General features: G+C 61.1%; 42 protein-coding genes and 1 pseudogene. 21 read left to right on the top strand and 22 right to left on the bottom strand.

Going from position 1 to position 52,420, the window contains the following annotated elements; all coding sequences use genetic code 11:
• On the bottom strand, positions 1-3,809 hold a 3,809-nt coding region (locus BKP54_RS30685; RefSeq protein WP_198956892.1), incomplete at its 3' end, for a VCBS domain-containing protein.
• A 501-nt stretch (positions 3,810-4,310) separates the two neighbouring features.
• On the opposite strand from BKP54_RS30685, the gene BKP54_RS30680 reads away from it, so the two are divergent.
• A complete protein-coding gene (locus BKP54_RS30680; protein WP_245317935.1) occupies positions 4,311-5,258 on the top strand; it encodes a transglutaminase-like cysteine peptidase in 948 nt (315 codons plus the stop codon).
• 95 nt (positions 5,259-5,353) lie between these two features.
• Here BKP54_RS30680 and BKP54_RS30675 read toward each other — a convergent pair whose 3' ends face one another.
• The 5 genes from BKP54_RS30675 to BKP54_RS30655 form a co-directional block, all read right to left on the bottom strand.
• Complete coding sequence (locus tag BKP54_RS30675; RefSeq protein WP_084815366.1) at positions 5,354-5,962, bottom strand: ribbon-helix-helix domain-containing protein; 609 nt, start codon at positions 5,960-5,962, stop codon at positions 5,354-5,356.
• A 3-nt stretch (positions 5,963-5,965) separates the two neighbouring features.
• Positions 5,966-7,246 carry an HlyD family type I secretion periplasmic adaptor subunit gene (locus tag BKP54_RS30670; protein ID WP_084815365.1) on the bottom strand — a complete coding sequence of 427 codons (1,281 nt, stop codon included), beginning with the start codon at positions 7,244-7,246 and terminating at the stop codon, positions 5,966-5,968.
• A 60-nt stretch (positions 7,247-7,306) separates the two neighbouring features.
• Positions 7,307-9,484: a type I secretion system permease/ATPase gene (locus tag BKP54_RS30665; RefSeq protein WP_057221324.1), complete on the bottom strand. Its 2,178-nt coding sequence runs from the start codon at positions 9,482-9,484 to the stop codon at positions 7,307-7,309.
• A 33-nt stretch (positions 9,485-9,517) separates the two neighbouring features.
• Positions 9,518-10,879 (bottom strand): TolC family outer membrane protein, encoded by a 1,362-nt coding sequence (locus BKP54_RS30660; RefSeq protein ID WP_225906504.1) that lies wholly within the window; start codon positions 10,877-10,879, stop codon positions 9,518-9,520.
• 441 nt (positions 10,880-11,320) lie between these two features.
• Positions 11,321-12,076, bottom strand: a complete 756-nt coding sequence (locus BKP54_RS30655) for a GGDEF domain-containing protein (RefSeq protein WP_084815364.1) — start codon at positions 12,074-12,076, stop codon at positions 11,321-11,323.
• 311 nt (positions 12,077-12,387) lie between these two features.
• Between BKP54_RS30655 and BKP54_RS30650 the strand changes: the two genes are divergently transcribed.
• A complete protein-coding gene (locus BKP54_RS30650; protein WP_128090535.1) occupies positions 12,388-12,654 on the top strand; it encodes a hypothetical protein in 267 nt (88 codons plus the stop codon).
• A gap of 195 nt (positions 12,655-12,849) precedes the next feature.
• Positions 12,850-13,311, top strand: a complete 462-nt coding sequence (locus BKP54_RS36170; RefSeq protein WP_198956891.1) for a hypothetical protein — start codon at positions 12,850-12,852, stop codon at positions 13,309-13,311.
• On the opposite strand, the gene BKP54_RS30640 is transcribed toward BKP54_RS36170, so the two are convergent.
• From BKP54_RS30640 to BKP54_RS36870, 3 genes are all read right to left on the bottom strand, one after another.
• The gene (locus BKP54_RS30640; RefSeq protein WP_084815361.1) at positions 13,301-13,957 is read right to left on the bottom strand and encodes a response regulator transcription factor; all 657 of its coding nucleotides are present in this window, start codon (positions 13,955-13,957) and stop codon (positions 13,301-13,303) included. The genes BKP54_RS36170 and BKP54_RS30640 overlap by 11 nt on opposite strands.
• A complete protein-coding gene (locus BKP54_RS30635; RefSeq protein WP_245317937.1) occupies positions 13,954-15,348 on the bottom strand; it encodes a sensor histidine kinase in 1,395 nt (464 codons plus the stop codon). The genes BKP54_RS30640 and BKP54_RS30635 overlap by 4 nt, the downstream gene beginning before the upstream one ends.
• A gap of 254 nt (positions 15,349-15,602) precedes the next feature.
• Positions 15,603-15,800, bottom strand: coding sequence for a hypothetical protein (locus BKP54_RS36870; protein ID WP_245317933.1), 198 nt, complete (start codon positions 15,798-15,800; stop codon positions 15,603-15,605).
• A gap of 105 nt (positions 15,801-15,905) precedes the next feature.
• On the opposite strand from BKP54_RS36870, the gene BKP54_RS36865 reads away from it, so the two are divergent.
• Positions 15,906-16,304 (top strand): hypothetical protein, encoded by a 399-nt coding sequence (locus BKP54_RS36865; RefSeq protein ID WP_245317931.1) that lies wholly within the window; start codon positions 15,906-15,908, stop codon positions 16,302-16,304.
• Between the two features lie 299 nt (positions 16,305-16,603).
• Here the strand turns inward: BKP54_RS36865 and BKP54_RS30625 are convergent, their stop codons facing one another.
• The 11 genes from BKP54_RS30625 to BKP54_RS30575 form a co-directional block, all read right to left on the bottom strand.
• Positions 16,604-17,491 (bottom strand): UTP--glucose-1-phosphate uridylyltransferase, encoded by an 888-nt coding sequence (locus BKP54_RS30625; RefSeq protein WP_084815360.1) that lies wholly within the window; start codon positions 17,489-17,491, stop codon positions 16,604-16,606.
• A gap of 17 nt (positions 17,492-17,508) precedes the next feature.
• Positions 17,509-18,696: a polysaccharide pyruvyl transferase family protein gene (locus BKP54_RS30620; RefSeq protein ID WP_084815359.1), complete on the bottom strand. Its 1,188-nt coding sequence runs from the start codon at positions 18,694-18,696 to the stop codon at positions 17,509-17,511.
• Positions 18,697-18,708: 12 nt separating this feature from the next.
• Positions 18,709-20,043 carry a glycosyltransferase family 4 protein gene (locus BKP54_RS30615; RefSeq protein WP_025431422.1) on the bottom strand — a complete coding sequence of 445 codons (1,335 nt, stop codon included), beginning with the start codon at positions 20,041-20,043 and terminating at the stop codon, positions 18,709-18,711.
• Positions 20,040-22,268: a hypothetical protein gene (locus tag BKP54_RS30610; RefSeq protein ID WP_128090534.1), complete on the bottom strand. Its 2,229-nt coding sequence runs from the start codon at positions 22,266-22,268 to the stop codon at positions 20,040-20,042. The genes BKP54_RS30615 and BKP54_RS30610 overlap by 4 nt, the downstream gene beginning before the upstream one ends.
• 14 nt (positions 22,269-22,282) lie before the next feature.
• Positions 22,283-23,014 (bottom strand): hypothetical protein, encoded by a 732-nt coding sequence (locus BKP54_RS30605; RefSeq protein WP_084815357.1) that lies wholly within the window; start codon positions 23,012-23,014, stop codon positions 22,283-22,285.
• Positions 23,015-23,023: 9 nt separating this feature from the next.
• A complete protein-coding gene (locus tag BKP54_RS30600; protein ID WP_084815356.1) occupies positions 23,024-24,277 on the bottom strand; it encodes a glycosyltransferase family 4 protein in 1,254 nt (417 codons plus the stop codon).
• Positions 24,274-25,113 carry a class I SAM-dependent methyltransferase gene (locus tag BKP54_RS30595; protein WP_057208421.1) on the bottom strand — a complete coding sequence of 280 codons (840 nt, stop codon included), beginning with the start codon at positions 25,111-25,113 and terminating at the stop codon, positions 24,274-24,276. The genes BKP54_RS30600 and BKP54_RS30595 overlap by 4 nt, the downstream gene beginning before the upstream one ends.
• The gene (locus tag BKP54_RS30590; RefSeq protein ID WP_234907956.1) at positions 25,110-27,293 is read right to left on the bottom strand and encodes a glycosyltransferase; all 2,184 of its coding nucleotides are present in this window, start codon (positions 27,291-27,293) and stop codon (positions 25,110-25,112) included. Before BKP54_RS30590 ends, BKP54_RS30595 begins: the two co-directional genes overlap by 4 nt.
• Before the next feature lie 133 nt (positions 27,294-27,426).
• On the bottom strand, positions 27,427-28,086 hold the full coding sequence (locus BKP54_RS30585; protein WP_057217270.1) for a calcium-binding protein: 660 nt from the start codon (positions 28,084-28,086) through the stop codon (positions 27,427-27,429).
• A gap of 265 nt (positions 28,087-28,351) precedes the next feature.
• Entirely contained in the window at positions 28,352-29,752 is a 1,401-nt protein-coding gene (locus BKP54_RS30580; protein ID WP_025431415.1) for an HlyD family type I secretion periplasmic adaptor subunit, read from the bottom strand.
• Complete coding sequence (locus BKP54_RS30575) at positions 29,749-31,530, bottom strand: type I secretion system permease/ATPase (RefSeq protein WP_084815355.1); 1,782 nt, start codon at positions 31,528-31,530, stop codon at positions 29,749-29,751. Before BKP54_RS30575 ends, BKP54_RS30580 begins: the two co-directional genes overlap by 4 nt.
• A gap of 192 nt (positions 31,531-31,722) precedes the next feature.
• Here BKP54_RS30575 and BKP54_RS30570 point away from each other — a divergent pair, with 192 nt between their 5' ends.
• The 7 genes from BKP54_RS30570 (at position 31,723) to BKP54_RS30540 (ending at position 41,458) form a co-directional block, all read left to right on the top strand.
• On the top strand, positions 31,723-32,295 hold the full coding sequence (locus BKP54_RS30570) for a MarR family transcriptional regulator (protein ID WP_025431413.1): 573 nt from the start codon (positions 31,723-31,725) through the stop codon (positions 32,293-32,295).
• A gap of 48 nt (positions 32,296-32,343) precedes the next feature.
• A complete protein-coding gene (locus BKP54_RS30565; RefSeq protein ID WP_084815354.1) occupies positions 32,344-33,573 on the top strand; it encodes a glycosyltransferase family 4 protein in 1,230 nt (409 codons plus the stop codon).
• 218 nt (positions 33,574-33,791) lie between these two features.
• Positions 33,792-35,249, top strand: coding sequence for a DUF6212 domain-containing protein (locus BKP54_RS30560; protein WP_128090533.1), 1,458 nt, complete (start codon positions 33,792-33,794; stop codon positions 35,247-35,249).
• Entirely contained in the window at positions 35,239-37,914 is a 2,676-nt protein-coding gene (locus BKP54_RS30555; protein WP_084815353.1) for a glycosyltransferase, read from the top strand. The genes BKP54_RS30560 and BKP54_RS30555 overlap by 11 nt, the downstream gene beginning before the upstream one ends.
• Before the next feature lie 36 nt (positions 37,915-37,950).
• On the top strand, positions 37,951-39,129 hold the full coding sequence (locus tag BKP54_RS30550; protein WP_057217255.1) for a polysaccharide pyruvyl transferase family protein: 1,179 nt from the start codon (positions 37,951-37,953) through the stop codon (positions 39,127-39,129).
• Positions 39,130-39,171: 42 nt separating this feature from the next.
• Positions 39,172-40,344, top strand: a complete 1,173-nt coding sequence (locus tag BKP54_RS30545; RefSeq protein ID WP_025431408.1) for a polysaccharide pyruvyl transferase family protein — start codon at positions 39,172-39,174, stop codon at positions 40,342-40,344.
• A 4-nt stretch (positions 40,345-40,348) separates the two neighbouring features.
• Positions 40,349-41,458 carry a glycoside hydrolase gene (locus BKP54_RS30540; protein WP_041692985.1) on the top strand — a complete coding sequence of 370 codons (1,110 nt, stop codon included), beginning with the start codon at positions 40,349-40,351 and terminating at the stop codon, positions 41,456-41,458.
• Positions 41,459-41,671: 213 nt separating this feature from the next.
• On the opposite strand, the gene BKP54_RS30535 is transcribed toward BKP54_RS30540, so the two are convergent.
• Together BKP54_RS30535 and yghU are read right to left on the bottom strand one after the other, a co-directional pair.
• Entirely contained in the window at positions 41,672-42,049 is a 378-nt protein-coding gene (locus BKP54_RS30535; protein WP_025431406.1) for a hypothetical protein, read from the bottom strand.
• A gap of 10 nt (positions 42,050-42,059) precedes the next feature.
• Positions 42,060-42,974 (bottom strand): glutathione-dependent disulfide-bond oxidoreductase, encoded by a 915-nt coding sequence (yghU, locus tag BKP54_RS30530; protein ID WP_025431405.1) that lies wholly within the window; start codon positions 42,972-42,974, stop codon positions 42,060-42,062.
• A gap of 410 nt (positions 42,975-43,384) precedes the next feature.
• Between yghU and BKP54_RS30525 the strand changes: the two genes are divergently transcribed.
• From BKP54_RS30525 to BKP54_RS30480, 10 genes and pseudogenes are all read left to right on the top strand, one after another.
• Positions 43,385-44,494: an extracellular solute-binding protein gene (locus BKP54_RS30525; RefSeq protein ID WP_057208311.1), complete on the top strand. Its 1,110-nt coding sequence runs from the start codon at positions 43,385-43,387 to the stop codon at positions 44,492-44,494.
• A gap of 160 nt (positions 44,495-44,654) precedes the next feature.
• Positions 44,655-45,641 carry an ABC transporter permease gene (locus tag BKP54_RS30520; RefSeq protein WP_025431403.1) on the top strand — a complete coding sequence of 329 codons (987 nt, stop codon included), beginning with the start codon at positions 44,655-44,657 and terminating at the stop codon, positions 45,639-45,641.
• Positions 45,641-46,435 carry an ABC transporter permease gene (locus BKP54_RS30515; RefSeq protein ID WP_025431402.1) on the top strand — a complete coding sequence of 265 codons (795 nt, stop codon included), beginning with the start codon at positions 45,641-45,643 and terminating at the stop codon, positions 46,433-46,435. Before BKP54_RS30520 ends, BKP54_RS30515 begins: the two co-directional genes overlap by 1 nt.
• The gene (locus tag BKP54_RS30510) at positions 46,435-47,520 is read left to right on the top strand and encodes an ABC transporter ATP-binding protein (protein ID WP_084815352.1); all 1,086 of its coding nucleotides are present in this window, start codon (positions 46,435-46,437) and stop codon (positions 47,518-47,520) included. The genes BKP54_RS30515 and BKP54_RS30510 overlap by 1 nt, the downstream gene beginning before the upstream one ends.
• Before the next feature lie 93 nt (positions 47,521-47,613).
• Positions 47,614-49,107, top strand: coding sequence for an NAD(P)/FAD-dependent oxidoreductase (locus BKP54_RS30505; RefSeq protein ID WP_084815351.1), 1,494 nt, complete (start codon positions 47,614-47,616; stop codon positions 49,105-49,107).
• 9 nt (positions 49,108-49,116) lie between these two features.
• The gene (locus BKP54_RS30500) at positions 49,117-49,617 is read left to right on the top strand and encodes a hypothetical protein (protein ID WP_084815350.1); all 501 of its coding nucleotides are present in this window, start codon (positions 49,117-49,119) and stop codon (positions 49,615-49,617) included.
• Entirely contained in the window at positions 49,614-50,189 is a 576-nt protein-coding gene (locus BKP54_RS30495; RefSeq protein WP_084815349.1) for a peroxidase-related enzyme, read from the top strand. The genes BKP54_RS30500 and BKP54_RS30495 overlap by 4 nt, the downstream gene beginning before the upstream one ends.
• A 41-nt stretch (positions 50,190-50,230) precedes the next feature.
• The gene (locus tag BKP54_RS30490) at positions 50,231-50,842 is read left to right on the top strand and encodes an XRE family transcriptional regulator (protein WP_063997110.1); all 612 of its coding nucleotides are present in this window, start codon (positions 50,231-50,233) and stop codon (positions 50,840-50,842) included.
• A 45-nt stretch (positions 50,843-50,887) separates the two neighbouring features.
• Positions 50,888-51,970 carry an NAD/NADP-dependent octopine/nopaline dehydrogenase family protein gene (locus BKP54_RS30485; RefSeq protein ID WP_198956890.1) on the top strand — a complete coding sequence of 361 codons (1,083 nt, stop codon included), beginning with the start codon at positions 50,888-50,890 and terminating at the stop codon, positions 51,968-51,970.
• 179 nt (positions 51,971-52,149) lie between these two features.
• Positions 52,150-52,420 (top strand): annotated as a pseudogene (locus BKP54_RS30480) (glycine C-acetyltransferase); the annotation flags it as partial.

Here is a 52,420-nt window from a genome sequence, read left to right as displayed (position 1 = left end):
CCACCCTGCGCCGCGAAGCTGGCGTTGTGTGTGTCGAGCGTATCCACATCGGCAAAAGTGACCGCGCCGCCCTGCACATGCACAACCGCATTCTCACCGGCCGCGTTATCAGCTCGTTCCGTCACCGCACCGCTCTGCACCGCAGAGGTGATCACCGGAACGTCGTTCGTGCCGGTGATCACAATCGTCACCGTCTGCACTGCCGTGCCGCCATGGCCGTCATCGACGGTCACGTCGTACTTCTGCGTCAGCGTCTGGCCGGCCTGCAGGCTGTCGAGCACGCCGTCGGCGACCTCGAAGCTCCAGCCGACCGAGTCACCCGCCTGGTTCACCGCCGCCAGCGCGAAGGTGCCGAGGTAGCTGGGGCCCTGGGCCGTGAAGCCGGCACTGTGGGTGTCGAGCGTATCGACGTCGGCAAAGGTTACCGCACCATTCTGTGCATGCGTTGTCGCATTCTCGCCCGCAACACCGTCGGCGATCTCCGTCACGGAGCCACTCTGCGTGCCCGAGGTGATCACCGGAACGTCGTTCGTGCCGGTGATCACAATCGTCACCGTCTGCACTGCCGTGCCACCATGGCCGTCATCGACCGTCACGTCATACTTCTGCGTCAGCGTCTGGCCGGCCTGCAGCGAGTCGAGCACGCCGTCGGCGACCTGGAAGTTCCAGCCGACCGAGTCACCCGCCTGGTTCAGCGCGCCGAGCGAGAAGGTACCCAGATAGCCGCCGCCCTGTGCGGTGAAAGTTGCGCTGTGCGTGTCGAGCGTGTCGACGTCGGCAAAGGTTACCGCACCATTCTGCGCATGCGTCGTCGCATTCTCGCCCGCAACACCGTCGGCGATCTCCGTCACCGAGCCACTCTGCGTGCCCGAGGTGATCAGTGGAACGTCGTTCGTGCCGGTGATCACAATCGTCACCGTCTGCACTGCCGTGCCACCATGGCCGTCATCGACGGTCACGTCGTACTTCTGCGTCAGCGTCTGACCGGCCTGCAGGCTGTCGAGCACGCCGTCGGCGACCTCGAAGCTCCAGCCGACCGAGTCACCCGCCTGGTTCACCGCCGCCAGCGCGAAGGTGCCGAGGTAGCTGGGGCCCTGGGCGGCGAAGGAAGCGCTGTGCGTGTCGAGCGTATCGACGTCGGCAAAGGTCACCGCACCATTCTGTGCATGCGTCGTGGCATTCTCGCCCGCAACACCGTCGGCGATCTCCGTCACCGAACCGCTCTGCACCGCAGAGGTGATCACTGGAACGTCGTTCGTGCCGGTGATGGTGATCGTCACCGTCTGCACTGCCGTGCCGCCATGGCCGTCATCGACGGTCACGTCGTACTTCTGCGTCAGCGTCTGACCGGCCTGCAGGCTGTCGAGCACGCCGTCGGCGACCTCGAAGCTCCAGCCGACCGAGTCACCCGCCTGGTTCAGCGCGCCGAGCGCGAAGGTGCCGAGGTAGCTGGCGCCCTGTGCGGTGAAAGTTGCGCTGTGCGTGTCGAGCGTATCGACATCGGCAAAGGTTACCGCACCATTCTGCGCATGCGTTGTCGCATTCTCGCCCGCAGCACCGTCGGCGATCTCCGTCACCGAACCGCTCTGCACCGCAGAGGTGATCACTGGAACGTCGTTCGTGCCGGTGATGGTGACCGTCACCGTCGTCGACGATTTGTCGCCATCGCCATCAGTGATCTCGTAACTGAACGTATCCGTCACTGTCTGGCCCGCAGCAAGACCTTGGACGGCGCCATGCGCGTTGTTCAGTGTATAGGTGTAGCTGCCGTCAGCGCCCAAAACCAGCGTACCGAACTGGCCGACCGTTGCGCCACCAACTACGCCCGCCGCGTCGCCAGACGATACGGCCGTGACCGACGCCCCGTCTGCCCCCCGCACGTCCTTGACACCGTCCGTACCATTGGCATCCGTGCCACCCGAGCCGGTCAGTACATTGCCATCCGCAACGAGCACATCATCTTCGGTCGCGCTATCCGTGTCCGCTGCAGCCGTCGCAACGTCGTCGGAGACCGAGACGGAGACGGTGCCTTCGGTCTGGTCGCCGTCCGTGTCGGAAGCGATGACCTTGACCGAGCCGAGTGCGGCGAGATCGTCGGCATTGACGCCGGGATGGCTGGCATAGTTGTCGGTAAGCGTCGCCGTCACGGTCGCGCTGTCGCCGCTGCGCACCAGGTCGAGGGTGACGATGGTCACGCCGCCGGCCTTGCCGACGATCTGGGTGTCGGAGACCCGATCCCAGGTCAGCGCACCGGTGAGGGTGCTGGTGTCGCCGAAGACGATGGTGGCGATCGCATCCGAACCGGCCACGAAGCCGATCGTGCCGCTGCTGGTGTCGGCGCCCGGCGTGCTGCCGTCGGCCAGGTTCTGGTCGTCGAGTGCAAGCGATGCGGAAGCCGCAAGCGGATCGACTGCCGGGCCGGCGCCGTCCGTCACGGTGATCGTCTGGCTGTCGCTCGTCGTGTCGTTGTCGGCATCCTTGGCCGACAGCGTGAAGCTGACATTGACGCCGCCCGCATTGTTGAGGTTGCTGGCCGCTGCAAACGACCAGGTCTTGTCGGCATTGACCGTCAGCGTACCCTCGGCAAGCGCAAACGCCACCGACTGGCCCGCCGTCAGGGTCAGCGTCTGCGTCGTGTTGCCGACCGTCACGTCGACTGTGCCGACGCCATCGGCACCTGCCGAAAGCGTCCAGCTGCCGGCAAGCGTCTGGCCTTCCACCACGCTCGGCGCGGCCGGTTCGGTGATCCCGATCACCGGAACGTCGTCGATGATATCGATCTGGAGGGTGGCCGAACCGCCGGCACCATCGTGATCGGTGACCGTGAGGTCGAAGATGTCCCGGTCCTGCTCGATATTCGTACCGGGATTGACCCCGGAACTCGTGACTGCGCTCGTCAGCTCGTAGGTGTACTCCGCCACACCGGTAAGCGGGTTGTAGCCGGTGATGGTCAATGTACCGAATTGACCCACAACCGTTTGCCCGACGAGACCGCCGATGGCGAACGTCTGACCGTTGATGGTCAGGCCAGCGATGTCGTCAAGCCCGTCCGGATCGGTGAGGGCAAACACACCGCTGACCGACGCACTGCCATCGCCCGCACGCGATCCGACTGCGAGGCCGGCTTCGTCGACTTGCCTGTCGCTCACCGCGATGCCGCCTGGATTATCTTTGGAGTCGGGGATGATCGACGGGTCATCGTTGGGGTCAAGCGCGAAGGGCAGACGCTCGGTCGCTTCAAGCGCAGGAAACTCCAGGGCGGTCGGGGCGAGCAAGTCGATGACCGGCCCGGCCTGGCCGATGTCGCCGGTCGCATCGGAGAGATCCCCGCCGCTGCTTTGGTTCGACACGACGCTGATGGTGCCATCCGGGCCCGCGGCGACGTTGATACCGTTTTCTCCAAGCACCGCCACGAGGGTTTCGCGCGGAATTTCGGCGTCACCGATGACAAAGGTCGGAACTTTCAATGCGGCGTTCTGGATCGTGATCGTAGAGCCATCAGGCTGTTCCAAAACGATATCAGTGCCGACCACCTGGATCTTTTCGATCGATGCGCCTGCAGGCAGGTGCACAACATTTGAAGCATCGGCGCTGACCGTTGCCGGCATCGGCGGCGTTTGGGGCGCGTTCTCAGCGCCCTTCACTGGAGCGCCGGTTGCCTGGTCCAGGAGCTGCGGCTCTCCCGCCGCGCCAGCACCGGTCTGTGCTATCAACCGGCCGGCTTTGCCATCCGGTGCATCGCGGTACTCGATTGCCTCTGCCGGGTTTGCGGCGGCTTCGTTGGAATTTGTGGTGCCTGCGGTTGCCATAGAAAATACCCCTCGACCTTTGCGGGCAAGAGAACATCAACTTTGTGCGGCCGCAATCGGCATCGAAGGGATTAGAGAAGAACAGCATACTATGATATGCTAATACCCAAAATTGGTTAGATTGACGCAATTTTAATAGTTCTGGTCATGGATTCGAAACGAGTGCCCCAAGCGGGCCGCCGGAGCCATAAAAAGCAGCCCTGTTTTACAGAGAACGGTGACAAAATGCGCCCGTCAATCGCAACGGGCCGCGTTGCAAGGCGTTCCTTTGAACGCATCCTCATGAAACAACCGACACAAGAGCCAAACGGCCTGCTCCAGGCCGTCGCACATCTCATGACGACGAATTGGTGACTTCTATACGTGAATCGTCACTGGCCCAAAAGAATACAGTAGTATAAAATTTGAATAGAATTTTAAATAAAACGTATTGTTGCGGCACATACTAAATAATACATACGGCTTTACCTGCATTTTTCTTTTCGTTCGTAGAGTGTCTCCATGCAACCGAGAGACACGGCGATGAACAAGAAGAGCTGGAAGCACTGCGGAAAATACCTGATGACTTCGGTGTTTGCGATCGGCCTGGCATCGCTTTCAGCGATATCCTCTGTGCAGGCCGGACAGCCCGGCATGCTCCAGCCCGGCCTCTTCCAGCAGATGATGAGCCTCGCAAGTCCGCTGGCGGCCGTCGCCACTGAGACGATCGGTACCTGGTCGAAGCAAGCTTCCGAAGGGCTCAAGCGTCAGCAGGTGCAGAAAGTGGCGGTGACGGCACGCACCAACCTCGGCGGCCAAACACCGGCGCAGTCGACGCCCTCCGCCGTTTTTCATTCCGTCGCCTTCCGCGTCTCTTCGATCCCCGTGGCCCGCAAATGGAAAACTGTCTTTCCGGCGGTCGCTGCAGCCGATTTCGACCACTGCGCCAACGAGAGTGGTTGTGCCGCTCGCGGCATCCTCGGCAAGGCGATCGAAAACGCCAACGGCCTCGCCTTCCGGCAGAAGATCAGCGGCATCAACCGGACGGTGAACCGGCTTGTCCGCTACCAGCCGGACGCTGAGAACTACGGCTCCAAGGATTATTGGGCAACGCCGGACGAAATTCTCGCCCGCGGCAAGGGCGACTGCGAAGACTATGCCATCCTGAAGATGGCCGCTCTCAAGGCGGCCGGCCTGCCGCCGGAAGCCATGTCGGTCGTCGTTCTGCGCGATGTCCGACGCAACCTCTATCACGCGGTGCTCGCGATCACGACGAGCCAGGGCCACTTCATTCTCGACAATCTGAGCGACGAGGTGAAGCCCGACCGTGCCCTGCCCAACTACCAGCCGCTCTTCTCGGTCAGCGCCGACCGCTCCTGGATCCACGGCGTCAAGTCGACCGGCGACAAGGTCGCTTCGGCCGCACCTCTGTCCGATGTCATGCCCGGAGAGGGCGTCGCGCTTCGCTAAACCTCATCTCCAAACGCAATGCCTTTCGTCGAATGGGTGACCGCTCGAAAGGGTCGCCATTGTAACTACGCTGTCGCAGCGGCGGTCGCATTGGATCAGGCCAGAATAAAGCCGATGATGACGTCCTGGTCGGAGAGCGGTGCGAGGGCGGCGGTGAGTTTGCCCCGCGTGTTCTGCCCCTGCGCTCCTATGGTGAAGCCTGCCGATTGCGGTTCGCCGGGGGTCTCCTTGAGGCGGCGCACGAGATCGACAAACTGAACGTCGAAAGAGAGCTTCAAGCCTCGTGCCGGTTGGGGCAGGTGCGACCGCAGGACACGTGATTGGACGAAGGAGAGGAAGGCGGGGTTATAGGCAATGATATGCTTATTCCCCGTGAGCGCAAAGGCCGGCGACGGGCTTGCTCGGACCTGGGCTGCAACCACAGCCAAGTTGCTGCGCTCATTGGCCGACGAAAGTTCGTTGCGCAGGTAGCGGGTGGCGATAAAACGCAGCCGCGCCGTCAGATTGCCTTCGCCCTCGAGTTCTGTTTCGCAGGCGGCAACGATATCCGCGAGCTTATGGCCTTGCCGCGCGGCAAGCTCGCCAAGGCTCTGCCAATAGATCTCCTCAAGCTTGATCCCGCGGCGCTGACCGCCGACGGTGACGACACGGAACCGCAGAGCGCTCAGGTCCGCGTCGGACGGGGGAGGCGGTGTCTCGTTCATCGGTCAGCGCTCCCGCAGAGCTTCCTCGCGCGCCTTGTTGATCGGCTTCATCAGATAGGCAAGGATCGTTTTCTTGCCGGTCATGATATCCACAGACGCAATCATGCCGGGCATGATCGCATATTCGCGCCCATCCTTCACCAGCGCGGCTGTGTCGGTCTTGACGCGCACGAGATAGTAGGTCTCGCCATTGTTCTGATCGACCAGGCTGTCGGCACTGATGGTCTCAACAACACCGCCGAGGCCACCGTAAATCGAGAAATCATAAGCCGATACCTTGATCAGCGCCGGCTGGCCGGCGCGCACGAACGCAACGTCCCTTGGAGATAGCCGCGCCTCAACGAGCAGTACTTCCGATGTCGGTACGACGCCGGCGATCACCCCACCGGGCGTCACATAGGCGCCGACCGTGTTGACATCGAGCGTATTGATGATGCCGTCGACTGGTGAGCGAATGTCGGTGTTGGCGACCCGGCTGCTGGCGCCGCGGATGGTTTCCTCGATTACGGAAAGTTGCGAAAGCGCCTCGGTCTTCTCCGCCAGGGCCTCCTGCTTCAGTTGCAGCGACAATTCGGTCACCTGGAGGGTTGCCTCCCTGAGTGCCGCCTCCAGCTTTCCGACCGACTCCTTCCAGAGGGCGAGCTGACCCCGGGTATCGGTAAGCTCCTTCTCGACCCTGAGCACCTCGGTTTGCGCGACGAGCTTGCGCTTGACCATCGGCGCGAGCATTTCCTGTTCTTGCTCGGTCAACTGCAGGCTCTCTGTCAGGCGGGTGATATTGGCCTCCGCCTCAGCAAGCTCCTTCTGCCGCTGGCCTTCACGCGCTTGCATGACCGACAGCTTGTTGTTGAAATTGCCGGCCTTGGCTTGAAGCAGTTGTTCCTCGTTGGCGCATATGGCCGGCGCGACCTTAGTGATGTCCTCAGGACATTGGTATTTTGCGTCGTAGGCCCCGGTCTCCTCGAGTTTGAGCCGCGCGACTTGCGCGCGCAGCGATCGCCCCTTGGCCTCGAGTTCGCCAAGGGAGGAGCCGCTCGCGGTATCGTCGAGCCGGAGGATCAGATCGCCGCGGCGAACGACCTGTCCGGGCTGTACCGCGATCTCGCGCACGATGCCGGGTTCACTCGACTGGATAATCTGCGTCTTCGAGACGGGGATGACCTTGCCTTCACCGCGGGCGATCTCATCAACCTCGGCGATCGCCGCCCAGGCGACGAAAGAGCTGATCAGCAAGCCGATGACAAGCAACCCGGCGCGCGCGGCAAGCGGCGGTTTCTCAGTCATGCTGACCCCTCCCGCCACGTGCAAACCGACGTCTTTTCGTCATCTTTGTGAAGGCGTGCATCATAGGCCGGCTCCGGCCACTGGGCCAGCAGGACCGGGCCGCCTTTGCAACTGCTCAATGACCTCGGCCTTCGGGCCATCGGCAACGACGCGCCCGCGGTCAAGAACCAGCAGCCGATCGACGAGGCTCAGCATGCTATGGCGATGCGTCGATATCAAAAGGGTGACATCGCTGCTGAAGACGGTGGAGAGCTTGTTGATCAGCTCACGTTCGCTTGCAAGGTCCATTGCCCCGGAGGGCTCATCAAGGAAGACGACCTTCGGCTTGCGCAACAGCAACCGTGCGATGGCAACCGCCTGGCGTTGCCCGCCGGAAAGCTGAGAACCGCGTTCACCTACGGGCATGTCATAGCCGCGCGGATGGTGGGAGACGAATTCGTCCACACCGGCAAGCCTCGCTGCCGCCACCACTTCTTCATCGCTGGCGGTCGGATTTGCCATCAGGAGGTTTTCCTTGATCGTGCCCGAGAACAGATCAGAATTCTGCGACACGAACGAGACCGCCGAGCGAACGACAGAGGGGTGCAGTTGGCGAATGTCGACGCCGTCGAGCAGGATTCGCCCCGCGCTTGGTGGGTAGAGGCCGGCAAGCAGCCGGCCGATCGTCGTCTTGCCGGAACCGATGCGGCCGATGATGCCCACCCGCTCTCCCGCTTTGATCGCCACGTTCATGCCGCTGACCACTTTGTGGTCGGTCCCCGGGTAGGCGAAGTCGAGATTGGCGAAGGTAATGCTGCCGTTGCGGATCTCGCGATTGACGAAACCGATCGTATCGGGCCGATCCTCCGGCTGCTCCATCACCGCATTCAGGATCCGCAGCGATAGAAGCGCCTGGCGCAGTCGCGCCAGCGTCATCGCAATCTGGCCGAGCGGTGCGACGGCGCGGCCGGCCAGCATGCTGGCGGCGATGATCGCGCCCGAGGAGATGTTTCCTTCGGTGAATTCATAGGCGCCGGCCACGACGATGCAGACCGTCACCAACTGCTGCACGAACTGCGTCGCGTGCGACGCCCAGGAGGAAATCTCCTTGATTTTCTCGGCCGTGTTCGAGGAATGCTTGGCCAATTCGTTCCAGCGGCGAAGCAGCTGTTTTTCCGAATGCAGCGTTTTCACCGTCTCGATCGCGCTGATCGTTTCGACCAGGAGTGCCTGGCGCTGGGCGGACTCGTTGGATGCCGCGGCGACGCGATTGCCGATCTTGTACTGCGCAACGTAGCCGATCACGAGGCTCAAGATAAAAGCAATCGCTGGAATGAGCGCGATCCAACCTGCCACCGCATAGATGGCGGCGATGAAGACGAAGACGAAAAGACTGTCGATGATCATGCTGAGCGTATTCGACGTGAAAAACTCCCGCACGAATTCGTACTGCATCGCCCGGTTCGCATACTCGCCGGTGGACGGCGGCCGCGACGCCATGGTTGCATGCAGAATCTTCTCGAACAGCATGTAGGAGAGTTTCAGATCGGCCTTGCGGCCGGCGTAGTCGATCAGCGCCGCGCGTACCGTCTTCAATAGGAAATCGAAGAGGATGGCGGTGCTGATGCCCAGCGCCAGGACCCAGAGCGTCGCGATCGCCTTGTTCGGCAGGATGCGATCGTACACGTTCATCGTGAACAGCGGCGCGGCGAGCGCCAGGACGTTGATGAAGAATGTCGCGATCGCCACCTGGACATAGGCTTGCCAGAAGGGCTTGATCGTCGAAGTCAGCCAGTGTCGGCGGTCAATGTTGCGCGCCTCGCCAACACCCCGGCCGGCAGCCGCGTTCAAATAGGTCGCCGAGAACGACGCGGCATAGGCGAGCCCGCCGAGTTGCAGATCAGACAGCTTCACCGCCGTCTCGTCGGGCCTTGCCAATTTGTTCGAAAGACTGAGAGTCCCGTCCGGCGCCTCCTCCAACAACGCCGTGGCGCTGCCATCGCGAAAGACGAGCAGCAGCGGGAACACGAAATCGCGATTGGCAAGGGCCCGCGTGGAAACAAGCTCCGTCTCCAGGCCAACGCGCTCAGCTATGCGGGAAACGTCTTCGGCGCTCGGCGACCGGGCGTCGAAGGGCACGTCGGAATAGAGCACACTGTCTGACGAGGGGCGGTTCAAGAAGATGCAAATCTCCTTGAACGCCTCGGAAAAGCCAGTCAAGGACGGGCCAATCTGCGCATGCCTGTCAATAGCTTGCATCACCACCGGTTGTGTCCGCCCTCACGAGGACTATCATTTCTGCCGGATCGGCGCCAACAAGTCGAGCGGCAAATCGTTCGTCTGGCGCGACGGAACACGGCGATAGGTTTCCGTAGCAGGCGTGTCCGGAACATTGAACTCGGTGCGCGCATAGGCTTCGGATTGAGCCGGTGCCTTGATCTGCATCGTCGCCAGGAGCTGGCCAGTTGCGGCAAGCAGGCGATATTCGGCAAACAAGGCTGCATATTGCGATGTTTTCGCCAGGACGCTGACATTGAAACGTGCGTTCTGCGCGCCCAGCACGTCGAGCAGCGAGCGCTGGCCGACCTTGAGCTGCTCGCGATAGGACTCGACGATCTGCACGTTCATCTGGGCTTGTGCATTCAGCGTGCGCGAAATGTCATACTGGCTCGTGCGGCGTTCCCAGGAAATGCGAACGGCCTCCTCGACCTCGCGATGCGCCTGGTGGAAGACCAGCCGCTGCTCGCTCGCCCGGCGCATCTGTTCCTGCTCGTTGGCGATGTCTATGCCGCCACGATAGAGATTCCATTTTGCGACGATCCGCGCTTGCGCGTCCCAGGAATTGCCGGTCGCGCCGTCGATATCGTTTCCGGAGCGCACGCTTCCTTCGGCAAAGACCTCCGGAAACATGCTCGAGCGCGCAGCCTTTACCTGCGAGTCCGCGACACTGATGTCGGAATCGGCAGCCTTGATGCGCGGGTTGTTGCCGCGGGCGATGCCGATCGCCGTCTCCAGCGTTTTCGGCAAGACGTTCGCAACCGACTTCGGCATCGACGGCTTGGTAAGCGGCTGGCCCACCAGGCGATTGAAGCTGATCTTGACGGTATCGAGCGCTTCCTCCGCTTCCAATAGGCGGGCCTTTGCGGAAAGCAGGCGTTCACTGGCCTGTTGGCGATCCGCATCAGTCAACGTTCCACCTGAAATCAGCGAGCTGATATCCGATAGGATCGACTGATGAACGCCGACGTTCTTGCGGGCCTCCGCCACGATCTGCTGCTGAAGAATATACTCGAAGTACTCGCGGACGATCTGCAACCCAATGGTTTCGGAACGTTCCAGCACACGGAAGGAGGCGCTGTCGACGCGTGCTGCCTGCCGCTCCAGTTCGGCACGACGACCACCGCCGTCAAAGAGCTTCTGAGTGACTGTCAGACCGACATCGGAAGGATAGAGCGGGTCGTTTTCGATGGAGCCGAGCCGTCGTGCTTCGTCCTCGAGGTGTTGCACGCCCGTGGAAGCTTCCACATCGAGGCTCGGCAGGTAGAGACCGCGGGCCTGCCGCAGTTCGAACTCGATCGCCTCGCGGTTCTCCATCGACTGCCCGATCTCCGGGTTCGATTCCATCGCGATTTGAAGCGCTTCCCTGAGCGTCATCGCATCGGCCGCACCGCCCGCAAACACGGTTGACGCGAGCAGAATAGAAAACAACCCGCCCTTAAAGGTTTTCCCCACGTTCAATACTATCCCCCTCGCAATCAGTACGTCACGCTTGCAAATCCAAGCGCACATTACAACTGCAGAAATTTATCGCTAAATAATACAGCTGTAATAAAAGGCGGCCACCACTTTTGGGGTGGTGCAAGAGTATCCCAGCCTTTCGCACGGCCATGTTGCATAAATGGAACAATCGCGCCCTCTAAGCCGGGATCCGTTAAGCTATTGAAATAGAACCGATCGCGCATCGCGTCTTCAGGATTTGAGCGACTAAGTTGCCGTCCACAACTCAATGCAGGCGCGAATTCAGCCGCTGGATCTCAGTCGACGCGCGCAAAGGTTGTATCTTCACCTAACGTGAGCGCCAGCGCCCACATTGATTCAAGCCGAGGGCAGGCGGACAAAACCGACGCTCTGAGTCGCCGCAACAGCAACGGCCTCGGAAGCGGCGGCGCGGCGCAGCTGCTCCAGGTCAACGCTGCCGTCGAACAACGCACCGCCAACGCTGAAGGCAAGATCGACCTTGCTGCCGTCGGCTGCGAAATGCGACGAGGTCAGCGCTTTCGTCAAGCGTGTGCAAACGTGCTCTGCATCGGCTTCGGTCGCACCCACCAACAGGACGTCGAAGCTCGCTGGACCGGTTCGCGCGACGACATCGTCGCGCCGCACCGAGGTGCTGATGGTGGAGGCGACGAATTGGAGCAGTTCATCACTCCATTCCGGGCCGAAAGCGGCGCCGACATCGTCGAGGTTGTTGATCCGCAGATGGATGAGAGCCCCGTGAAGCTCCTCGGCACCGCGCTGACGGCGGCGCTCGAGACCATTGACATGCTGGACGAGCCCGCGGCCGGTAACGCAGCCGGTCGTGGCGTCATGGGCAACGACGTGGTTGATCTGGTTGCGGAGGCGCTGGGCGCGGCGAAACTGCATGGCCGCGACGACGATCAGCGGCACACCCATCAGCAGGGAAATCAAGGCCGCGCCGACCACCGCGGCCGCATAGGGCCGATCGACGAGAGCGACCAGGCTGAGATAGACCAGAACCTGGGCGAGTACGGCGAAACCAACGATGCCAGCGAGGACATAGCGCACGATCCGCCAATCCCTCTGCCCGTTGAATGGTAACTCTCTCTGCATGCATCCAGCTCCCGATTCACTGACGATAATCGGTCTAGTGCAGTTTTATGCATATTCCCTTTCCTAGGTATCTACAACTTTATGCACCGCATAGAATGTACCAGGGAATGCACCAAAACGGCATAACTGCTGCCTGAATATTCGCGCGCGGCGTGCAAATTCAAGATGGCCGCGGGGAAAATCCCGTTCTTCCGCTGTCGGGAAAGCGCGTCCGGCGGACTTTGGTCCTACTCCTGATCCGACTTCAGTCCGCTTTGACACAGGCCCGCTTGTTCCGCACGCTGACAGCATGTTGGGCTGGTGTCACGAAAATGAGGATCAAGAACTCTCTGAACCGACTTCTTTCGCCGGCGCTCGGGCAAGAACTGGCGCCCAGGACACATGTTCTGGAGTCTCTTCTTGACCTTTGCCAAGCCTACAACCTGGCGGTCACGGAGCTGCACAGGTTGCAGCTAGAAACGCATCCGCGGCAGGATGCGATCCGGGAGTTTGAAGTTCTGTGTCGCGATATTGAAATGCGGCTCATGTCCTGTATTGAGAAGGTGAACTGTGCCGGCAAAGCCGAAGGTCCGCACTGAAAGCCTGCCACGGGTCGTTCGCGGCGCCCTGGCCCAACGCGTTTCAGCGATCAGGGCTTTCATTTACAGGGGTTTGTCGAGGCGGTTGTCTCGGTTGAACTCATGCTATTGGCCGCCGGTTTGCGGTCTGGCAGAGCATGCCCAATCTCGACAACCTGTCGAAGCCCGGGCAAAGTTCTGTTCTGAGGAGATGTCATGCCTACGCGTCGGAAGTTTCTTACCGCAGTCAGCTCGGGAGCCGTTTGTCTGTTCGCCACAGCCCTTCCATATACCCTCGGCCCTGCCGGCTCGTTACTGGAACTTGTTCCCCAGGCCGCTTTTGCCAAGAGCGGCGAGAATAACGGCAATGGTGGCGGCGGCGGCGGTGGTAACGGTGGAGGCAATGGCGGAGGAAATGGCGGTGGTAACGGTGGAGGAAACGGTGGAGGAAACGGAGGGGGCAGGTCTGGAAAAGACAACTCGAGCAGCGGCAATGCCCGTGGCAATTCGAAGGGTGCCGGCGGCGGTGCTTCCAGGGTCGGCGTGCGCCATGCCGATGGCATGAGCGAGGAGATCAATAACGGCCGCTACATCATGAAGGATGCGCGGGGGCGCACGATCATCAACCGAAAGGCGACCCTGGCGGACTTGAAACGAATTCAGTCCCTCATTCAGTGAGGGGACGCCAATCGGCCGCGTCGCGCAGCACCATGGCAGCCTCGGTTCGGTTGGTGACGCTGAGCTTGGCCATGATCTGCGTCATATGGTGCTTTACTGTCTTTTCCTGAAGTTCGAGTTTCCGGGCGACGTGCTTGTTGCTCATGCCTGCGGCCACCAACTGCAGCACTTCATGTTCACGCGCGGTCAGGCTGGCGACCAGGGCCGACAGGTTTGATGGACCGCGCGTCCGATTGGAGAGAAGTTTGGCCGAGAGCGCCGGAGTGACATAGCTCTCGCCCGTGGCGACGTTGCGTATGATTTCCGCCAGGGCTCGGCCACCTACACCCTTCAGCACATATCCCAGCGCCCCTCGTTCGAGGGCTGCAGTAACATCGTCGCTCGTTTCGGAGACGGTCAGCATGATGATTTTTTGCGACGGCGATAACTCGAGGATAGGTAGGATTGCGTTCAAGCCGCCCCCCGGCATGGATATGTCCAGCAGCATGACATCGGGACGCAGATTCTCGGCAATAAGCAGGGCATCATCCCTGGAACTCCCCTCGGCAACGATTTCGAAGCCGCCGATCTCCAGCAGGCTTCTTGTTACGCCCTCTCGAAACAAGGGATGGTCATCTACCACGGCTATGCGTATCGCTGTCTTCATACCGCTTTTGTCTCCTCGGTGCTGATTGTCATACGAACAACGGTGCCAGTTGTTGAGACTTTAATCTCGAAGGCTCCACCCAAGCTTTCGATGCGTTCTCTTAATCCCTCAAGGCCAAGGCCCGTTGGCTCGACGCGATCCGGGTCGAAGCCAGGCCCATTGTCCCCGACCTCGACCGTCACCTGCTCACCCACCGTCGATTGCGAGACACGCTGGCCGACGCCGCCGCCGTGGCGGTACGCGTTGTTGAGCGCTTCCTGCACGAAACGGTAGATGCAGATTTTGGCGGACAGAGCGAGGTGATCAGGCGGGTCGAAAACCGACAGTTCCACGGTCGTTTCCGTTCGTTGCTGATGGGCGTGAACGACCCGCTTCAAGATCTCGGGTAGGGTCGCCGTTTCGATCTGCGGTAGAACAAGACCGCTGCAGATCGTCCGGATCTCCTGCATTGCTTCATCGAGGCTTTCCTTGATTTCGGCGATGCTGCGCTCGCGCGTCGCTCCGGGTGTTTTCGGGTTCGTGAAAGCATCGCTGTCGAGCCGCAGGGAGGCGAAGGCCAGCAGTTGCGCGGGCCCGTCGTGCAGATCAGCGCCGATGCGGCGCAGATGACTTTCGTTGAGCGCCGCCGTACGCTGTGAGGCCCGCTGGAGCCGCCCCCGTAGAGCTTCGTTCTGGGCGAGCAGTGCTGAAAGCTGGGCGATCCGGTCCTTGAGCGCATGGCGCTGCGTTTCAATGGTCCGGCTGCCGCGCAGCACGATCGCAGAGAGAACCACGAAAAATGCAAGCGTAAAGGCCGCGACCGCTAACCAGGTATAGAATCGCGCTTGGTTCAAGCCAGTTTGGAAATCATAGGAGACCTCATGAAATTCAGAAACTGCGACGACCTCTCCCGACCACGGTTGCAGCACCGGATTGTAGATCTCAAGGACCGGCGTGTCGGCAGGGCGTTTGTCCGACTGCTCCCCTGATTGATCGAAGAGCGCCACCATCCTGCCGGAGAATGCGGTTCGCAGCTCGTCGCTGAGCTCGAGCCGTTTTCCAATCTGGGCTTCGTCGCTTGAATACAGAACCGTGCCGTCTGCCCGCCAGAGGCGGAAGGACAAGAGACGGTCTCCCAGGGCGCCCTGACCAAGAGTTTCGTCGAGCGCGCGCGCGACAGCGCCGTCGAGTATCTGGGTCGTCTGCATATCGGGCAACAACGGTGCGATCACACTGTCCACATAGAGAGCCGTGGTTGCGGCGGAGTTGCGAGTGACTGCCTCCTCGATAAGGCGTGAAACAAACGCCCCAACCAGCACCATCGCAGCCGCTGCAACAAGGCCGCCGATCAGCAGGAACTGCGATGCCAGTGAGCGGGCGTTCCAATTTTTGATGAGTTGGGTGGCGCGCACGAAATTTCCCGGGATCGACTGCTGGTCGCCAGCGTCGCTGTGGTACAACAAACCCGCGTTAACCTAAACGCTTGGGCAGGCTGGTCAATGCCGTGGCACGGTTCTCAATCCTTATCGGACCTTAGGCTGTCTGCCCGACAGGACCAAGGTCCTATAGGCCGCCGCAATGGTCCGGGGGGCATAGTAGCTCCCTTTTGCCCAAGATAAGTTACGCTTCTCTACAAACGCGGCCTTCATCGAAGTCGGTGCCGAGGCTATTCGAAGAGGAGTTTCTTATGGTTTTCGCGAAAGCAATCGCTCGTGGCGCCTTGGCGCTGAGTCTGGTCGTAGCCCCCGCGGTAGGCGGGATGGTCGGTGCGGCGGGCACAGCCCTGGCCAAGGAAGGCCATGGCAATTCCGGTGGCGGCGGCGGCGGTGGTAATGGAAATGGAAATGGAAATGGCGGCAACCATGGCGGGGGCTCAGGTTCCAGCCATGGAAAATCGGGAACCGCGCGTGCAAGCAAGGACACCCGGTCGAGCAAGGCCAGCGCTAGCGACACGCCGACGTGGAAATCATTGTTCACACGTGGCAAAAAAGGCCCGGACACGGCGAAAAAAGCTGCGAAGGCCGACAAGCTGACCAAGGTGGAGCCAATTGAAGCTGGCGTCGGCACGCCGGGACTGCGCTCGCTGAACCGCAACTATCACGCTTATCTCAACTCGAACGATCCCCGAATGGCCGCGGTTTCTGCCTACGCCATCGCCTATGCCGAGTTCGAAGCTGAGAACGGCGTAGACGCCATCCCAAGCGATCCGGCCCTCAGCGACGAGGCCCTGCGCGACGCGCTTGCCGGCTTCTCGAAGGACGGAGTCGTAACCGACGACATGCTTGACGAAGCCAAGGATATCCTTGGCGTCGGGCCGACGTCGGCAAGATCGATCAGATCCGCGACACGCTTCCTCCGGCACCCGTGAATTGACGGTTGTGGACCGCCATTCGGCGGGACCAGACAGTTGATCGCGGGCGGCTAACGGGGCGCCAATGATTCTCCGGTCTCGTGATCGGTGAAAATCCGGAAGAGATTGACAGCCAAATCAAACAAGGCCCGCAAACAGGAATGTCTGCGGGCCTTTTGATGTTCTACAGCGCCGCGCGTCATATTAGACGCGCAAACAAAGCTAAAAACCAAGCTTCGAACCGTAACGCCGCGCCACGAACACAGATTGCGCAACCTGGCGGCATGGCCGTTCCTCGCGGCGCAGCCTACGCGCCATCAGGCGATTGCGCGCACGGGCGTCATGAGTGCATGCATCTCGCCGGAGATCCCTGCTGCAATGTCGGCGCGCGCCATTGCCATGTGCAGGTTGGCCGCGACGAAGCCGGTCGGATTTCCGCAGTCGAACGTGCGGCCGCCGAATTCGAAAGCGCGAATTTCCTGGTCTTTCATCAGGGTAATCATCGCGTCGGTCAACTGGATCTCGCCGCCTGCACCCGGCTCCTGGTTTTCGAGGATGTTGAAGATCTCCGGCTGGAGAATGTAGCGCCCGGAGATAAACAGGTTGCTCGGCGCCATGCCCGGGGCCGGTTTTTCCACGAGGCCATCGACCAGTGCGCCCCCAATGGTCTGCTTCAGGGAAACGATGCCGAATTTGTGAGCCTCTTCCGGCAAGCATCGTTCGACCGCCACGACATTGCCGCCATGTCGCTGGTGAAGGGTCGTCATCGATTGGAGGCAGGGTTCGTGATCGACCATCAGCATATCCGGCAGCAGCACGGCGAAAGGTTCGTCGCCGACGATGTGGCGCGCCGTCCAGACGGCGTGGCCAAGGCCACGGGCCTGCTGCTGGCGCACGAATGAGATGCTGCCGACATCAGGCGTTGCCGTCGCCAGCCGATCGGCAAGCGGGTTCTTGCCGGCTCGCCGCAGCGTTGCGTCGACCTCGAATGCGTGATCGAAATAATCCTCGATCGCACCCTTCATGCGGCCGGTGACGATGATGACGTGTTCGATGCCTGCGGCAAACGCCTCGCTGACGATGTAGTCGAGGATCGGCCGATCAACGATCGGCAGCAGTTCCTTGGGAACGCTTTTTGTCGCCGGCAGCATTCGCGTACCGAATCCGGCGGCCGGGATGATCGCCTTGCGCACTTTGTTCTGCATGTCAGCACCTTTTCGCTTCAAGCAACTCGGGAGATTTTTGCGGGTGGGGATTTGAGGATGTCGTGCATCTTGTGCTCGACACCATTTTCAGTGAGGAAACGGTACATTTCGCCGTAGGTGTGGAACCAGGCACGGTTGTACCTGTCGAAGAGGGCCTGGTCCCAATAGTCCTCGAGGCAGAACGCCTGCTGCCCGAAGATGTCGAAACTGGGGATCTTGAATGTGTCGCAGAACTCGGCCGTTCGGCTGTCATAGGTGCAGTAGATCGACGGAACCCCATTCGCCAGCGCCATGAGATTGCCGTGCAGGCGGTAGCCGAGCACCAGGTCCTGGGCGCGGATCAGCCGTTCGTAATCGGCAACCACATCAGAATAGAACAGCCTTTGCTCGTAGAGGCGCAGCATCGCCTCATCGAGATACCAGGACGATGTCCAATGGTCGGCCTTGAGCGCGGCGAGTGCTTCTTCGCGCTGGACCTCGTCTCCCAGGACAAGCTTCTTTTCCTCGACCTCGCCCTGCGTCAACAGCACGGTCTCGAAGCGCCCAGCCATGGTTTTCACCAGTTCGCGGTGGAAGCCGAGATAGCGTTCGATATCCTTGGCATAGGCATTGGAGACTTCTCGCCTGACGGTGACCCCGACCTTGCGGACCTGTTCGAGCGGCGGCAGCGTGATGCGCAATTCCGGATCGTTCAGGCGGAAGGCGGTCGGGCATCCGATGATCCGGACGTTGCGGATGCCGAGATCCCACAGAACCTCGGCCGAATAGGCACCCCGCACACCGATTGATGTCGTCGATTCGGACATCAAGCGCAGGACGGCACGCGTATCGTCGGAGAGCCTGATTTTTCCATCCACCGGAGCCTGTGCACCGATGCCAAAGCCGATCACTGGCAGGCCGAGCGCCTTCAGGACCGTTGCCGCCGCCTCCCAGTTCATGGCGTCGTGAATGTAATTTGATCCGCGCAGGAACACGTAATCGTATTCCTCCCGAAGCCGGGCGATGTCGCGTGGCCTGAATTCCGATATTTCGAGCACACCGAGTTCTTCGAACCGCAGCAGTTTCAGCGACGAGTCGAAGACGAAGGCATCGCCCATATTGTGGTAGTGGTTGATGTGAGACTGGATGTCTTGATGTTGATACCAGCGAACGCTGTCATGTGCGTAGACTTCGCCGGCGGGGATCATGACCAATATGCGTGCCAAAAGCTTAATCCGTCATTGGAACTGTGACGAGACGCGCATCTCGACGCGATGTTCGCGTTGCGCGGCACCGTCTTTTTCGCGCAGCAGGCTGCGATAGACGCCGAGGTGTTCCCGTGCGCAATCCTTGGAGCTGAAGGGACCGCGCATGCTGCTGCGCAAGCGGTCCCAGACCGTGTCGTCGTTCAGGACCTCGACGATCCGATCCGCAAGGTGCTGGCCGTTGCCGGCGCGAAAATGCAGGCCATCGGCGCCATCGCGAACTTTCTCGGCCATGCCGCCAATGTCGGAGCAGATGATCGGCCGGCGGTGCAGCAGCGCTTCCTGGATGACGACGGGTGAGTTTTCCCACCAGATCGATGGGAAGATCACCCAATCGACGGAGCGCATGAGCTTCGGCAGATCGGCATTCTGATAGCTGCCGTAGAAGCGGACCCGACGACCGGCTCGCTCGATCAGCTTCTTCATCCGCGCCTGAAATTCGACCGGCTGGCGTTCGAGATTGGCGCCAAAGATCATCAGGTAGGCGTCATCACCCCAGATCTCATCCGGTACGCGGCCGATGGCATCGATCAGCACGTCGACGCCCTTGAACGGCGTCATCTGGCCGAAGAAGGCGAAGCGGTTGCGACGCGCGTCGCTTCGCGCAAGTTCGCGCGCGGGTGTCGCTTCCTCGCCCATGATCCCGTTTTCGATGACGTGAATGCGTTGGCGATCTATGCCCCACTCCGCATAGCGCTTGGCGAGAAAGGCGCTTGGCGCAACGAACGCGTCGACCATATCGAGGAGCATGGTCCGCACGAGCGCTTCACGCCGGAGGAACCTTGACGCCGGAATATCCGGAAAACAGCTGTTGCAGGCGGTCGGCGAAGCCTGCTCGCAAAGCTGGCCGGTCGGCCGTTTCACCATCTGCCCGTGGTTGTGGCAGATCGGCACGAATTCGTGGAGCGTGAGAAGGATTGCCGCGTCTGGCAGTGCGGAGCGCACCGCATAGAGCGCCTCGAGACCGAACCCCAGAACGTGATGGAAATGAATGACATCCGGTTTCACGTCGCGCACGAAGCGCAGGAGATCGCGCTCGATCGACTCGACGTCCTCATTCGCCAGGTGAAAATGATCATAGGCATCGGTGTGGAACAACACCTCTTCCTGCGGCAGGCGCGCACTCATCAGCGCCGATGAGGCGTGTCGTTGCAGCGGCGGGGAGGCGGCCGCCAAGTACACGGATTCGACACCTTCCATCGCGTTCAGGCCGCGGTGCAGGTTGTGCGAGGCAATCTCCGCCCCGCCCAGCGAAAAGGAGGGGTGCGCATGCGAGATCACCAGGACGCGAAGCTTTTGTTCCCTCATGCGGAAATCCTGTCAAACGATCTTTGGCTCTGGTGAGCGCTTCGCCACCGCGACTTGAGTATTTCCGCATCGATGCGTTCGGCGAGAGCTGCAAGCTTGCCGTTTTGCTCTCCCGACATCGGCTCGTCGCAGCCGAGCAATTGGATCGACGGCAGCAAATAGGCAGCGGTGCCTGCCCGGTTGATCCGCAGGCCGATTTCGCAGGCCTTCTGTTTTGAGCCGAGATAGACGCCGCAATCGCGCATCGCGTCGTTCAGGACCGCACGCGGCATGATGCAGCATTCGAGCGACGCCACGTCGACCCGTGTCAATTGCAGTGCCGCAATCGCCATCAGCGGATAACCGGCATAGCGATCGAGCAGCAGTTGATCGCCGTCCTCGGAGAGCCAGCTTCCTGCCCATTTCACCGAGTGATCGTCATAGGCAAGCATCGGCGAAATCACGCTTCCGACGTGGGCCTCTCCGACTGCCGTCAGTGCGTCGTACCAGCCTTTGCCGGTAGGGACGAGTGAGCCCGCCATGGTTACGATCGCGTCGCATGAAACCACCTCCGCCCCGACCGACAGCAGATCGAAGCGATCCTGTGCCGCGGCCGCGCAGACCAGGCGAACCGAGAGACCATAAAACCGTGCCAGTTGCCTAAGACGGACGAGATCCCTCTGGAAGGCGGGCTTGCTGACAACGATCACGAGCGGAGCGCAGCGCGTCTGCGGGTCGAGCGCAAACAATGCGAGGAGCGGGCCGACTTCCGGCATTCCGACGGTGGAGCCGACGATGATGGGAACGCCGGCATTTTCGTCGAACACCCCGACGTCGATGATCGTTTCCATGCGCGGCGCGGCGCAGGCGGCCTTGGAGAGAAGCGGAACGATCTGGTGATCGACGATCGCCGGCAGCGCCCAGTTGGCGGCATCGAACAAAGACAATTGCTGGATTGCGGCCCGTCGCGCCGGCATCCGCTTGGGTGTCAATGGCAGAAACGCGCGCCGACCTTCTCTCAAGGTCAGTTCGAGATAGGGTGTAGCGTCGAGATTGCCGCCAGGCAGTCTCGCATGGGCGACAAATCCGTGGGCCTGATCGTCGCTGTCGAGCGATGCCCGGAATGCGGGTTGATCGGCGAAGCTCTGCGAAACGTCGAGCCGATCGAGGCGCGTCCAGATGTCGTCGAGCCTGGCCTCTGCGCCCGGCCGCCGCAGTTTGACGGAGGAAACATGGTGCTCCGGGTCGAGCAGCCAGCCCGAAATCAGCATGTCGCCTTCATCGGTTTCGAACACCCGGTCAACGTCCAGGCGAACCGGGTATGGAAGGCTCGAAATCGTGTCCTTTCCGGTGAAGCCGTTTGCGGCCGAACGCAGGCGCAGCATGGCCTCTGGCGTTGCCCGGGCTTCGAGCAGCACGGACCGGATGTGGTCCGGAGTGTCCAGGGCCGCGCTGATCTGCACGCGCGAATGCGCCGGTGTCAGGTGCCAGCCTCCGCCGGCATTGTAGACGATGCCTTTGAGCGCGTCGGCGCGCACCCTCCCGCCCGTTTCCAGAACGGCGATGAAGCCCAGCTCGCCCTCCGGTATATCCGGCCGGGCAAAACTGGCGACGAAACAATCGGCGACGGTCGTCGCGCCGGCTAGAAGATAGGCCTGGCAACGGCCGGGAACGAACGCGCGGCTCCAGCCCATGATGACGATGACGCCGTCATGGGTCTCTCCGACCAGTTCGATGAAGCCGTCGGACGGCTGCAGTGCCTTCATCAACGTAAGTCCGGCGAAAACCCTGTTGCGGTTGCCCGGTTGCGCCATGAGCTGATCGGCGAGGCGACTGACGACGACGGCCGTTTCTCCTGCTGCGGTCTGCGCAATAAGGGTTGCCGCGTCTTCGATCGAAATCGGTCTGGGGGCAACGATGAAGCGCTCGCTGATGCGCCCATCGTCAACGTCGATCAGCGAGATGGGCACATCGGGCTTCGGTTGCGTCAGGAGCGCCGCAAAACCGTGCGTCGCCGACGGCGACGATGCAGTCAAGGGCCAGCTTGCAACGGAAGCGCCGTCTCGCGCGGGCTTGGCGCCATCGGCTCTGACGGAAACAGCGTGGCCCCTGGCCCGTCCGCTGCCAAGGACGAGCATGGTTTCCGGATCGATCCGAGCGGAAACAGCCCGACCCTTGCCGAAGCGCAAGGGCGCCCCCGCGGCGCGGGTGCCGTTGGTGCCAGCGGGCCTTTCATCGTTCGCCATCGCCTGCCGCATCATCATCTTGCCAGCAATGCCAGCAGCGCTCCGGCTGCAAATCCCATGAGGACGAAGAGAAGCAACACGAGCGGCCTGGTCTCGCCGCCCGCCCGCTTTTGAAGTGTGGAGAGTGTCTTCTCCATGCCCGCCACGACGCCATCCATTCGCAGCAGATGCACGTCCAGATCGTCGAGCCGTCGGCTCATCTCGGCACGAAGGCCGTCGATGCCGGCGCTCGGGTCTTGCGCTCCGTCGGTCTCCGCCGCATCTGCACCGATATGAGGTACGCGCTGCAGCGAACGTTGGGAAATCTGCAACTGACGCTGCGCAGCCATCAGCACGTCCAGTTTGTCGAGCACCCTGGTCAATGGTGCTGCGATCAGCGCTTCGGCTGCCTGTTCGTCTGGTTGCGGCACGCGCAGGGGCTGCCCCGCTCCGTCTCCCGTAAACGCCATGACGACGAGATCGCGGCTGCGCTTCTGCACCGCCTCAGGCAGGGCGATTTCGAATGCGTGCTGGCCGTCACCGATCCCGTTTCGCTTGAGGTCCGGGCGATTGCGGTCGGCGATCGCTTCGGCGACCGGTGCGCCATCGAGGAGGACGCGCACTTTGAGCCGTTGGCCGGGGGCGGCGGGATCGTGCGCCCAGCCGAACAGGCGTCCCCCATCGATGGCATCGACGCGACCGTTGATGGGTTTGGCGCCTTCATTCTCGGGCGGCGGCGTGTCGAGTTTTTCTGCGACTTGGGCCATGGGTCCTCTTTATGCGGCCTGAACCTGCTGGAGATGGAAAAGAGCAAGGTAACGACCGGCTGTGGTGTCGATGTCATCAGGGCGAACGGCTCGGCCGGAAAGCTGTCGCAGAAGCGTCGGCTTTTCGATGACCTGCCGCATGGCGGCTGCGAGCTGGCGTGGATCGTCGGGTGCCACGGTCAGGCCATTGACGCCGTTCCTGACCAGTTCGGCCATTCCGCCGATATTGCTGGCGATCACCGGGCGTCCCTGCGCCTGCGCCTCCTGGATCACCAGCGGCGCATTTTCCCACCAGATGGAGGGGACAACGGTGCAGTCGACGCCGCCGATGAGGGCTGCCACATCTTCTCGCCGATAGGGGCCGCGCCGCTGGACGAAGGGTGCGGTTTCGGAAAACAGGCGGTCGATGTCGGCGACAAATTCCTGGGTCTGAAACGGTGCGCCGCCATGGACGCGCAGCTCGAAGTCGACGCCATCGGCGATCAGTTGGCGCGCCGCCTCCAGTAGCACCTTGATACCTTTCCAAGGGTTCAGGTTGCCGAAATAGCCGAAGACGGGGCGGCCGCTCTTAGGTTTGTCCTTGCCGGCCTCAAACGCCTGGGGCGGTAGGCCGTTGGCAATGACGGAGATGCGGTCTTCGGCAATTCCCCAGTCGACATAGCGTCGTTTCAGGAACTCGCTCGGCGCGGCGAAGCAATCAACCGTGCTCAGAAGCGCCTTGAGATGTTGTTCCCTGAGCGCGAAGCGGTCGGGCTTGATGTCCTTGAAGCAGGCGTGACAACGGTCCGGGCTTGAACCATGGCAGAGCTCCCGCTTGTCGGTGCGCACCATCAGGCCGTCATGATGGCAGATCGGGTAGTAATCATGCAGGGTCATGACGATCTTGCACGCCGGCAGCGTTCTGCGCACGATATGTGGAAACTCGGCGCCCATCAGCAGAATATGGTGGAGATGCACCACATCGGGCCGGAATTCGCGCAGCAGTTCCACCAGATCCGGCACGAAACCGTAAAGGTCGATCTGGCTCATGAAAAAGCGATCGAAATGCCCCGCCCAAAGCAGGATTTCGTCGCCTGTCGGCCCTATGGCCTGGAAACTCGTGCCCGGTCTGGCCTCGCGATGGACCTGGTTGACCGCGCCCAGGAACAGGGCCTCGTGTCCTGCGCGCTGGTAGGCGCGGAAGAGATCGTGCGCAAAGACTTCCGTGCCGCCGGGATGAAGGGCCGGATGATTGTGCGCCACCACGAGAATGCGCTTGCTCATGGGCGGCTCCGGTGACGCTCACCCACGAGCACATCCTGATAGTGTGTGCCGCCCGGTTCGCGCCAATGGCCAAAGGACTTGAGCGCGAGCGAGAGACCGGTGCGATTGAACGCGCCGTCGAGAAAACCATCGTCGAAGCCGACGGCGGCCAACGGCGGCTGACCCGGTACGAACCAGCAGGGCCCCTGGCCGGCGCGCTCGAAGGCAAGGCGCGGATCGCGCCGCCCCGTGGCATTTCGCCTGGCGATCTCGTCGACGATGAAGGCGGTCATGAACAGACGGCCGCCATGTGCCAGGACCCGGACGATCTCCGCCAGATAGGCCATGACCTCGTCGGCCGGCAGGTGCGTGACGACCGACGTCATGATGATGAAATCGAACTGCGCGTCTGCAAATGGCAGTTTCAGTTCGCGGCCCTTGATCGTCCCCGTCGGGTTGTAGAGATCATGGGCGATGTCGAGGCGTTGGAAGGTGAAGTTCGGATAGGTCGGCGTCACCGTCGACCGGCACCAGCGGATGCCGCCCTCCACGGGATCGAGGCCATCATAACGGCCTCGGTCGCCATCGAGATATTGGGTGAGCGGCACGGCCATGCGACCGATGCCGCAGCCGATATCGAGGACACGATGATTGGCCCGCAAGCCGCCCATGCGGATGAAATGTCCGAGAAACTCCGCGCCGATCGCACGGAAATCACCGTCGCCGACAAAAATGCTGTTCGCGTCCGGCTGCGGAAGGAACCGGTTGCGCGACACGCTGTCGGTCAGCCAGCGAAGATGTGCGTCGTCCAGTGGCGGTGGTGCACCGATTTCATCGCGGGGCAGGGCATCGATCATGCATTCGTCCATTCAATTGCGTGGTCATCGGGAGACGCGGTCTTGAGGCTGCTCGGCGATCGATAGTCGCGCGCCATCAGCGCGGCGATGTCATCGTCCCAGCGCTGTGTGTGGAGCCAGGAGTTGTATTGGCTGGCGACCCCGCGCATGTAGTCCTGGCTGCGCCGGATCGACTGGCGCTCGAAGTGATACAGGCAGGCCGACGGCTCATAGCCGATCTCGAAGCCGGCCCGGCGGATCTTCAGGCAAAGGTCGCTGTCTTCATAATCACCGATGATATAGTCCTCGGTGAAGCCGCCGACGCTCTCGTAGAGATCCCTCGTGGTGACGAGGCAGGCGCCCGTGACACCGGGAACCGTTCGCGCCTGCTGCGCCGGCATGTAGTCGCTGGGCATGCCCTTGTAGAAGTGGTGGTTCAGCCAGATCCCACGCTGGTCGCGGCCGAAATAGAGGCCTGCGTGCTGCAGCGATTTGTCTTCGAAGATCAGCCTGGGGCCGACCGCGCCGTACGCCCCGCTCATGATCGGATCTATCAGTGTCTGCACCCAGCCGGGTTCGCAGGGCACGACATCGGAATTGAGCATGACCAGAACGGAGCCCCGCGCCATACGCGCGCCGGTATTGCACGCCCGCGCGTAGCCGCCGTTCCGGTTCATGACCACCAGCCGCATGGGCAAACCGTGCAACAGGTGCAGCCCGCCGAGCAGATGCTCGGTCTCGTCCTGAATTTCCGGGGAATCCAGAACGAAGACCAGTTCCGCGTTTTCCATGAGCCAGGGGTCCGTCGCCATGCCCGACAACTGGAAGCGGAGAAAATCGAGAACCTTGTAGAGCGGGATGACGATGGAAACGAGCGGTGCATGCTGCGGCAGGCCGTAGTCTCTCGTCCGCTTGACCTCGACCGTCTTGCCCAGGCGTTGCTCCACTTCTCTAAGCGCCGGCGCAAGTATCGTGCGGAATGCATCGTCGATGGCATGTTGCGGCGGCACCGCGCGCAGGATCTGGTTTCGCTGCAGCACGGGTTCGAAGGGTTGCGGCGGCGGGATGAGGGATTTCACGGCCCCGGAGGCAAGCCGCATCTGAAAACGCGGCTGAAGCAGTGGGCCGAGCGGTTGATCAAGGGGTATCCGGGCAACGAAGCCGGTCACGTCCGTCTTCGATTTGTCGGCCTGTGTCTGCGCCCATCCGGGGAATTCGTAGATATTGCCGTCCAGCGGCACCGCTTTGCCATCCGCCTGCAAATAGTCGATGCCGGCGAGCATGGATGACGGATCATGATACCATCCGCCGACCAGCAGGCTGTCGGAAAGGGCGAGCGCCAGGTCGACCTGTCCGGATGGCTGCTGTGCCGCTCTCGGAACGTGACGTTCTTTCAAGGGCGCCCGGACCTGCAGGTCGATTGCGGTCGCCGGTCCACCGTTCGGCCAGGCGGCGAGATGCTGAACGAGCAATTCGCGCAGTTCGAGCGCGTCGCGATTGTCTGCCCACCAGCGCGTAAGGCTTGGACATTGCGCTTCGCGCTCGGAAAGCTGTCTTATGGCGATGCCGTTCTTGCTGAGCAGCACAATCTGAAAGGGTGGGCTGAGGCTTGGCATCTCGGCAATGAAGTGGCAGGCCTGCCAGCCTGCCCGTGTGCCGCGACGGATGATCGCCTTCGGCCTTAATTGGCTGACGCTTGCCGCGCCCACGACATAGATCCCGAGCTTGTCGTCGAACTCCGGATTGATGGTCGTTTCGATCAAGAACCGTCCGCGGCCCAGCTCGCAGGTGATGCGCGCCGGTCGAGGCGTTGGCGCCAATGCGTTGAGGGCGTCTTCGACGATAAGTGAGAAATATGGGTCGCTAGCGACCTTGAATGCGCTTCGCCACGTCGTCAGCAGGACGTTGAGAAATCTGATACGCGCTTCCGGCGCGAGTTCCAGGAACAGCTGCTCCATGTCGAGGGGAGGCAGACCGCTTGCCGGTTCGATGTTGATCGGCACTACGCTGTCGCTGCCTTCGACGGCAATGACGGCTGACATCGGCGCTCTCGCTGTCCGCATCGCCCACAGCGTTCGCTGATGTCCGTCAACGAGCGAAAGAGTTACGCTCACGAGCGGAACCGGCGGCTTTGACATCGTCAGCACCGGCCGCGTCGGAATTGGCAGCCCCGGCGGCAGGTCCCAGATGAGAACAGCCAAGTCCGATCCTAAACGAAATGCCTTTGCGTCCCGATGATCGGTATTCGGCTGCTTGATATCGCTGAACGGCAAATTCAATCCCTCTTGGAGTGCGCGCCCTGCGGGAGGAATGCAGGGCACGCCTAGTCCACGCTTAGTGAACCGTGAAATAGTTCTCGGGATTTGCGTGAATGTCGTCGACGTCGACGTTGACCAGGGTCAGTGAATCGCCGTGGCCGAGGTCGATGATGACATTGCCGCCGACCTGGGTGACCCGCGAAGCGAGGTCGTCAGGCGAGGTGATATCGAGACCATTGATGCCCTTCGAGATCTGCAGCAGATCTTCGCCGGGCGTGAAGTCGAGGATGACGTCGTTGCCGCCGCCGCCGTCGAATACGAAGACGTCACTGCCGGCACCGCCAACCAGGAGGTCGTCGCCAGCGCCGCCGTCGATGACGTCATTGCCGCCACCGCCGAAGAGCATGTCGCTGCCTTTGCCGCCGGACAGGAAGTCGTTACCCTGACCGCCGAGCAAAATGTCGCTGCCATTGCCGCCGGAAAGGAGATCATCACCCCATCCACCGGTCAGCGTATCGTTGCCGTTCTCGCCATAGAGAACGTCGTCGCCTTCGCCGCCAAACAGCGTATCGTTGCCGTTGCCGCCGAAAAGCTGGTCGTCACCTTCGTCACCGAAAATGATGTCATGTCCGTTGCCGCCGCTCACGAAATCATCACCCGCTCGAGCATGGATGAAATCGTTGAAGCGAGAGCCGAACAGCGCGTCGTCGTATGCGCCGCCTTCTAGTGTGGCCATCTGCCTCTCCTCTTGGTGGATAAATCGCACGTCCACCGACCAGGTCGATGTTGATGCGCCGGGAGTGTGCATCGGCCTCGAATATATTTCAACATCGATTCCAGATTAAATCATAAAATCTTCGCGACATTATTGCCAATTTTCGTGGGAAATCAATACAGAAATTAAACTATACATAGTTTTCCGCGATTCATTGGGTAGTTTAGTAGCAAACTAGTTCAAGATTTGTAGTAATTTACTGCGTATCCCGCCTGTCGGCGCTGAATCAATCTTCCCTGAAAGCGCGATTGAAGCTCTCTGTCAGCGGAGACACCAGGTAGTCGATGGCGCGGCGTGCCTTGTGCACGATCAGCACCTCGGCAGGCGCCCCCGGATACAGGCGAACATCGGGATCGGCAGCAAGAGACGCCGCATCGATCTTGGCGCGAGCGGTGAAATAGGAGGCACCCGACTTCTCATCGACCGTCTGGTCCGCTGCAATGTAGGTCACCGCGCCATTGAAGGGCATGCGCGAGCGCTGATTGTAGGCGGTCAGACGGATCTGCGTCGGAGAGCCCACCGATATGCTGTCGATGTCACGAGGGTTGACGCGCATCTCGACGACCAACGGCTCGTCTTCGGGTACGATTTCCATCAGGGGCTGGCCGGGCGTGACAGCACTTCCGGGGGTACGCAGCCAGATGTTGCTGACCACGCCTGCCTGCGGCGAGCGGATTTCCATGCGCCGCAAGACATCCTTTGCCGCAACGATCTGTTCTTCGACATCCGTCAGGTCGATGCGCGCCGTGGTGATCTCACCCGCGATGGTCGATTGAAACTCGCTTTCGATGCCGATCAGCGCGAGTTGGGCGCCAGCCCTTGCCTTTTCTGCCTGCGCCTTATCGCCGGCCAGTTCGCCGCGCGCTCTGGCGAGCTCACTCAGGCGCGTATCGACCTCTATGAGCTTCGCGCGCTGCACGAAGCCCTTCTCGACCAGCGTGGCGATTGCGGTGCGCTGTTCGGTGATGAGGGCGATCTGCCGGTCGGTCGCTTCAAGCTGGATGAGCAGCGATTTTGTCTGTTCGCCATATTCCTCGATCGTTTTCGTCTGAACATCGACGCGCCCGGCCTTGGCCTCGTGTCGCTTGTCGAAGAAGACATTCTCCGCCTTGATCGCTTCGTCGACGGCGATCTCGCCGGCTTCGCCGAAATTTTTCGGGAAGGCGATTGCGGCGGCGCCGTCCTGTTCCGCCTTGAGCCTGGCGAGCCTGGCAATGAGGCCGATGCGACGGCTGGTGAGGGCATTCAAGTTGGAGCGTGCCCGCGTGTCTTCCAAGAGGATGAGCGGCTGACCCACGGCCACCTGTTCGCCCTCCTGAACCAGAAGGCGCCCCATGACGCCTCCTTCGAAATGGCTGATCGTCTTGCGCTTGGAGTCGACGATCACGCTGCCGTTGGCAACGGTCGCGCTGCTGAGTTCCGTCGACACCGCCCATGTGAAGAAGCCGCCGAAGGATACGATGATGGTCGCAAGCCCCGCGACCATCAGGCGGCGAAGCGCGCGTTCGGAATGCGCGTCATCGATATCGGCCAGGGTCGGTGCCGCCTGAGGGGCGATTTTTGCCAGCGGTCTGACAACGGGCTCTGAAGGCTGCGGACGAAGCGGAAGCATGTGTTTGTCGGTCATGCGGAAGCAACCTCGCGCCGAGTTTCGCCGGGCCCAGGCACGGTCGTCAGGATATCCGTTCGCGGCCCAAACTGGCTGATACGACCATTTTCGAGGACAAGAAGCTTGTCGGCGACCTGCATGATCGATGGCCGGTGGGCGATCATGATGACGATGGCACCCTGGTCGCGCATGCGCTGGATCGCACGCACCAAAGCGCGCTCGCCAAGCGAATCGAGGTTGGCATTGGGTTCATCGAGAACGACTAGGCGCGGGCGATTGTAGAGGCAGCGCGCCAGCGCGATGCGCTGCCTTTGTCCACCGGAAAGCGTCAGGTGGCCATCGCCGACGGGCGTGTCATAGCCGAGCGGCAGGCGGCCGATCATCTCGTGCACTTCTGCAAGCCGCGCGGCCTCTATGACCTTGTAGGGGTCCCCATCTTCCATTCTGGCGATGTTTTCCCGGATCGTGCCCTCCAGCAGCGATACCGATTGCGGGAGGTATCCGACCGATTCCCCGAAGGACCCGCGCTCCCAAAGGTAAGTATTGTGGCCATCGAGAAAGACCCCACCCGAGGTCGGCTTCAAGATGCCGACCAGCAGCCGGGCCAGCGTCGATTTTCCGGCGGCCGACGGACCGACCACGCCCAGCACTTCGCCGGGGGAAAGCGAGAAGGAAATGCCCTTGATGATCGGAACCTCGACGCCGGGGACGGCGTAAACGAGTTTATCCACAATCATGTCGCCCACGTCGCCGACCGAATGGGGCGTTGGTGTCGTCTGGCGGATTGCCAGATCTTCGCCGATCGCCGCCTCGAGGCGGCGCCAGCCGGCAATGGCAAGCACCCATTGGCGCCAGTTTTCAATGATCGTGTCGAAGGGGATGAGCAGACGGCCGACAAGGATGCTCGAAGCCATCATCGGGCCGGGGGTGATGGCCTGGTCGAGAACCAGCAGGGCGCCGGCGGCGAGCGTGATCACCTGGATCGAATAGCGCAGGCTGCGCGTCAGCGACGCCATCGCCCTGCTCCTGGTTCCTCCGGCCTCAAGAGCGCCCAAAGCGTGGATTTGCAGGCCGCGCCAGCGCTTTGCGAGCGCCGGCAACATACCCATCGCCTCGATCGCCTCGGCGTGCCTAAGGGAGCCGGCGATCTTTGAGACCGCTTCGACATTCGCCTGGTTGGCCTCCTTGGTGAGCTGGCGCGTCATCAAATCGTTGACCAGTCCGCAGCACACGAGCAACGCCACGGACACGACGCCGATCAGGCCGAAAAGCGGATGCAGCAGGAACAGCGCCCCTAGAAAGATCGGGGACCAGGCGGCGTCGAGCGGTGCGACCACCGCCGATGAAGTGAGGAAGCTGCGAAGTTCCGACAGGTCGCGGAGGGATTGGGCGGCGCGAGTAAGCCCCTGGTTCACCGATGCCTGCACCGCCGATGCCAGAACCGGAGCATTCAGTCTTCGCACGATGGCGCTGCCCATCGCCTGGAAAGCTAGGGCTCGGATAAGATCTAGGACCCCATAGACGACCAATGCGCTGATCGCGAGCAGCGTCAGCATGGTAAGCGTATCAAAGCTCTGGCTGTTGAGAACCCTGTCATGAATCTGCAGCATGAACAGCGGTATCGTGAGCTGAAGCAGGCTTATGCAGACACTGAGCAATGCGGCGTAAAGTGATACGGAAAGAAACACACGCTTGGCTTGCAATATTAGCAATCTTGGATTGATAATCTCATCCTGGCGCAGAACCCCTAAAATTTGAGCGTTGCTTATCGTCTCGTTCCGAACAGTATCACGCATGGGCGGTAGCCTGAGGTTGACGTTAAAGCCATCCGTGGAGGACGTCTGGCTTTAAAATAGGGTGAAGCGTAGTATTGCTTCGCTATGTGTGGCACAAAAGTAAGAGGTAATGCAAGTTCAAGGTAGAGGGGAGGGGTTGTTGTAGTCTGATTTACTTCAAGATTTGAAGTAAATTGCGAAATGGAGAGTTGGATGAATGAAAGAGTACTCTATCCGTCCACGGGGATCAAAGATGTGTCGTTGCTCCAGCAGGAGGACCAGACGTCGAAGGCGGTAGGAGCCCACGATCAGGCAGAAGCCGCGAACGATTGCCGACAGCTGACCTATTTCGAGCTTGCGCGCCTGATGGAGAGGGTGAGCAGGCGGTTTTCCGGTTTGGTGCGCGCCGAGCTGACCAAGCTGCGTGTCGACGACATCGGTCCGGCTCAGGCCATGGTCTTGCTGGCAATCGGAGATGCCGAGCTTTCGGTGGCCGAGCTGCTCGATCGCGGGCACTATGTCGGCTCGAACGTGTCGTACTATCTGAAGCAACTGGCAGATGGCGACTACATCGATCGGGTTGCCTCTCAGCGCGACAAGCGTTCGGCGCGCATCAAGCTGACGGAAAAGGGCCGGCTGCTGAGGGCGAACTTGCGCGACGCGGCGATGGCCTACGAGCGGGCGCTCAATCGCGGCCATCAGGATCGCCAGAACCTGGAGACCGCCTTTCAGACCCTGCATCAACTCGAACTCGTCTGGGGCAGCGCGTCACGTTACGACATGTGACCGGGCGGAACCCAATGTGGACGTCATTCAGGTAGCGGATTAGATAGCATGCATGTGGCATTTGTTCATCGGCGCGGCTTCGGCCAGTTCGCCGCGTTGGCGGCTGACCTGGTGCGGTCGGGCAACAGCGTCAGCCTGATCACCGAAACCGTGGATCAGAAGATTCCGTCCGTGCGCGTCATTCGGCACCGGGCCGAGCCCGGGCCGCGCATGTCCGCGGCCATCGCTCGGCACATGGCGGTGCCGGATCACCATGCCCGGATCGGACATCGCGTTGCCGAAACGCTCGATGCGATGACGCGACAGGACATGACGCCGGACATCGTCGTCGGCCACATCGGCTGGGGTAGCATGATGTTCGTCAAGGATGCCCTTCCTCGGGTTCCGGCCCTTGGCTACTGCGAGTTTTTCTATCGGTCGCAGGGGGCCGATATCGGCTTTGCGCCCGACGATCAACCTGACCTCGAAGAGCGCAAGAGATTGCGACTGCGCAACGTCGCGCAATTGCTGTCACTGGAAGCCATGGATGGCGGCATCAGCCCCACCGAATGGCAAAAGAGCCTTTATCCCGCCGATACGCGCGAGCGCATTGCCGTTTGCCACGAAGGTATCGATACCGCGCTGTTCCGCCCCAACGCTTCGGCGTCGGTGCGGCTTCCGGACGGTCGCGTGCTGAAGGCCAATGATCCGCCGGTGGTCACCTTTGTCGCCCGCGATCTTGAGCCCTATCGTGGTTTTCCCCAGGCACTGCAAGCCGCCGCCCAAGTCGTGAAGAAGCGTCCTGACACGGTTTTCGTCTTCGTTGGAGGTGACGGAACCAGCTACGGGCCGCCGCCTCCTGGTGGTGGTTCGTGGAAATCGCACCTGCTCGCCTCGCTCGAGGTGCCGCCTGACAACATCATCTTTCCAGGCGTTGTCCCGCACCACATCCTTCGCCAGCTTTTTCAGGTCTCCGCTGCGCATGTCTACATGACCTATCCGTTCGTGCTTTCCTGGTCCGTGCTCGAGGCCATGGCATGCGGCGCCTTGGTTATCGGATCCGACACGCCTCCGGTTCGCGAAGTCATTCGCTCGGGTCACAACGGTATCCTTGTGCCGTTCTTCGACGCCGACGCGCTCAGTGAAGCAATCCTCGGCGCCGTCAGCAATCCGCAGGCGTCCGTTGGCATGCGGGCGGCAGCGCGAAGGACTGTCGAGCGGCGCTTCCGGCTCGAGGATTGCCTGCTGCGCCAGCGAGACCTTATGACAACGATGACGGGGCGTCCGGCAGCAATGTGACAATAACATTTCAGAATACTTCAAATATTGAAGTATTTGTTATGTTTATTGTTGGACGCTCTATGTATTTTGCCGTTGTGCACTGCGAAATTCACTGCTACGTAATCAGCGTGATGAATGGCGATCGACAGTATAGCTGTCGTCGGTTCAGAAACTCCATCGATATGCGTTATCGTTTCTTCTGAGGGCGTTACGTGCAAGAAGTAAGACACTCCGCCATGGGGCCTCGGCTCGGTTTGAAAAAGCTGCTTCTGGCATCGGATCGCGATCGGGCGATCTTGCAGGGCAGCAATGTTGCCCATCTGGTGGACTATGTGGAAGCCGACGGTGGTTCCTTCGACACGTTGAAGGATACGTTTCCGATCGCCGCGGTCGCCTTTTCCGACAAGGGAGAGGTGGACCTGAAGAAGGGGCTGGCGCGACTGTCTGCCTTGCGAACGCTGCCGGAGCTGGCGGTCTTGCGTCTTGACCCGGCCAATGTGGCGGAGAGCTCGGCGCTCCTGCGTGCGCTTGCCGAAGACGGCGTAGGTCGGCTCGCCCGATATTCGGCTTCGATCACGTCGGAACTCGCCATGCTGAGGCGTGAGCGCGAAGAGCTGTTCGAAAACTATCGCCTTCTGGAAGACGCCTTCCATGCGCGAAACTGGGAGCCGGTCGCCGAAGTCTTTGGCCATGATCCCTTTGCCGATCCGAAGGACGAGGGTGTAGGGCAGCTGTTGAGCAGCGCGTTCATCGAGCAGCTCCTGCCCGTCTCGAGCCTCGGGGTCGCCGGCTTCGCGCTACATCTGCACTCATTGCCGAAGGGCAGTGGAGAGCTGATCGTCACTTTGAACTACCTGGAAAGTGGCGAAGGCGTGGCGGAATGGAATGTTCCCTATGTCGGCCTGGTTTCCGGCTGGAACTTCTTTTCTCTGCCGCGTGCCTGCGGCGGCGCGGCAAGAACCCTTCGCCTGCGCGTATCTGCAAGCGGCTCCGACGCGCTTGGCCTTTCGCTCGGGCACCACATCGCCAGCGAGCGCTACTCGGCGCGATCGGAACACCCGCATCCTGACCTCGACCTGCGCCCGCTCGCGTTCCGGGTGTTTACGGGGCTGCCCGGGGTCAAGCCCGCCAGCACCGCGAACATGATCGCTCCCACCAGTTTGCTGGAAGGACAATTCACCGTCGACTACAGGCTGGGGATCGAAAAGCTCAGCCAGATCACCGACGTTTCGGTGACCCAGATCGTCCCGGATTTCCAGACGATCCGGTTCCTCGAACACGAACATGCGATCGTCTGCCACCCCCTGCCGACCGGTATCTCAGCTGGGGCGATCAACCGCGCCATCGAGCCTGGCACCGTCTCGTTGTCGGCAAGCGCCATTATCGATCATCCCAAGGGCGCGCCGGCAGCCGTCAGTTTTCTCTTGAGCCCCGCCAGTTCGAACGCGCGCGCGGAAGTCGCCGAGCTCGCACGCAAGGGTTCGGTGAAACCTTCGACCCTGTTCAGCGGCTGGCGCGAGGTCGGTGCCCAGCAATCCATCAGCATCAGCATGCAGATGGACGAGGCGATCCGCGTGCCAATGGATCTGATCATCCTCAGCCGGGCCGTGGATGAGACCGTCGATTTTTGCTGGCTCAAGTTGTCGAGCTTCCGACTGGTAAAGCAGTCGACGGAGGCCCTGAATGCCAGGTAATCCGGAGGCCGATCTCATCGCCATCGCGATGCCGCTTTACGGTCATGCGGCGCTTGTCCTGGAAGCCATCGAATCCGCTCTTGCGTCCGATCTGAACACATCCAGGCTCGCGATCGTGGTTTCGGTCGATGGCGACCCGTGCCACGAAACGTTCGACCAGCTGTTGCTCTATGCTGCGGTCCATCCGTTCATTCACGTGATATTCGGCCGCAACGCGGGGCCGGGTGGTGCCCGCAACCGCGCCATCGACTTCATTCTCGAGCATCTGCCCGAGGCGCGGGCGGTGTATTTCCTCGATGCCGACAATCGTGTTCTGCCTCGCACCATCGAGACCCTCTATGAAAAGCTCGGCAGCAGTGCTTGTGGCTGGGTCTATACCAACATCGATACGTTCTCCGTGTCCTGGCGCGCGCATTACGGCAATCAGTATTCGCGGCTGGCGCATTGCATCACGGACAACATTTGCGACACGGGATCGCTGATTTCCATCGACGTTTTCCGCGCCGGCGTGCGCTTCAGCGACGACCGGCAGAACGGATTTGAGGACTGGGAATTCTGGTTGTCCTGCATCGAGAATGGCTTCGTCGGGGTGCCATGCCACGACACGGTCTTTGAGTATCGGTTGCGCGCCGAAAGCCGTTTCAAGGAAGCCAACCGGGAGCGCGCTACTTCGGTCAGTTACCTCAGAAAACGCCACAAGGCTCTGTATCGCCGCCCGATGCTCGTCGATTTCGAGCATGAGGAAGCGCCGCGCTATCTCTTCGCCCGAACCGAAAATGCGGCGATCTCGCTGTTTACCGATCCGACCAACGCACCAACCGTGCTTCGGCTGGACGACATCATCCCGGCGTTCTGGGCAAATGTCGGCGAACCCGACAATGCACACTTCCCGCCCTTTCTCGTGGCGGGCAGTGGTTCGGCTTTCGATCTCTTATTGCGCTCGCGCATGCTTCCAAACATTCTCGCCCACCTGGAGCGGTTGAGCGAAAATACCAACGCGTTGTTCGTTCAACTTGCAAATGACGGCGTGAAGCGTGGGATCGAGGCGGTTGCACTACCGGCAGGTTCGCAGAATGTCGGCCCGGCTGACCTTGTTTTCCTTCCGACGCCGCTGGTCAGAGACGTGATCCAGAACAACGCGCTGGAGTGGTTCGCATCGATCGGCAACCAGCAGGTCTGGCCGACGGTGACGCTGCTGAAAGTTCGCTTTCCCTTCCCCAAGAGCCTGTCGCGCCGTTCGCTGATCACGCCGCAGCAGATGATGATCAATTGCATCAATGCCATTGCTTCGAGCCCCTTGCGCCATACGGCGGGCAAACGGTGGACATGGCGGCCTTCGCGGCTGGTGCCCTATGGCGAGCTATACAAGGAGCTGCGAAGGGAAGTCGGCGGTTCGCCGGTCCTGCCGCTCGGGCACAGCTCCGGCAAGCGCACTGCGGCTCTGCTGGTGCCGAACGCCTCTTTCGGTGGAGCCGAAAAGGTCATTTATGCTGTCGCGCGCGAGCTGAAGCGAACCGGTTTCGAAACACATCTGTTCGTGCTCGGCAGCGCCAAGATGGATGTCATCGACGAATTCGATGCGAGCTTTGATCACATTCACTTCTGGGATGCCGGCGTTCCTGCATGGGGCGGGTCGGGCTCATTCCTCGGACAGGATTTTATCGCCGACGAGCATGGAGTCGATTGGCAGGCGTTGAAGGGCCAGCTGTCTGGTTTCGATCTGGTGATCAACAACCATGTCATGGCTGTCCATCCCCTCATCGCCCGGCTGCGTTCCGAGGGAACGCGCACGGCATGCTATCTTCACGTCGTCGACAACACCGCGTTCAAGCGCCCGGCGGGCCAGCCTTTTGCCGCGATCGCTCACGAACATTGCTACGACGCGTTCCTGACCTGCTCCGAGCAGTTGAAGACCTACCTGCACAGTTTCGGCGTGCCCCACGCAAAGGTCTTTGCCGTCTCCAACAGCGCGGGCTTTACGGTGCCACCGAAAGTCCAGGCAGACGTGATCGCCGCCCGACGGCAGCCGCGCGACGATGCGCGCTTGCACGTGCTCTACATGGGGCGGCTTGATCGGCAGAAGGGGATCGACAGGCTGGCAGCGACGCTGTCCGAGCTTCGAGCGAGGAATGTTCCATTCGAGGCGCGTGCCGTCGGCGGCGAGATTCTTGCCGACTCGAGCGTCTCATGGACTGAACGATTGAAGGATCTCTCCGTCGACGTCCGTCCACCGGCCTTCGCCAGCAAAGAACTCATCAAGGCACTGTCCTGGGCGGATGTGCTCGTCATGCCGTCCCGTTGGGAAGGCGCGCCGCTTGCCATCGCCGAGGCGCAGCAGCTCGGATGCGTTCCGATTGCCACGGCGGTTGGAGCCGTCGACGAACTCATCATCGACGGTGAGGACGGTGTGCTGATCCATGCGGCGGCCGATCCCGAAGTCGTCAGGTCGATGGCACAGGCCATCGAGGCGGTTGCCCGCAACCCAGACCAACTTGCTCCGCTGATCGAAGGCTGCATCAAGACTGCATCCCGTCGTTCGTGGACATCCTCGTTTTCGCAGTTTCTCGCGTGGTGCGACACCTGGGTCGATAACTCGTCCCAGTCAAGAACGGCCGTCTTTCCAGCGGATCCAGCGGTAGACGCCGGCATCCGGGCGGCCAGTTGAGCCCACGCCGGTTTTTCAAGCAGAAAGGTCGATTGCATGCCTGCAAGGATTCTTGTGACCGGTATTCCCGGTCACTACACCCGCCTCGTCAATGGCGCCCACGGTTTGTCCGTCTCCTATGCGGAGCGTCAAAAACAGCCGGAGACGAAAGAGGAGTTTCTGCAGGAGTTGCGCAATATCAGCAACACCGGCAACTATCTCATCGGCGAAGGTGCCCTGCGCGCGCTTTCCCCCCACGCCAAGCACGTGCCGTTCTGGCATCTCTATAATTGCGCGAAGAATGGCGTCGGCCTCGACGAATTCAACTCGAACTTCGACATCTGCGTCTTCACCTGCGCCAATCTGCTGCGCAAGGGGCTTTCAGCCGACGCGGAAGCCGATGTGCTCGAGCAGCTCAAGATGCCGATCGTCATGCTCGGCATCGGTCAGCAGAACCGCAAGGACCTGGAGAACAATCTGCCAGAGGGCACGAAACGGCTGCTGGCCATTCTCAAGGAGCGTGAGCACTTCTTCCTGACGCGCGGCTTCGAGACGGAAGGTTTCCTGAAAGATCAAGGCTTTAACTTCGTGCGGCCGACCGGTTGCCCGTCCGTCTATTTCATGCCCGACAACATGCGGAAATCGCTCAGAAAGCTGCCTGAGGTCGATGTCGGCAAGGCGCGCACCATTTTCTCCGGTTACCTTGGCGGCAATCAGGATACGGTCCTGGATGCCAAGGCTCTGCCTGGCGGCGACAGCGTCCCGCAATACGTGGTCCAGGACGAGTTTCTCCACTTCGACATGAGCGTCGAGCCCAATGGGGAGGGGCGCGTCTACGACACGGCGTCGGGCACCATGGTGGGCAACCTCGCCTATCCCGGCGCCGACAGGCTCGGCAAACCATTCCAGGTGCGCACCTTCTTCGACACCAACCAGTGGCGAGCCTGGGCTTCGTCGATGGACTTCAATCTGGGTCGCCGTTTCCACGGCTCGATCATTGCCATGCAGGCGGCCGTACCGAGCCTGATGGTCGCGGTGGACGACCGCATGCGCGAAATGCTCGGCTACACCGGATTGCCTGCAGTCGACATCAACGAGATCGACAGCGCCGAGAACCGCAGCGAATTCGTCGCCGACCATCTGGGGAAGCTCAATGCTTCGGAGCTCGTCGACAGATATTCCGATCGCGAGCGCACATTCCGTTCGACTTTGCGGGAAATCGGCATCGGTCACTAGCAGAACTCGGCATCCTACCAAGCGCTCGTTCAAAGGACAGTTATGCGTATCTTACTTACAGGGATCCCCTCGTATCTGCAGCGCACGATCGGCTCAGTTGCCGGCATGACGGTGCACCATCGCCCCTATTTCGACGAGGTGACGGCGAAGAAGGACTTCCTCTCCCAGGTCAGGCGAATCGCCAATACCGGCAATTATCTGATCGGCGAGGGTGCTGCACAAAGCCTGCGGGGGCACGATGTCACCTATGTGCCCTTCTGGCACCTGGTCAACAATCGCACCTCGGACGATCTCTACGAGCAGGCCAACCGCGAATTCGATATCTGTGTCTTCGCTTCCGCCAACCTGTTGCGGCCCGGATATTCCGCCGATCTCGAAGCCGAGGTTTTCGCCAAGCTGAAGATGCCCGTGGTGGTGATGGGCATCGGCATCCAGCGCAAGGAAGGTCTCAAGGAGTTGCTGCCGGCAGGCACGCTCAAGTTCCTGGACGTGCTCAGGAACAGGGAAAGCTTCTTCCTGACACGCGGCTATTTTACCGCGGAGTTCCTGAGAGAGCAGGGGATGAAATTCGTCAAGCCGACGGGCTGCCCCTCGCTCTATTTCGCGCCGAACGAAATGGTCCGGTCGCTGACGGCACTCGCCAATCCGGCCTTGGCGGATGCGCAGAAGATCGCCTTCGGTGGTTACCTCGGCAGCGTCGCCGACACGATCGTCGACGCGCACGCACTGCTGGGGCCGAAGTCCGTTGCCAGCTATGTGGTCCAGGACGAGGTCATCGCCTACAATCTCGATCTGCCGGGTGAGGATACGACCCCGGTTTACGATCGCGCCAGTGGACGTATTACCGGGGCGACGCAGTACAAGCACAAGGAGAAGTGGCAGCGCGAACACGAGCTGATCACCTTCTTCGACACCAACCAATGGCGAGGCTGGACGACGACCAGAGACATGTGTTTCGGCCGTCGATTCCATGGCTGCATCATCGGCATGCAGGCCGGCGTTCCGGCGCTGATGATCGCGGTGGACGACCGCATGCGCGAAATGCTCGAGTTCATCGGCTTCCCCTATATCGAGGCGGCAACCTGGAATCGCGAGGCCGACAAGCGGACCTATCTTTCGAACTTCCTTTCCAAGATCGACGCAGAGGCGGCCGTCGACCGTTATCGGGCCTGTGAGACCAACTTCAGAAATGTGCTCGGCCAGATTGGGATCTGAGCGCGTGGCATGGAAGGTTGCAGCGCGCAAAGTCCTTCTTTGCGCGCTGATTTCGCTTCTTGTCTTCGAGCCCAGATCGGCGATCGCACAGGATCAAAACCCGGCGGCGATCGTCGGGATCAATAGGGTCAATCTCGCTTGGCAGACACCCGACGAGCAGAGAAAAATCCTTGGTGACATCGCCGCGAGCGGCGCAACCCACGTGCGGCTATCCCTGTCGGCCCCGGTAGACAAGAGCATCGACGCGGTCGAGATCGCTCATGGCCTCGGCTTGGAGATCCTGCTGGAGATTCAGCTCGCGAATCCCGACTACTACGCGGATGAGGTTCGTGCTCGAACCGGCTTCGGTCGTATCTGGGACATTCGCCGCCTCTCCGACCTCGATCCGGCGAAGTACCGCGAAAGCCTCAAGGCGGCATTGCGCAGATTGGACGATGCAGGCGTTACGCTGATGGCCGTCGAGCCCGGTAACGAGATCAATTACAGCGCCTACAATGGCGATCTCGTCGTTTATCGAAAACCCGGTGCCGTCACACCGCGCCGTGTCTCCGACATCCGCAACAGGCAGGCCTTCGAGCGAGGACTGGCAACCTATGTGGAGGTTGCCAGGATTACCCGGCAGGAGCTGAAGGCGACGATCCATAGCCGCGACGCGGTGGTCGTTTCTGCCGGCTTGTCCGACATGAGCGCCGGGGAGGCGGATCATAGGGGCATGGAGCGCCTGGACCCGGAAGAAGTGATCACCCTTCTTAAATTGCGTGGGCTCGATGAGTATGTCGACGCCTATGGCATTCACGTCTATCCGGGACGTAAGGCAGGGCCGAAGCTTGCCGGCTATATCCGCGAACTCCTTCGTTTCTGCGGGGCAGGGGACACAGGCAAGCCCTGCTGGATCACCGAATGGGGCGTGGCGAACTCCGCCCGTTCCTGCCCGCTCGACGACCAGAAGCGCACCGGGGCGGTGGCGGCGATACGATCAGTTTTTAGCGACCTCATGTCGTCAGGGCGATTGGAAGCCGCTTTCTATTATGACTGGGATACCAACGCCGGCTACGGTGTCTGGCGATGCGGCCAGCTCAGTTCTGCCGGTATCAAGGCAATCGCTCCGAACTAGCTGACGGCCCTCAATCGGGGCAGCTTGCGCGTGGGGGCGAGGATGGCCCGCATTTTGCAGCAGTTCCAGCGCCCTTCAGGCGTCGTGTCGAGGCATTATCGCCTCCAGGTTCGGAGAGTTTGCATCCGCCCTACGTTTGGCTCAGGTCGCCGTTGATCCCCGTATCTGCTGGTGCGGGCCGCTAACAGGCGCACTGGTCGCGGCCCGTTACCTTCATACCTCGAAGACGTCCTCGAACGATTCCGGGAAGCTCTGGCGAGCGACCTTTTCGTTGATGACGAGCAAGGCTTCATAGGACACCGGGTCGAAGTCCTTGTCCACAGCCAAGACCTCGCGGCCGAACAGGAGGTTCAGCCGGGCGGCGTCAAGATTGCCACGTTCGAACGGTTCCGCGCCGAAATGATGCCAAAGGGCGTGGAGGAAGGCCGCGTCGATGCGGTGCGCTCCCGAGCCCGGCCGCGCATGGCGGGGCAACGCCTTGATCGGCGTTGCCCCCTTTGGATTGGCGCGACGGATCACGAACTGGATGCCTGTACCCGGCATGGCGTAGGGAAATCCCCGGTGTTTCGTCATATCAGGCAGCTTGGCCATTCCACTCTCCTTACGCGGTCTCTTTCTGGGCGATCTTATCCTGCGTCTTCGTGTCGAAGTCGGAGGCATCGTGGCGTTCGTGCAATTGTTCCGACGGATCACCGCTCAGGCGGTTGACCATGCGGCCGCGCTTGACTGCCGGACGCGCCGCGATTTCGGCCGTCCAGCGCTGGACGTGCTTGTAGCTCCCTACATCGAGAAAGGTGCCGGCGTCACCATAGGTCTGGTGGAGGGCCAGGCCGCCATACCAGGGCCAGATGGCCATGTCGGCGATAGTGTATTCGGACCCGGCCATGAACCGATTGCCTTCGAGATGGCGGTCGAGCACGTCGAGCTGACGCTTCACTTCCATGGCGTAGCGGTCGATGGCGTATTTGATGTGCATCGGCGCATAGGCATAGAAATGGCCGAAGCCGCCCCCGAGAAAGGGCGCGGAGCCCATCTGCCAGAACAGCCAGTTGAACGTTTCCGTGCGGGCGCGAAGCTCGGTTGGCAGGAAGGCGCCAAACTTTTCGGCGAGATAGAGCAGGATGGAAGCAGATTCGAAAACGCGAACCGGCGCCCCGCCACCCTTCGGCGCGTGGTCCATCATCGCCGGGATCTTGGAATTCGGATTGGCTTCGACGAAGCCGGAACCGAACTGGTCGCCATCGCCGATGCGGATTGGCCAGGCGTCGTATTCCGCGCCTGAATGGCCGGCAGCCAGAAGCTCTTCCAGCATGATCGTGACCTTAACGCCATTGGGTGTGGCGAGCGAATAGAGCTGCAGCGGATGCTTGCCGACGGGCAACGCCTTGTCATGGGTCGGGCCGGCAATCGGGCGGTTGATGCTGGCAAACGCGCCGCCATTGCCCGCTTCCCAGGTCCAGACCTTAGGAAGTGCATAGCCGGCGGGGAAATTATCGGCGGGGGATTTCTCGGTCATGAAAATTCAACCTTGTCTTCTCGGAAACACGTCACTCTGCCGGGTTTGGCATCTCTCGATATAGGAAAGCAATCACTGTTAATCACGACTTTGAGCGACGAAACCAGAGAGACCGTGCTGGGCGGTTTCCGTCAACCGGACCTGTGCGTTTTTTCTCGGGTTCGATTCCACCCCATCATGGTCGATGATCCCAGTAATTTTCCTGCAAAGCTCGCTTGACATTCGTCCATTATACAGGTCAATTCCTGTTTAGCGGATATAAAGTTCGGTATACCGGACGAAGGCGGGGAGGCCTTTTCTACAGATCGCGCAGCGACACCATGTTGCCGGCGGACGAATGCGCCCAGTTGGTGCGTGAACATTCCAGAATACCTGCTCTCACAAGTCAAAACTAAAAAAGGGGGACTTAAATGAGTGAAATTGTATCCATCAATCGTAGAACTGCGCTGAAACTGCTTGGTGCGGGAGGGGCTGTTCTTGCGGCGCCTTACATTATTCGTCCGCGCCCGGCCTGGGCCGACAATGGTGTCCTCAACATCACCACCTATGACAAGTTCCTGCCGCAGGAATTCATCGACAAGTTCCAGAAGGACACCGGTATCGAGGTTCGCATCCGTCTGACCGACGACCAGGGCAAACAGTACAACCTGCTTACCGCCGAGGGTGCTAATCCGTCGACCGATATCGTCACCGTTGCCGGCCACCGCTATTCGCAGTTCATCAGCTCAAAGCTGCTGCAGCCGCTCGACACCGGCAAGATTGCCAACTGGAAGAACCTCAATCCCGCCTATCAGGACGCGCCCTGGGCGCGTGTCGACGGCAATCTGTGGGGTCTGCCAATCCTGGCCGGCTACGAGGGTCTCGCCCGCAACGTCGACTATGTGAAGGAGGCGCCGAGCTGGGAGATCATGTTCGATCCGCAGTTCAAGGGCCAAACCTCCTACATCGTCAGCGATTTCATGACCATCGTCATGCAATATCTCGGTCATGACGGCGACTTCGTCAGCTATGCCGGTAAAGCGGACGTCGCCCAGAAGGCGACCAACGAGGCGCGCGACTTCCTGATCAAGAACAAGGACATGGTTCGCAAGTACTATGATGCCGGGTCTGAAGTGCAGCAGATGTTCATCAACGAGGACATCTATCTGGCCCATTCGTGGTCTGGCCCGGCCGCCAAACTGATCATCGACGGTCATCCGATCCAGCTGTCAGTGCCGAAGGAAGGCACGTTCGGCTTCTGCTACACACTCAATGTCGTCAACAACGCGCCGAACGCAGAGAACGCGTACAAGCTGCTCGACGCCATCCTGGCGAGCCCGGAAGTCGGCGCTGCAATGACCCGCCAGTCGGGCTACAGCTCGACCATGAACGGCGTCGGTGATCTGCTCAACGAGCGCGAAAAGCTCGCCTCGACGCTTCCGCAGGAAGAAGTCGAGCGCATCATCTTCTTCTCGTCGGTCAACCGCGACATGAAGAACGAAATGATCGACCGTGCGACCACCGAGGTCAAGGCGGCCTGATCAGGCGACGCTTCGCATAGCTTGCACCTGTCCCGGGGCGCTTCGGCGATCTCCGGGCCGGTGGCCGGCCTGCTGGCCCCTTCCAGCCAACAACGCGCAATGACTGACCGCCGGCGACGCCGCGCGGCACTGGTCGGGCTGCGCCAACTGAGATCGTCTAATGGTGACTAGCAACACGACAGCCGGATACGGCACGGTGCGCGATGCGGCCGTGCCGAGATATTCCACCGGCATAGCCAAGGTGGTCAACTCCTCGCTTTACCGGAAAACGCTGGGGGCGGCGGTGGAATCGCGGATCGGTCGCATCATCCTTCTGGCCGGTGTGCCGATGATCTGGCTGATCATGCTGCATGTCGGGCCGATCTATCAGATGCTGAAGATCAGCCTCCTGTCCCATTACCCGGTTCAGCCGGGCGTGGAGTCGCGCTTCACCCTCGACAACTATGCGATCTTCTTCCGGGAAGCGATCTATTTCACGCCGCTGATCAAGAGCTTCATCTTTGCCACCGTCGCGACCGCCGCGACCCTGGTCGTTGTCTATCCGGTTGCCTACTACGTCGCCAAGGTGGTCAGGCCGGAGGGCCGCTCCAAGGCGCTGCTGTTGTTGCTCGTGCCGTTCTGGGCGGGCGAACTGATCCGGACGTTTTCGGTGATCATGCTGCTTGCCAACCGCGGCGCCGTCAACGTTCTGCTGCGCGAGATCGGCCTGATCGACCGGCCGATCCCGATGCTTTATACGTCGTTCTCGCTGGGCTTCGGCCTTGTCTACCTGATCTGCCTCTACATGCTGCTGCCGCTTTATTCGGCGATCGAAAAGATCCCGTCGCCGTTGCTGGATGCGGCTGCCGATCTCGGCGCCGGGCCGTTCACGCGCTTCCGCCGGATCATCCTGCCGCTGTCGCGCGATGGCATCGTATCGGGCTGCTGCCTGGTCTTCCTGACATGTATCGGCGTCTTTGCCACCCCCATGCTGCTCGGCGGCCCCAACACCGTGCTGTTTCCCGAAACGATCAGCGGTTTCTTCCATGGTGCCAGCGACAAGTGGCCGGTCGGCGCCGCCTTCGCCCTGATCATGCTGGTGACCGCACTTGTCGCCGCCGCCATCTTCATGCGGCTGGTCGGTGGGCGTAAAAGGAGAGCAATCTAATGCGCAATCTGTTTTCCGATGCCCCGCGCGCATCACTGACCGCGTTCTATTGGGCCTTCATCCTCTATCTGCTTCTGCCGCTCACGCTGATGATGGCCATGAGCTTCAAGGGCGCCAATTTCGTCGCCTTCCCGATCGGGGAGTGGACGTTTGACTGGTACGTCAAGGTGATGCAGGACAAGCAGTTCCTGGAAGCCTGCCTCTATTCCATCATGATCGCAGGAGCGACGACGCTTGCGGCGACAATCCTCGGTGTCTGGATCGCCATGCTGATCGTTGCCGAGGGCGTCCGCGGCCAGGTCATCATCTTCGCGCTCGCCTGTCTGCCGGCGGTCGTCCCGGGCATGATCTCGGCGATCTCACTGCGCATCTTCATCTCGACCATCGACATGCCGACGGGTACGGCGGCCGTCATCCTCGGCCACACCGTGCACGCCGTGCCCTTCGTCGTCGTTATGGCGCTCACCCGCCTGCGCTCGATGCCCGGCAACCTCGTCGATGCGGCACGCGATCTCGGTGCCGACAGCGTCGTTGCCTTCTTCCGCGTGACGCTGCCCTATCTCGGACCGGCGCTGCTCGGTGGCATGATCTTCTGTGTGCTTCTGTCGATCGACGATTTTGTCCGCACCTTCTTCCTTGGCGGCTATCGCCCGACCCTGCCCATGCTGATCTTCGCCAAGGTGCAGGGCGGCATGTCTCCTGAAATCAACGCAATGGCGACGCTTGTCCTCGTGGTTACGGCCGCGGTCGGACTGTACGCCGAACATCTCACCCGCCGCGCGAGGACCCGCTGATGGAACCCGTCGTCCAATTCGACAATGTCAACAAGAGCTACGGCAAGCACGTCGCCGTCGACAACCTGAACCTGAGCATCGAGGCTGGCAAGTTCGTCACCTTGCTCGGACCTTCCGGTTGCGGAAAGTCGACGTCGCTTCGCATGCTTGGCGGTTTCGAAACGCCGACATCCGGCCGCATCCTGCTGAGCGGCAAGGACGTCACCAAGGTTCCGCCCAACAAGCGCAACGTCAACATCGTGTTCCAGGACTATGCGCTATTTCCGCATATGACTGTTGCCAAGAACATTGCCTTCGGCCTCGAGCTGAAGGGCCTCGACAACCAGGCGATTCATCGCCGGGTATCGGAACTCCTGGAACTGGTCCAGCTCCAGGACTATGCCAATCGCCTGCCGGCGGAGCTGTCCGGCGGTCAGCGCCAGCGCGTCGCGCTCATGCGCGCCCTTGCGCCGGATCCGGACGTGCTGCTGCTCGATGAGCCGCTTTCCGCACTCGACGCCAAGTTGCGTCAGCAGATGCAGATCGAGCTCAAGGCCATCCAGGAAAAGACCGGCAAGACCTTCATGTTCGTCACCCACGATCAGGAAGAAGCGTTGACCATGTCCGACACGATCGTGGTCATGAACAAGGGCCGGATCGAGCAGATGGGCGATCCCTACACGCTGTACGGCCGCCCCGGCTCGGTCTTCGTCGCCAACTTCATCGGCGAGACCAACCTGTTGCGCAGTACCGTTGTCGGAACCGAAGGCGATGTCGCGGCTCTCAGCTGGAACGGCATCACCATCACGGCAAACCAGGGCGGGCTTTCGCCGAAGGTCGGCGAGCATCTCTACGTGGTCCTGCGCCCGGAGGCGATCCATTGTTCGGCGAGCGAGCCGACGGGCGGAAATCGTATCAAGGGCAAGATTCGCCAACGGGTGTTCAAGGGCAATCACACCTCGCTGATGGTCGATGTCGGCGCGGGCACCTTGCTCAACACCCTTGTGCATCCAAGCGATGTCGCGCAACTTAACGGCGAGGACATCTGGGTCGGTTGGAAGCCCGAGACGGCGACGGTCATTCCCGACCGGCACGCTCACAACTAATCAACCAACGGCGCGCATCGCATTGGTGCGGGTCCTAAGCAGGCAAGGCGGCCAATGCGAACCCCAAGTTCCATCGGCCGACGGAGGTGAACCATGGCTTATAACGTAGAGACACCGATCCCATCGGCGGCGACGAGCCTGCTGGAGCTGGAACAGCGTGTCCGCGACGATCTTGCCTGCCTGTGCTATCCGCCGGCAAACTGGGTTGTGCCCACCGCCTCTGATGAACAGGTCCATGACGTCGTCGTCATCGGTGGCGGCATGTGCGGCCTGGTCGCCAGTTTCGCTCTGATCGGCGCCGGCATTCAGAATATCCGCATCTTCGATCGCAGCGAAGAGGGCCTCGAAGGGCCATGGCTGACCTATGCGCGCATGGAGACTCTGCGTTCGCCCAAGCAACTGACCGGCCCGGCCTATGGCATGGCCTCGCTCACCTTCCGCGCCTGGCACGTTGCCCAGTTCGGCAATGACGCATGGGCCAAGCTCGACAAGATCCCCCGCCCGATGTGGATGGAGTATCTGCGCTGGTACCGCAAGGTGCTCGATCTGCCGGTCGAAAACGGCGTCGAGGTCAAGGCGATCCAGCCCGAGGGCGCTTTCATGCGGTTGACGATAACAGGCAAGGGCGCGCGGGAAACGTCGGTGCTTACCCGGAAGGTGGTGATGGCAACCGGCCGCGACGGCATGGGGCATCCCAGCATTCCCGACTTCGTGGGCGATCTGCCGGAGAAATACTGGGCGCATTCCTCCCACGAGATCGACTTTGCTGCCCTCAGCGGCAAGCGGGTCGTGGTTGTCGGGGTCGGCGCATCGGCGGTCGACAACGCCGCCGAGGCGCTGGAAGCGGGGGCTGCCGAAGTCCGCCATCTCATCCGACGCAAGGAAATGCCCTGCATCAACAAACTGATGGGTATCGGCTCGTTCGGCTTCACCGCTGCGTTCCCGCAGCTGGGTGACGCCAGGCGGTGGCAGATCATGAACTACTCGCTGCGCACCCAGACGCCGGCGCCGCGTGGGTCGACGATGCGCGTCAGCCGCCATCCCAACGCCTATTTCCATTTTGACGCCGCCGTCGAAAGTGTCGAACTCGACGGCGACGAAATCGTCATCGAGACGTCGCAAGGCAAGTCGGTCCGCGCGGATTTCCTTATCCTCGGCACCGGCTTTGGGGTCGATCCGCTGGCGCGCAAGGAACTCGACGGCTACGCCGACAAGATCCTTTTGTGGCAGGACCGATTCACGCCGCATGAGAGCGAGGAGAATGACCAACTCGGCCGGTTCCCCTATCTCGCCGACGATTTCAGTTTCCTCGAGCGCGAACCAGGCCAGGCGCCGTGGCTTGCCAACATCCACAGCTTCAACTCGGGCGCTGCCGCCAGCCTCGGCAAGGTGAGTGGCGACATTCCGGGCATCAGCGAAGGCGCGTCGTGGCTGGTGCGGGAGATCGCCGCCAAGCTCTACTCAGAGAATTTCGACCAATATTGGCAGCGTTTGCTTGACTACGACACGCCCGAATTGCGCGGCGACGAATGGACGGCATCGCCCTTGCCGGACAGCGTAGCGGTCAACGATCGCAAGCAGGCATAGGAGGATCACATGGCTGAAAACGAGGACGTGATTGCCGCGATCGTCGGCATCGAGCCCGGCAGCGCGATGGCCGGCGTGATATCGGCGCGCGCGGACATCATGGCGCTGACCCAGAAGACACATGACAGTGCGCTGACGCCGGAAAATCCCGGTGGCCTGTCGCATGCAGAGCGCGCAGCACTTGCCTGGCGCATTGCAAAGATCAATGACCATAAAGCTTTCGAGGATCATTTCGAGGCTTTGCTGGAAAAAGCCGGTGCGCCCGACGCCGCTGCCCGGATGGCCGATATCTGGTTCGATGGTGGCAGCGATATCCGTGCCAAGGCGCTGATCCGCCACGTCGACCTGGTGGCGCATGCGCCGAAGCAGGCAACCCGCCACGACATCGAATTGTTGCAGGAAGCGGGTCTTGCCGATGACGACATCGTGCGGCTTTCAGAACTCGTCGCCTTCGTCAGCTACCAGATCAGGGTTGCCGTCGGCCTGGAGTTGATGAGGGGGCTGGCATGAGCGAGATCGTGCACGACTTGACCACCGATATCCCGGTCTGGAGGCCTTATGTGACCCCGCTCAGGCTGGCGGACGCGAGCGCCGAGCAGCTCGAAGCGCTCAAGGTCACGCCATCCAACACCAAGGTCTCAGACTATGTGCTGGTGCTGGCGCATGATGTCGAAACGCTGACGCACAGAAGCCCGCTCTTCAACGGTGTCATGTATAATAGTGGCGGCCTGTCACGCGCCGAGCGCGAGATCGGCGCCGTCGGTGCTTCCATCGTCAACCGTTGCGTCTACTGTGCGGCCGTTCATGCCAGTCGCTACAACCAGTTGACCAAAAGCACCGATGTGATTGCGTCCATTTTTGCCGATGGCGTCGATGCCGAGATCGAGCCGCGGTTGAAGGCGATCTTGAAGTTTGCGGTCAAGCTTTCGAAATGCCCGTCCGAAGCAAGCGCCGATGATATGGCGGCGCTGGTGGAGGCCGGTTTAGGTAAGGAGGAAATCCTCGATCTCATCCTGTCCACGTCTCTGTTCGGCTGGGCCAACCGGCTTATGCATACGCTCGGCGAACCGATCAGGGAATGACAGGAGGAGACACTCACTCGATTGGCAAAGAGGGACAAGCCATGGTGTTGGTCAACCCGCCCGAAATCGGGCCGCGCTTGCAGGCATATCGAAAAGAGTTGAATCTGACACTCGCCGAACTGGCTGCAATGTCCGGCGTATCGCGCTCCATGCTGTCAGAGATTGAGCGCGGCAATGCCAACCCGACCTACGGAACGCTGTGGCATCTGACGCGTGCGCTCAAGATCGACCTCAACAGTCTGGTCAGCGGCGCAAGCGAAGAGCGCGGCGGTTCCATCATCGACCTCCAGCCGGGAAACCTGACGCCGACCATCCGCAGTGCGGACGGCAGTTGCACGCTGCAGATCCTGTCCCCGGCCAGCATGGTGTCGCTGATCGAATGGTATCTGCTGAGTTTTGAGGCTGAAGGGGAACTGGTGAGCGACCCGCATGGGGCAGGCACCGTTGAGCATCTGCACTGCACCAAGGGTGAGATCGTGGTGCGCAGCGCAGGCAACACCATGATCGTTCGGGCCGGAGAAACGGCGCGCTATGCCGCCGACGTCCCCCATTCGCTGACAAGCGTCGGTCCTGTCGGGGCGGGGGCATTCCTGGTGGTTGCGTCCGGCGATGTCGGGCCGAACACGCCGAGAACGTCGATACGTCCGAAATAATGATCGGCCAGCGGGCCGAATTCATGAGCAGAAAAGGGAATGATAATGCGGGTAGGAATAGTCGGGGCGGGTTCGATCGCTTTTGGAACGGCGGCGCTTGTTGAGCAGCAGGGCCACGAGGTGACCTTGTGGTCGCCATCCGGTGAACGGACGCGTGCCTTGGCCAGCGGCCAGGCGCTGGTTGCGGAAGGCGCGATCAAGGACACCTTCCATCCGGCCGTTGCAACAAGTGCCGAAGATCTCGTTGCCGGTGCCGAGGCGCTCGTCATCGCGCTGCCGGCCTATGGTCACAAGACTGTCCTTGATGCGATTGCACCGCACATTACCCCGGGACAGATCGTCATCTTCAGTTCGCACGCCTCGTTTGGCGCGCTGTACCTGTCCCGCCTGCTGGCCGTACGCGGCGTCGTCGTTCCGATCGTTGCTTGGGGCACGACAGCTGTGTCGGGCAGGCAGTTGAGCCCGACCTCGGTCAATGTGAACACGATCCGCAAGCAGGTCGATCTCGCGACGGTGCCGGCGTCCGAGAGCGCCAAGGGGCTCTCGATCTGCCAGTCCTTGTTCGGCGACCGTTTCCTCGACCGCGGCAGCCTGATGGCGATCGCGCTTTCGAACCTCAATCCGCAGAACCATATGGGCATCGCGCTCGGCAACATGACCCGCATGGAGCGCGGCGAAAGCTGGAGCCAGGGCCAGAACGTGACGCCGAACGTCGGACGGCTTCTTGAGGATCTCGACCGGGAGCGCATCGCCATCGCCAGCAAGCTCGGACTTGAGGTGCGCAATATCTTTCAGCACTTTCATCTGTCATTCCACGTGCCGATGAGCTCCATCTCCCAGATGAATCAGGAGATGCACGAAGCCGGCAATGGCGGCAGCGGCCCGACCACCGCCGATAGCCGCTACGTGACGGAAGACGTGCCCTTCGGTCTGGTCATGACGGCGAAGATCGGACGTCTCGCAGGCCATCCCGCGGAACTGCACGAGGCGGGCATCCGAATTTTCTCGGCGATGTATGGCCGTGATTTCACCGCGGAGAACGACCTTCTGACGGCCCTTGATCTCGACGCGATGTCGCTGGACGAGCTCAAGGAGCTGTGCCGCAACGGGTTTGCCGCGGCGGCCTGACTTCAGTCCTGATTGCCCGCTTTCACGCGCTCGCGGCAGCCAGCCCGCCGATCGTGCGTGAAGGCCGGGCGATTGTGGCAAACGATCGGGCAACAGCCCGGTCCTCGTTGTTCAATACGGATTTCCCAGTGCTGCGACACGGAAGTGTGTCGCCGGCAAGAGTGAGGCTTTACACCGCCATGACCAATGCTTTTCTTTCCCACCTCCGCTCAGAACTCGACGGCTTGAAATCATCCGGTCTCTACAAGTCGGAGCGGGTGATCGTCTCGAAACAGGCGGGCGAGATCGAGGTTGCCTCGGGCGAGCGGGTGCTGAACTTCTGTGCCAACAACTATCTCGGCCTGGCCGACAATGCGGAACTGACTGAGGCCGGCAAAAAGGCGCTCGACCGTTACGGCTACGGCATGGCCTCGGTGCGCTTTATCTGCGGCACGCAGGAAGAGCACAAGC

The organism is Ensifer sp. 1H6, assembly GCF_001976035.1.
Lineage (GTDB): Bacteria > Pseudomonadota > Alphaproteobacteria > Rhizobiales > Rhizobiaceae > Ensifer > Ensifer canadensis.
The sequence above is the reverse complement of the archived record's forward strand: the minus strand, read 5'-3'. Positions and strand labels throughout refer to the sequence as shown.

What these genes read in the sequence shown, in the direction of transcription:
- BKP54_RS30670 (WP_084815365.1), bottom strand. Translation starts at nt 7,246, where the DNA reads ATGACTGAGAAACCGCCGCTTGCCGCGCGCGCCGGGTTGCTTGTCATC.
- BKP54_RS30575 (WP_084815355.1), bottom strand. Translation starts at nt 31,530, where the DNA reads ATGCGTGATACTGTTCGGAACGAGACGATAAGCAACGCTCAAATTTTA.
- BKP54_RS30625 (WP_084815360.1), bottom strand. Translation starts at nt 17,491, where the DNA reads ATGCAGAACAAAGTGCGCAAGGCGATCATCCCGGCCGCCGGATTCGGT.
- BKP54_RS30650 (WP_128090535.1), top strand. Translation starts at nt 12,388, where the DNA reads ATGAGGATCAAGAACTCTCTGAACCGACTTCTTTCGCCGGCGCTCGGG.
- yghU (WP_025431405.1), bottom strand. Translation starts at nt 42,974, where the DNA reads ATGACCGAGAAATCCCCCGCCGATAATTTCCCCGCCGGCTATGCACTT.
- BKP54_RS30600 (WP_084815356.1), bottom strand. Translation starts at nt 24,277, where the DNA reads ATGAGCAAGCGCATTCTCGTGGTGGCGCACAATCATCCGGCCCTTCAT.
- BKP54_RS30585 (WP_057217270.1), bottom strand. Translation starts at nt 28,086, where the DNA reads ATGGCCACACTAGAAGGCGGCGCATACGACGACGCGCTGTTCGGCTCT.
- BKP54_RS30550 (WP_057217255.1), top strand. Translation starts at nt 37,951, where the DNA reads ATGCCTGCAAGGATTCTTGTGACCGGTATTCCCGGTCACTACACCCGC.
- BKP54_RS30510 (WP_084815352.1), top strand. Translation starts at nt 46,435, where the DNA reads ATGGAACCCGTCGTCCAATTCGACAATGTCAACAAGAGCTACGGCAAG.
- BKP54_RS36870 (WP_245317933.1), bottom strand. Translation starts at nt 15,800, where the DNA reads ATGGTTGCCGCCATTTCCATTTCCATTTCCATTACCACCGCCGCCGCC.
- BKP54_RS30640 (WP_084815361.1), bottom strand. Translation starts at nt 13,957, where the DNA reads ATGAAGACAGCGATACGCATAGCCGTGGTAGATGACCATCCCTTGTTT.
- BKP54_RS30515 (WP_025431402.1), top strand. Translation starts at nt 45,641, where the DNA reads ATGCGCAATCTGTTTTCCGATGCCCCGCGCGCATCACTGACCGCGTTC.
- BKP54_RS30570 (WP_025431413.1), top strand. Translation starts at nt 31,723, where the DNA reads ATGAATGAAAGAGTACTCTATCCGTCCACGGGGATCAAAGATGTGTCG.
- BKP54_RS30555 (WP_084815353.1), top strand. Translation starts at nt 35,239, where the DNA reads ATGCCAGGTAATCCGGAGGCCGATCTCATCGCCATCGCGATGCCGCTT.
- BKP54_RS30605 (WP_084815357.1), bottom strand. Translation starts at nt 23,014, where the DNA reads ATGGCCCAAGTCGCAGAAAAACTCGACACGCCGCCGCCCGAGAATGAA.
- BKP54_RS30490 (WP_063997110.1), top strand. Translation starts at nt 50,231, where the DNA reads ATGGTGTTGGTCAACCCGCCCGAAATCGGGCCGCGCTTGCAGGCATAT.
- BKP54_RS30520 (WP_025431403.1), top strand. Translation starts at nt 44,655, where the DNA reads ATGGTGACTAGCAACACGACAGCCGGATACGGCACGGTGCGCGATGCG.
- BKP54_RS30505 (WP_084815351.1), top strand. Translation starts at nt 47,614, where the DNA reads ATGGCTTATAACGTAGAGACACCGATCCCATCGGCGGCGACGAGCCTG.
- BKP54_RS30610 (WP_128090534.1), bottom strand. Translation starts at nt 22,268, where the DNA reads ATGGCGAACGATGAAAGGCCCGCTGGCACCAACGGCACCCGCGCCGCG.
- BKP54_RS30680 (WP_245317935.1), top strand. Translation starts at nt 4,311, where the DNA reads ATGCAACCGAGAGACACGGCGATGAACAAGAAGAGCTGGAAGCACTGC.
- BKP54_RS30535 (WP_025431406.1), bottom strand. Translation starts at nt 42,049, where the DNA reads ATGGCCAAGCTGCCTGATATGACGAAACACCGGGGATTTCCCTACGCC.
- BKP54_RS30500 (WP_084815350.1), top strand. Translation starts at nt 49,117, where the DNA reads ATGGCTGAAAACGAGGACGTGATTGCCGCGATCGTCGGCATCGAGCCC.
- BKP54_RS30595 (WP_057208421.1), bottom strand. Translation starts at nt 25,113, where the DNA reads ATGATCGATGCCCTGCCCCGCGATGAAATCGGTGCACCACCGCCACTG.
- BKP54_RS30665 (WP_057221324.1), bottom strand. Translation starts at nt 9,484, where the DNA reads ATGCAAGCTATTGACAGGCATGCGCAGATTGGCCCGTCCTTGACTGGC.
- BKP54_RS30560 (WP_128090533.1), top strand. Translation starts at nt 33,792, where the DNA reads ATGGGGCCTCGGCTCGGTTTGAAAAAGCTGCTTCTGGCATCGGATCGC.
- BKP54_RS30485 (WP_198956890.1), top strand. Translation starts at nt 50,888, where the DNA reads ATGCGGGTAGGAATAGTCGGGGCGGGTTCGATCGCTTTTGGAACGGCG.
- BKP54_RS30655 (WP_084815364.1), bottom strand. Translation starts at nt 12,076, where the DNA reads ATGCAGAGAGAGTTACCATTCAACGGGCAGAGGGATTGGCGGATCGTG.
- BKP54_RS30565 (WP_084815354.1), top strand. Translation starts at nt 32,344, where the DNA reads ATGCATGTGGCATTTGTTCATCGGCGCGGCTTCGGCCAGTTCGCCGCG.
- BKP54_RS30615 (WP_025431422.1), bottom strand. Translation starts at nt 20,043, where the DNA reads ATGAGGGAACAAAAGCTTCGCGTCCTGGTGATCTCGCATGCGCACCCC.
- BKP54_RS30580 (WP_025431415.1), bottom strand. Translation starts at nt 29,752, where the DNA reads ATGACCGACAAACACATGCTTCCGCTTCGTCCGCAGCCTTCAGAGCCC.
- BKP54_RS30525 (WP_057208311.1), top strand. Translation starts at nt 43,385, where the DNA reads ATGAGTGAAATTGTATCCATCAATCGTAGAACTGCGCTGAAACTGCTT.
- BKP54_RS36170 (WP_198956891.1), top strand. Translation starts at nt 12,850, where the DNA reads ATGCCTACGCGTCGGAAGTTTCTTACCGCAGTCAGCTCGGGAGCCGTT.
- BKP54_RS30675 (WP_084815366.1), bottom strand. Translation starts at nt 5,962, where the DNA reads ATGAACGAGACACCGCCTCCCCCGTCCGACGCGGACCTGAGCGCTCTG.
- BKP54_RS30495 (WP_084815349.1), top strand. Translation starts at nt 49,614, where the DNA reads ATGAGCGAGATCGTGCACGACTTGACCACCGATATCCCGGTCTGGAGG.
- BKP54_RS30545 (WP_025431408.1), top strand. Translation starts at nt 39,172, where the DNA reads ATGCGTATCTTACTTACAGGGATCCCCTCGTATCTGCAGCGCACGATC.
- BKP54_RS30660 (WP_225906504.1), bottom strand. Translation starts at nt 10,879, where the DNA reads ATGACGCTCAGGGAAGCGCTTCAAATCGCGATGGAATCGAACCCGGAG.